Raw genomic sequence first — 57,671 nt, 5'->3', positions numbered from 1 at the left:
TACAAGTCTCCCATAGAACCACCCTCTGTCAGACGTACTACCGGTGAAGTTGATCCTCCTAATCTAGCTTTGTCTACATAAGGCATTTCAATCGGTTCACCTGTTATTCTGTTAGTTACACCATCTGCCAGCCTTTTGATTTTATTTTTATTATAAGTAAAAGTAAAATTACTGGACCAACCAAAATCACGCCATTCATTTTTGTATCCCAAAGCCATCTCTATACCCTGATTCTGTACACTACCTGCCTGGATGTTGACAGCTGTATAACCAGAACTTGCCGGAAGAGGTGCAGCAAACGTTTGGTTACGCGTATCAGAGTTGTAATAGGTAATATCAAAATTCAATGTATTTTTGAAGAAACGCATATTCAATCCCGCCTCATAAGATTTGGTAATTTCAGGTTTCAAATCAGAGTTCGGATACAGGGATTCTGCTTTGTATTGATCTAGTTGGTCGTCATACGTATAACGCACCTTTGTTAAATATGGATCATAGGCATTACCCACAGAAGTGAAAGAGAAACGCGCTTTCAAGAATGAAAACCATTCGGGCAAATCAATAACTTCACTCAAAATACTTGAAATACCAATAGAAGGATAGAAGAATGGTTTATTTCCTCTTTCTGAAAGAGCTAGAGAAGAATCCCAGTCAGCACGTCCGGTAAGACTTAAGTAGAGAAAACTTCTCCATCCAATTTCCGCATTGGCAAAAACTGATTGAGTCTGACGCTTTAAACCATCAGCATTTACTTTATAATAACCGCTGCGTGTCAGATTTTCGATAGTAAAATGGTTAGTCACATTATTCAAGTCTCCATGTAAAGAAGTCAATTCCATACGGAGATCTTTAATAGAAGCACCCAAATTGGCTGTTACATTAAACTCATTGAATGTTTTGTTGAAATTCGCCAATACATCCGCATAAACTTGTCTGTCCAGACGGTTTTCTTCTTTATATCGCCCTTTCGAACCAGCAAAGTTACCAACTGTACCAGCGTGGAATTTTTCTGTATATTTACTTTCGGTATTATCAATGCTCACACGTCCTTGCACATTTAACCCATCAATGATGTTATATTGTAGGCTGGCAGCCAACTTATAACGTCTTCTATCATTCTCACGGTTCATGCGATTCATAATCCAATAAGGATTCTGAGATGAAACACCTCCTAAATCACCATATGGCCAATACTGTGTATTTACCCCCGATAAATCATCATAACGTTCATATACAGTTACATCAGAAAAGTCTTCACCACGTGGAAACAAATACAAAGAAGTAAGCGGGTTGAAATACTGTCCTTGAGATACCATATTCTTATCGTTTTGAATAATATAGTTGGCACTTGTATCCAAAATAAACTTATTATTCAGAAAATTGGTAGTATTACGAAATGAGAAATTATATCTATCGTAGTCATTATTAGGCATAATGCCTGCTGCATTAGTTGTAGCTACAGAGATATAACTTTGACTCTTATCATTGCCAGTGGAAAGAGAAAGTGTATTAGATACATTACTTCCTGTGTTAAAGAACTTTGCAGGATCGTATCTCTTATCCGTTTCCAATCCCCAGCTCATCACTTCCCCCGTCATATTACCATAAGTATTCTGAAACTTTGGCATCATCATAGGATCGCTGAATGTAGTATTATTACTATAAGTCACAGTTGTCTTGTCAGCACGCCCTTTCTTAGTAGTAATTAAAACAACTCCATTAGCCCCTTCATATCCATATAACGCAGCTGCAGAAGGTCCTGTCAGCAATGACATACTTTCAATATCATCCGGATTAATGTCAGCAATTGATTCACTGCCCGGTTGCGTTGCCATCGCTCCATCACCACCAGAAGAAGCGCGATTGTACATTGGAATACCATCAATCACATAGAGTGCATTATTGTTTTGCGTGATAGATTTAGCGCCTCGCATTACCACCTTTACACCACCACCAGGACCTGAAGCACTAGAATTAATCTGCACTCCCGCTGCCTTACCAGCCAGTGCTCCCATAAAGTTTGTACTTTTTACAGTTGTAAGTTCATCCCCTTTCACCTGTTGTACATTATACGTCAAAGCTTTCTCCGAGCGCTTGATACCCAATGCAGTAACAACAACTTCATCCAATACTTGCGTATCTTCTCCTAAAGTTACTTTCAGAGGTTGAGCATTGGCAAGCGTGATTGCTTGGGAGGCATAACCGATATAGGATACTTCAAGCACATCACCTTTGGCAGCCTGTATTTTGAAATTTCCATCCATATCAGTGATAGTACCATTTGAAGTTCCTTTTACCAGAATACTAACTCCGATCAATGGTTCTCCTTTTGAATCGGTAACAGTACCACTCGCCATAATTGGAGTTTTTTTCTGCTGATCTTCTTTATTACTCTTTGCAGAAAGTACAATATGATTATCTACTATTGAAAAACTGACATTAACTCCTCTGAACAACTGATTCATTACATTATTCAGAGATTCTTTTGTTACCTTGATGGATACGATGCGATTTATATCAACATCATTTGTGTTATAGACTACTGACATTGAGGTTTGTCTCTCAACTTCTTTCAAAGCAGTATTTAAGGGTACTTTTGATAGATTAAGAGTGATCGTTCGTTCTTGCCCATAAGCTGAAGCAAAACACGAAGCCAACAAAAGGAAGAATAACAAGTATGAGAACTTGTGTTTTATAATTTCTTTCATCTTATTCTTTTTAATTAGAAATAGTTTTTAGAGAGTTTAATTAGGAACGGTAACTAAAATTACCGTTTTCACACAAAGGTTTCATGTATCTCTGTTTCTCATAATTAATAAATTTAAAGGTTACACTTAAAATAAATTCCATAAGCGCTTATTCAATAGTAATACATTCTATGTTGTAACCTTACTAAACGAAGATAAGATTTTTTTTGAAAAAAAATAATAGAAGCAAATTCCTAATTGAAAAATAAATACTCAAATATTTGATAAATAGAATCTTATACACTTATTGAAATCAGGCTGATTTATTATATTTGCATACATTTTGCATACAAATCATGTATATTTCAGTTAATGTATAGATATAAACATTCATTTTTATGTTCAAATATTCAAGAGATGGAGTCTCTGTATTAACCATATTAGATACCAGAAGAGTGAAAAAGAGCGGGTTGTTTCCTATTAAAGTTCAAGTGGTATTCAGAAGAAAACAAAAGTATTACTCAACAGGAAAGGAACTTTCAAAAGAAGATTGGAACAGACTGCTAAAAGCGAAAAGCAGGTTATTGACAGAGATACGAAGTGATATAGAAAGTAGTTTTTCTAATGTAAAACGGCACATTAATGAACTAATACAAAAGGGTGAATTTAATATTGAGACTTTAAGTATTAGGTTAGGAAGACAAATGAAAGATATGAACCTGCATAGTGCTTTTAATCTGAAAATGAAAGAACTAAAAGACAATGAGCAGGCAAGTACTTATCTAAGTTATCAGAGTGCACTAAAAAGTTTAGAGAGTTTTGGCGGAACATATATTCCTTTAGAAAGAATTACAGTAGATTGGCTCAAACGATGTGAGCGTTTCTGGCTTTCAAAAGGAAAGAGCTATTCAAGCATTAGTATTTATTTCAGAGCTTTAAAGTGCATACTAAATCGTGCTATACAAGATGGCATATTAAAAGAATCATCATTTCCTTTTGGAAAAAATAAATATGAGATTCCTGAAGGCTGTGGACGTAAATTAGCACTCACTCTTGCTGATATAAAAAAAGTAATGTCCTATCAAGATGGAACAAAAGATATAGAAGAGTTTCGAGATCTATGGGTATTTTCTTATTTATGCAATGGTATCAATTTCATGGATTTACTATTTCTTCAGTATTCAAATATTGTAGATGGAGAGATATGCTTTGTACGTTCTAAAACTTCGAGGACAGCTAAACATAGTAAAGAAATACATGCAATAATAACTCCGGAAATGTGGAATATCATTCATAAATGGGGGAATCCTAGAATTAATCCACAAACATATATCTTTAAATACGCTGACGGAACAGAAAATGCGTTTGAAAGAGTTAGGCTAGTGAGGCGTATTGTTACTAAATGCAATAGAAGACTCAAAAAGATAGCTCAAAATACAGGGATTTCTCAATTAACAACCTACACCGCTAGGCATTCATTTGCAACAGTTCTAAAACGTGCAGGTGCTAAGACTTCTTATATTTCAGAAAGTTTGGGGCACTCCAATTTAGCTGTCACAGAGAACTATCTAGCCTATTTTGAGAAAGAAGAAAGAATAAGAAATGCTCAATTGCTTACCGACTTTAATATTTAAATTAGAATAGTGCATGCAAATTGTATGTACATTCTTTATTTTCTCTAGTTTTTCAATACAACAATTTGTGAAAAAACAGAAGAGATAAATGGACTTTTCATATTCATTTTTAATTACAGAAAAATCATGTTATATATCAATTAGACAGTTTTACGTCAAATTTTATAAATAAGCCATTTGCATGATGATAATGTTTATAAAGTCTATAAGTATCTGTTCTACATTTTACTTACTTGAAGCATAGCTTTAGGGAACGAAAAGCTATGCTTTAGGTAGGCTAAAGCTATGCTTTGGAGAATTGGTAAAACAATATTTGATTTTCCTACATATATGTTTTTTTTCTATCCCCTTTCACCTTTTTTATGAACACCCAGTGACTAGGCCGTTTATGGGTGAAGGAGGACTCTTCATCGTTACATTCATATCGAAAGAATGTTGTAACAGCACTTTCTAAAATCATTGCGTTAATTGTAAAAAACACTGTGATGTTTTTTACAATCATCCCAATGTTAAAAAAAACATCCCAATAAAAAATAATCTATGAGCAAATTTCATTTCCAAGTAAGGTGAAAGAATCGCCCTTCACCCATAAACGTCCTGTTTATCGGGAGTCCGGAAGAAAGGTGAAAGATAATAAATATTATTGGTGGTGGTGAATTGTAGAGACAAGACACTGCAATCATATGCATAATGCTGTTTAATTTTGAACAATTACTTATTGATAAATAATAAAGGTGTTATATATTTTATTCCCTAATCATAATAATGCACAGTTTCTCCCAAACAATCACGCTTGCCAATGCTCAACCTCTGAAAATCTCAATGGGTGAAGATACAAAAGTGCTGGACGAAGTAGTTGTTACAGCATTAGGTATCAAGCGTGAACAAAAGGCATTGAGTTACAACGTGCAACAGGTGAAGGGGGATGAGTTGACTACAATCAAGGATGCCAACTTCATGAATTCCTTGGCAGGAAAGGTAGCCGGTGTACAAATCAACTCCTCTGCAGCAGGTGCCGGTGGAGCCGTTCGCGTAATTATGCGTGGAACAAAATCGTTGGTGAAAGACGATAATGCCCTTTACGTAATAGACGGTGTCCCGATGTTTAATGTAAATTCTGGCGCAGAAAGTGGTGGTACGATGACAACTCCTCCGGGAACAAACAGTGTGGCGGATATTAATCCGGAAGATATAGAAAGCATGAGTCTTCTGACAGGTCCTTCTGCAGCAGCACTTTATGGTTCGAGCGCAGCGAATGGAGTTGTATTGATTACTACAAAGAAAGGAGTGACAGGAAAAGTAAAAGTAACTTATAGCAACAGCACTACTTTTTCTACTCCTACTTTCCTGCCTAAGTTTCAGAATACTTACGGTAACACTTCTGGTGACAGCCAAAGTTGGGGAAAGAAACTGGAAACACCCACTTCTTACGACCCTGCTGATTTCTTCAACACTGGAGTCAATGAGATTAACTCTTTTACCTTTACAACCGGCACGGAAAATAATCAAACATACGCTTCTGCTGCCACAACTAATTCTACGGGTATTCTCCCGAATAACTCCTACAATCGCTATAATTTCTCTATTCGCAACACGGCGAAATTCTGGAGAAACAAGCTGACTCTTGATGTAGGTGCACAATACATTATCCAGAATAATAAGAATATGGTAGGAAACGGAGAATATTATAATCCGCTACCCTCTCTCTATTTATTCCCCAGAGGAGAGAATTTTGAAGAGATACAGATGTATGAACGGTATGACGAAGCACGTAATATCATGGTTCAATACTGGCCGGACAATATCTTCGGAACTTCACTGAATATGCAAAATCCATACTGGATTATGAACAGGATGAATAATACGTCGAACAAGAGACGCTACATATTCAATACCAGTTTGAAATGGGACATCACTAGCTGGATTAATATCATCGGCCGTGTGAAGGTGGATAATCAGGACATGGATGTTTACAGAAAACTTTATGCAAGTACCAATGCGACTTTTACCGAAGGTAGTAGCAAAGGTTTTTACCGTCATGAGAAGCAGAACAACCGGAATATCTATGCCGATGCCATTGCGAATATTTCAAAGAACTTCCTGGAAGATAAATTGTCGCTCAATGTGAACTTGGGTACTTCGCTGAACGACACCCGCACGGATGTTCTTTACTACTCCGGAGGATTGAAAACGCTTCCGAACTTCTTCCATATCGGAAATATCGCCATACCTTCTTCCAAACGTGGAGAAACTGCCTGGCACGAACAAGTGCAAAGTGTGTTTGCCAGTGCCGAAGTGGGATGGAACCATAGCATTTATCTCACGGTAACCGGAAGAAACGACTGGGATTCACGTCTAGCAAGGACTTCAAAGACCTCTTTCTTCTATCCTTCTGTCGGATTGTCCGCCGTCATCAGTGAGATGGTGAAGATGCCGGAATTTATTTCATACGTGAAAGTACGCGGTTCGTGGGCGGAAGTAGGTTCGGCACCGGAGCGTTTCCTTACCTTGAAACAGTATTCTTATGATGATCAGAGAGATACGTATGTATATCCCAGCAGCCATTACAACACCGACTTGAAACCAGAGAATACGAAATCATGGGAAGTGGGTTTGAATACAAAGTTCCTGAAGAACAAGATTAATCTGGATTTCACCTGGTATCGTTCTAATACCTACAATCAGACTTTCTATGTGGAAGCATCCGCTTCTTCCGGTTATAAAAACAACCTTATCCAAACCGGTAACATTCAGAATGAAGGTATAGAGATGGCTTTGGGATATAGCGATACGTATAATAAAGATTGGAGATTCTCTACCAATTTCACTTATACAATGAATAAGAATAAGATTAAACGTCTGGCTAACGGGGCTCTTAATCCGGATACGGGCGAACCTATCAAGATGGATTATCTGTCTAAAGGAACATTGGGCGCGGGTGGCGGTCCCACTATCCGACTGTCCGAAGGAGGAACGATGGGCGACCTTTACACGAACCAGCGTCTTCGCCAGTCGCCAAACGGTTATATCTGGGTAGAATCGGATGAAGTGGCACTTGAAACTACTGAGTATAAGAAGATTGGCACGATTCTACCTAAATTCCATTTAGGCTGGACGGGCAGCATCGGATGGAAAGACCTGAATCTGACATTTGCCTTTACCGGTCGTTTCGGAGGATTGGTTGTATCGGATACGCAAGCTTACCTTGACAAATACGGAGTTTCGGAAGAATCGGCGAAAGCGCGCGACAGAAATGACGGAAAAGGAATACCTGTCAACAGTGGTTATGTGTCTGCCCGCAATTATTACGATCAAATATCCAATGCTATCGGTACTTATTATACTTACAGTGCGACTAATATCCGCCTGTCGGAATTGAGTTTAAGTTACAACCTGCCGAAGCAATGGTTCAACAATAGAGTCGGGATGACGGTGGGATTTACAGGCAAGAACTTGTGGATGATTTATTGCAAGGCTCCTTTCGACCCGGAGAATACAGCATCTACTTCCAATACTTTCTACCAGGGTGTAGACTACTTTATGCAACCGAATACGCGTAACTTGGGATTTAATGTCAAACTTTCATTTTAATGGACATGAAAAGATTAGGAAAATATATGATACTAAGTGTGACTGCCGCTGCATTGCTAGCCGGTTGCACGGGAAAATTTGAAGATTACAACACGAACCCCTATGGTCCCACCGACGGTGACATGAAAGGAGATAACGTGGAAACTGGTGTGCTTATTCAAAGCATGACACCGGCTATCGTGCAGGGAGGCCAGAATGATTCGCAGATGATTGACCAGATGATTGGTCTGGAATATGGCGGACATGCTGCTATGATTCAACCCTGGCAGGGAACGAACTTCCAGACTTACAATCCGGCTATCGGCTGGGTAGGTGCTCCGTTTACGACTATCATGCCTCAGATTTACACCAACTATTTTAAGATTAAAGAAAAGACCGAGGGGAAAGGTGTAGTATATTCCTGGGCTCAAATCATCAGAGTGGCTGCTTCGATAAAGGTTAGCGATTGCTATGGCCCCATTCCTTATTCCAAAGTAACGGGTAGTGAATATACGGTAGCGTATGATTCGATGGAAGAGCTGTATATAGCTATGTTCAAGGATTTGACGGCTGCTATCGAGACATTGAAAGGAGCTGTGGCAGCAAATGCAGACTTCTCTTCGTTGAAAGATTTTGATTATATCTATCAGGGAGATTTCAATAAATGGGTGAAGTATGCCAATTCATTGAAGTTGCGCATGGCCATCCGTATTGCTAACGCACCGATGACGAAAGGCGATGCAAATCTGGCGCAGAAGATGGCTGAAGAGGCTGTAAGTGATGCTACGGGTGTGATGACTACCGTAGGAGATGCAGCATATAGCACGTTCTCTGACGGAATGAATCCTTTTTACCGTGCGGAATATACCTGGAATAACGGTGGTGAATTTAGAGCAAGTGCCAATATCACTTCTTATATGGAGGGGTATAATGACCCGCGCAAAACTATCTATTTTGATAAAGATAGCAGAAGCGGCTACAGAGGTGTGCGCAATGGTATAGATATGAATCAGTCCAAGCGTGCTACTTGTCTCAACTATTCCCGGATAAGATTGCAAGAGGGGGAACCTTTGCTTGTGATGTCAGCCTCTGAGGTATGGCTTTTGAGAGCGGAAGGAGCTTTAAGAGGATGGAATATGGGTGGTCAGACAGCCCAACAGTATTATGAGCAAGGCATCCGGGTGTCTATGGAAGAGAAGAAAGCCACGTTGGGCAACTATCTAAGTTCTACTGCACATCCGGCCGATTATGCGGATTATGAACAATCCTACAAGTATAGTGCTATGTCTACTGTTTCTCCGAAGTGGGATACGGCTGCCGGATTTGAGGAGAACCTGGAACGCATCATCATTCAGAAATGGATTGCCACTTATCCGAGCGGATGGGAAACATGGGCGGATATTCGCCGGACGGGCTATCCAAAGTTCTTCCCTATCGTGGATAATAAGAGCAATAGTACGGTAAGTTCGAGCCGGGGAATGCGCAGATTACCTTTCCCAGAATCGGAGAAGAACACGAATACTGCCAATGTGGAGGCTGCCGTTGCCATGCTGGAAGGTTCGGATACTGCGGCAACCGACCTTTGGTGGGCTAAGAAAGATTAACCTTTAAATTAAAGAATGGAATATGAAAACAATAAAAAAGATGATATATGTTGCAGCAATAATCTGCTTTTTCTGCCAAGGATTCTTTTATTCAGCATGTAGTGACTGGACGGAGATGGAGGCAAAGGATTATTGGGAGGAACCACATTCGGAGCAATATTATAGAGATTTGAAAGAGTATTTTAAATCACCTCACAGGGTGATGTTCGGATGGTATGGCAACTGGATAGGAAAAGCCGGCTCCTCCATGCAGAATGCTTTGTGCGGACTGCCGGATAGTGTGGATTTCGTAAGTCTCTGGTTGTGCTGGGGAAATCTGACACCTGCACAGCAGGCTGATTTGAAAGACTTTCAGGCAAAAGGTTCAAGAGCTGTGCTCTGCTGGCGTGCGGGTGATATCGGAGATAATCTGACGCCCGGTGGAAACGCTCGTGACAATAAAGAGAAGTTTTGGGGAATTGTACCAGACGATGAAAACAGCTATCTGGAAGCCGCAAAGAAATATGCTTTGGCTATTGTGGATACTTGCAATAAATATAACATCGACGGGTTCGATTATGATATCGAAGATGATGGAACTTTGATGACTGCCATGCATCCCGAACGTGCCAATACTTTTATGAGGACACTGCGCGAAGAGTTTGATAAAACTGGTAAGATGTTATTATGTGATATCCCTGGTGGTAACGTCTGGTTGCGTTATTATGATATTTTAGCTGAGGACGTCGTAGAAAGTCTGGATTACATTGTTTGGCAAACATACGAACCTAACTACAATCCACTTGATTATTTCTTTGATGACGTGAAGCGCAGAAAGCCGGAAATATTCGATAACGTATTAAAGAAATCCATTATTACAGCTACTTTCGAGCGGGGAGGGGATAAACACTGGTTGCGTGATGTAATGGAAAGCTATCAGTATAACGGACAAGATGTCGGAGGGATAGGAGCTTATCATATTGAATATGATTATCCCGGCAATCCGGATTATCCGACAGTACGTGCTGCAATTGCCGCACAAAATGCACCTAAAAATGAAGAGAAAGGAGTAGACAATGAAAACTAAATTTATTATCGGCGTTTTTGCGCTAGGGTTATTAGCACTGGTTAATACCTCTTGCGAGAATGCGGAAAATTCCGCTATTGATAATTTGGCATACTTTACGGAAGCATCATCCAATAAATTGAAGTCTGTCACGCTGAAAAGCGAAGAATTGACTGTCGCTTTAACTGTTCGGTTGGCAAAAGCAATAGAAACTGATGTGACAGCAACGATAGATATTGATGAAGCTGTACTTAATGACTATAATGCCCGAAATGAGACTACCTATAAAATGATAGATGCATCCCAAGTGGACTTTGATAAATCTACCGTAGTTTTGGCAGGTAACATCAGTGCCAAACCTCTCAACATCCATGTGAAACCGTTTAATATGAATGGTGCTCAATATGCAATTCCTGTGAAAATTGCTTCGGTAGACGGACCGGTGGGCAAAGCGGAGGCATCTTCCCAGTTCCTCTTTATTCTCGACCAGCCATTGATACAGCCTGTTCCTAAGTTTGGATATGACAATAAGATGAAGGCAGAGCCAACCGACGAAAACTGGGGAATAGAACTTCCTAATTATACATTGGAATGGAAGTGTAAGATGGATGGGTTTAGGATAAACAACCAGGCTATTTTTAGTTTCCCTGCTTCTGAAGAATTATATATCCGTTTCGGAGACGAAGTTTACGGTAGAGGGGTTTATAATTTCTTACAGATAAAAACTATGAACTCTCAGTTCGATACAGGCGACCCGAGGGCAGGATTTGGATTGAATGCAAACGAATGGTATCATTTTGCCCTTACTTATAATGCGGAGAAAAAAACTGCTTTGATGTATAAAAACGGAGAGCAGATTGCATCTCTTACCACTGCCGGTAATGCGTTGACGATTAATGGGCTGAATATGATTTCCTCCGGTGCACCTTATTTCCAGAATAAATGTGAGCTCTGTCAGGTTCGCTTGTGGAAAACAACGCGTACGGCGACTCAACTGAAAGCTAACATGGATAAGGCTGTAGACCCCGAAAGCAAAGATTTGGTATTTTACTTGCCGATGAATGAAGGAAGCGGAAGTCTATTGCATGACATAACCGGAAACGGTCATAATGTGACAATTGGTAATACGGGTACGAAGGCTGAGGCTTATGCTTGGACAACGTATGAATTTGGTGAATAATTAACTTGGTATTTCCAAGAACCAAAGAGTAAATTGTCATCAAGTTAAAATGCGGATTAACGCAAATTATCGCAGACTTTCTATTTAAATCTGCGATAATCTGTGTTAATCTGCGTTTCAATTTGAAAGCGATAGAGCTGTTTTCATTTATATTTAATCTTGAAATAATCCAATATCGCCTTATAATAATCTTGTGCGGTAAGGCAAGTATCGAGCAAGTATTCACGGATATGATTCCATTCATGCAATCCGCGATAATAAAAGCTCTTTAGTTCGTCTGTAATAATGAAAGGAACGAAATTATTCGCCAAACATTCTTTAAATATAATCAACCGCCCGACACGTCCGTTGCCGTCCTGAAAAGGATGAATGACTTCAAATCGTTGGTGCAAGTCGATTATATCTTCAAAAGTTTTCTGTTTCTTCGCATTATATTCCTTGAGTAAGGCTTTCATCTGACGATGAACGTCTTCCGGAGAGCATGTCTCCATACCTCCCACTTCATTAGGCAGACGCTTGTAATCACCTACTGCGAACCAATCTTTACGGCTGTCCGAAGTTCCCGATTTCAGTATATTATGTAGTTCTTTAATAAGAGACTCCGTCAATTTTTCTTCGGCACGGTCAATTATGAGGTCAATACAGCGGAAGTGGTTCGTTGTTTCGATGATATCGTCCACATTTACGCTTTCATCTGTGATGCCTATGGTGTTAGTCTCGAATATATATCGGGTTTGGTCATGTGTGAGGCGACTTCCTTCTATATGGTTGGAGTTGTAGGTCAGGTCGATTTGCGTACGGTGGTAGATACTGCCTTTCAATTTCATTTCTTTTTGTTCGCGCAAGATAGCGAGCAAAGGAGAAATCTTTCTCTTAACTTTCTGATGCGAGGGAAGAGGGGAATTTTCCGGTATATTCCATGTTTTACCCGTCAAAAATGCTCCTTCAATCTTTCCGGCTGCACAATAATTGCGTGCCGTACGTTCCGAAATGCCGTACTTCTCGGCAAATTCGCTAACTGAAAAATATTTCATATTTAAAGTTTATCGGCAAGTTTAAAGTTAAATATTTGCTTCAAAGATAGTGATTTTTGCCGATATCGGCAAGAAGTGAAAGAATAAATATAGAGAAGGTTAAGTGAGTATCAAGTGAAAATGAAGTAAAAAGAGATGTCTTATTAAAAGCAAGTAAGTCATCTAATTTCAAGAACAGTTTTTTAATCGTGCACCTTTCTCCCAAGCAATCACGCTTGCCAATGCTCAACCTCTGAAAGTAACTTTAGGAGAAGATACGCAAGTATTGGATGAAGTTGTTGTTACTGCATTGGGTATCAAGCGTGCAACAAAGGCATTAAGTTATAATGTACAGGAAGTAAAAGGTGATGAATTGACAGCTGTAAAAGATGCCAATTTTATGAATTCACTATCAGGAAAGGTTGCCGGTGTTCAGATTAATAGTGGTGCAACCGGTGCTGGTGGTGCCACACGTGTTGTTATGCGTGGAATGAAATCTCTGACTAAAGATAACAATGCATTGTACGTGATTGACGGTGTACCTATTTTTAATACAGGGAAAAGCGGTGGTGAAGGGTTATTCGGAGACATGGGAGGATCAGATGCCGTTGCTGACTTAAACCCGGATGATATTGCTAGTATCAGTATGATGACCGGTCCTTCAGCGGCAGCATTATATGGTTCTGCTGCGGCAAACGGTGTTGTTTTAATTACTACTAAAAAAGGCCAAACAGAGAAAACTACCATAACAGTATCCAACAGTACTACCTTTTCTAAAGCATATATTATGCCGGATATGCAGAACCGTTATGGCACAAGTTCCGGATTATTCAGCTGGGGAGAATTGACAAACCGTCGATATAACCCATCTGACTTTTTTGAAACAGGATCCAATGTTATCAATTCGGTAGCATTATCTACAGGAAATACCAAAAACCAAACCTATCTTTCTGCTTCTACAACTAACTCTGGTGGTATTCTTCCGAACAACTCCTATAACCGTTATAATTTTACGGCACGTAATACCACCCATTTTCTAAATGATAAGCTTACTCTGGATATCGGTGCACAATATATCGTTCAGAACAACAAAAACATGGTTTCTCAAGGACAGTATTATAACCCTCTCCCATCACTGTATCTATTCCCTCGTGGAGACAACTTTGACGAAATTCGTTTGTATGAACGTTATAATACTAACTACGGCTATATGGAGCAATATTGGCCTTATGGTGATGCAAGTTTGTCATTACAAAATCCATATTGGATACAAAATCGTATCAACCGTACTTCCAACAAGAAACGTTATATGATGAATGCTTCTTTGAAATGGCAGGCTACAGATTGGCTCAATGTTGTCGGTCGTGTCAATCTGGACAACTCCGACTACCGGAATAAAAACGAAAAATCAGCTTCTACATTAACAACATTCTGTGGTGTAAGCGGTGGTTTTGAAGATGCTATGCGTCAGGAACGTTCTTTATATGCCGATTTCCTGGCCAATATAGATAAAACATTCGGTGATTTTCATTTAACAGCCAATGTTGGTGCTTCCATATATCATACTTCAATGGATCAGTTATATATTGCAGGCGACCTGGTTATTCCCAACTTCTTCCAGATCAACAATATTAATTTCTCCGCCAACTATAAACCGGACCCTACCGGATATGAAGATGAAATTCAAAGTATTTTTGCCAGTGCTGAATTAAGTTGGAAAAATCAACTGTATTTAACTGTAACCGGACGTAATGACTGGGATTCAAAACTTGCATTCTCCAAACAGAAATCTTTCTTTTATCCGTCAGTCGGTTTATCGGCTTTATTATCAGAAATGGTTAAACTACCAGAGGTGATTTCTTATGCTAAAATACGCGGTTCGTATACAGTGGTAGCCTCTTCCTTTGATCGTTTCCTTACTAATCCGGGTTACGAATACAACAGCCAGACACATAACTGGGCGAATCCGACCGTATATCCGATGGACAATATGAAACCTGAAAAGACTAAATCCTGGGAAATCGGTTTGAACTTGAAATTCTGGGGAAATCGGTTTAATTTAGACGCTACTTACTATCGTTCTAACACATTAAACCAAACATTTAAGGTGGATATCCCCTCTTCTTCCGGATATAAACAAGCGATTGTACAGGCCGGTAACGTGCAAAATCAGGGTATTGAATTAGCTTTAGGATTCAGTGATAAATGGGCAGGATTCGGATGGTCTTCTAATGCTACCTTCACTTTAAACCGTAACAAGGTGAAACGACTGGCAAGCGGCAGCGTGAATCCTGTGACAGGAGAAGCTATCCAAATGGATGAAATGAATGTGGGTTGGTTAGGTAAAGAGAATGTAGCTCCCCGCGTCATCCTGACAGAAGGAGGTTCCATGACCGATATCTATGTATACAACCAACTGACAAAAGACAATAACGGTAATATAAAAGTCGATCAGAATGGTAATCTGGGTATCACTTCATCAAACACTCCGGTAAAAGTCGGTAATCTGGATGCTGATTTCAACCTCGGATGGACCAATCATTTCAATTACAAAGGAATCGACTTGGGAATTGTATTATCAGCCCGTGTAGGCGGATTAGCTTATTCGGCTACTCAAGGTATTTTAGATTATTATGGAGTGTCGGAATCATCTGCAACAGCTCGTGATAATGGTGGTATTCCTATTAATAACGGTAAAGTTGATGCCCAAAAGTATTACCAAGCTATCGGTACGGGTGAAGGTGGCTATGGCCGTTATTATCTATATAGTGCAACCAATGTACGTTTGCAGGAATTGAGCTTAAATTATACACTTCCTAAAAGATGGTTTAAAAATGTGGCGAATATTACTTTAGGTGTTGTAGGACGTAATTTATGGATGATCTACTGTAAAGCTCCATTCGACCCGGAATTGTCTGCCTCTACCTCCAGTAACTATTATATGAATGTAGACTACTTTATGCAACCCAGCTTGCGTAACTTCGGTTTTAATGTGAAAGTTCAATTCTAAAAGAAAAAGCTAATGTTATGAGAAAATATTTAAGAAATATCACAGTCGGTGCCGCTCTATTGTTACTGGCAGGAAGTTGTACCGATAAATTTGAGGAGTATAATACGAATCAATATCAAATTCATGATGCAGACCCTGCTACTTTGATGAAGTCTATGATTGAAACAATTGTGAATATTCAGCAGAATGACTCTCAAATGCAGGATCAGATGGTGGGACAGTTAGGTGGCTATTTATGCTGTTCTAACACATGGAGTGGTACAAACTTCAGTACATTCAATCAGAGCGACGCCTGGAATGCCACCCCTTGGAACACTCCGTTTGAAAAAATATACGGAAACTTTTTCCAGATACAGGAAGCAACTAATTCTACCGGACATTATTATGCTTTCGCCTGCATGATACGTGCCATAACGATGCTTCGCGTTGCAGATTGTTATGGACCGATGCCTTACAGCCAAGTAAAGAAGGGGAATTTCTATGTATCTTATGATACCCAGGAACAGGTCTATACTAATATATTAAGTGATTTAGCCAATGCAGCTGATGTTTTGTACAACTATCATGTAGAAACAAATGGTAATGCCCCATTGGGAGCCAATGATCCGGTTTTCGATGGAAATTATTCAGGCTGGGCTAAGCTAGCCAATTCAATGCGTTTACGTGTTGCAATGCGAATCAGCGGAACATGGCCAAGCATTGCTCAAGAGGCAGCTGAAGCAGCAGTAACACATAAGGCAGGATTGATTGAAAGTAACTCGGATAATGCTATGCTTTCTTGTGGCACACAAAGTAATCCATATCAACTGGCAGCTGTAAGTTGGGGTGATCTGCGTGTGAATGCAAATATTGTAGACTATATGAATGCATATGACGATCCACGTATGCCGAAGTTCTTTAATAAGTCTACCCTTACCGGAAAAACAGATGAATATGTAGGTATGCGTACTGGAGATGCTGATTTTAAAAAGGCAGACGCAGCGGGATTCTCTATTCCTGCATATACGGCAACTTCTAAATTAATGGTTTTCTGTGCTGCAGAAACGGCTTTTTTACGTGCAGAAGGAAAATTGCGTGGTTGGAATGTCGGTTCTAAAACAGCAAAAGCCTATTATGAAGATGGCATTAATTTGTCAATGGAACAGTATCAGGTTTCAGCCACTGAATACTTGAAGATTGACGAGGCTCCTGTCGTATCACATGAAAGTGATGCTGTGCAAAATGCTACTGCTACAATTACCAATACAGTGAGTGTGATGTGGGATGACAACGAGGCTGATAACGTAAATGGAAAGAATTTCCAACGTGTCATTACTCAAAAATGGATCGCCAATTATCCATTAGGATTGGAAGCATGGGCTGAATATCGCCGTACAGGTTATCCGGAACTTTATCCTTGCATTGACAATCTATCTGATTGTGGTGTGAGCAGCCAACGCGGTATGCGTCGTCTAAGCTTCCCTTATACAGAGGCACAAAACAATAAAGCCAATTATGATCAGGGAGTAGCAGAACTTGACGGTGCTGATAATGAAGCTACTGACTTGAAGTGGGCTAAGAAGAACTAATTTATATAATGCATAAAAAGGACTTTTATGAAGAAAATTTATTTATTATACATTGTACTCATATCACTGGCAACGACCTCATTGATCGGTTGCAATGACTGGACGGAGTCGGAAGCAAAAACTTTTCCCGAATCGATCGTATCAGATGAATATTATGCGGCCTTGCGTGCCTATAAGCAAACAGATCACCAAGTTGCCTTTGGCTGGTTTGGTGGCTGGACAGGTGAAGGTGCTTTTATGAAAAGCTCTCTAGCCGGTATTCCGGATAGCGTAGATATTGTTTCTATTTGGGATAATGGAACAAATCTTTCTGAAGCTCAACGCAAGGATATGGCTTTTTGCCAGAACATGAAAGGTACAAAAGTTATATATTGTTCAATTATCGGTGGTGTGGGAGACAAACTGACTCCACAGAATATACTGGATAATTGGAAAGAAATGGGATATAATAGTAAACAGGAAGCTATTAATGATTTTTGGGGATACCCGTCAGACGAAAGTAATATAGAAGCAGTAGAAACTTCAATCCGCAAATATGCAAAAGCGATTGTAGATACTTTAAATCTATATGGCTATGATGGATTTGATATAGATTACGAACCAGTGGCCGGCCCCTACACCGGAAATATTGTCGATTCAGATGAACATTTGTTTTTCTTTATTGACGAATTAGGCAAATATCTGGGACCGAAATCCGGAACTGGAAAACTATTGGTCATTGATGGTGAACCTCAAAGAATTACTACCAAACCTGAAATTGGGACTTACTTTGATTATTTCATTATTCAAGCTTATAACCCGGGTGGTGATTCTAATTTGGATGGAAGACTTATTGATGGTAACGTATGGGGACCGGCATTAATAGCTACTTTTAATGGGGTGATGAGTGAGGAAGAAATCACCAGAAGAACAATAATGACTGAAAATTTTGAAGCAACTGATGCTGCTATGGATGGCGGATATGATTACAAAGATCGTTATGGTAATAAAATGAAATCTCTCGAAGGTATGGCACGCTGGCAGCCTAGAAATGGTTTTCGTAAAGGTGGGGTAGGAACTTATCACATGGAAGCAGAATTTGGTACTTCACCGGAATATAAGAATATACGTCGTGCCATCCAGATTATGAATCCATCATCACATTCATTACTTAAAAATTAATGTAAACTATGAAACGTATGAATTATATAAGAACTTTATACTTCTCTGCAATTATAGCAGGCTTAGGAAGTATGGTAAGTTGCGGAGATGCGAAATATGATGCTTTAGACACACATGCTTATATTGAAGAAGCACTTTCAAGTACAAGCCAAAAAGTAACTGTACAAGCCTCTGGCGAAAGTTTTACTACTCTAAATGTGCATCTTAGCAATCTTTCTTCTACAGACAACCATTATAAGTTGGTCACGGACCAATCTGTATTGGATGCTTATAACCACATTAATGGAACCGGATATATAATGTTGCCCGAAGGATATTATACACTACCGGAAACTATTACAGTGAAAGCCGGACAGTATGCCACTGATGCCCTCTCTATTGCCTTGAAAGCTTTTAGCCAGGAAATGATGAAGTCAGGAGAATCATATGCGCTGCCTGTAAAACTTGTATTGCAGGATGGAAGCATTTCACCAATGGAAAATACCGGAACTTTTGTTATTTTAGCTGAAAGTATTATTGAGTTTTCAGCCCCGATGTTTACCGGTTCTGCTAATTTAACTTCTAATAAATATGCAGAATCATCTGAAACGTATGCACAATATACGATAGAGGTTCGTTTTCAAGTAAGTAATATGAATAATCGAAATCGTGCTATTTTTAGTAATGGTAACGGTGATGCCCTGAATAATATCTTGTTGCGTTTTGAAGACCCGCAGTCTGATAATGAAAATTTCAAGGCTCATTCATTAGTACAAGTTGTGGGTCGTAATAGTCTTTATTTGAATCCAAGCAATTCTTTTAAGCCTAATGAATGGCAACATCTAGCTCTAGTATGCGATGGTTCATCTTACCGTCTTTATATTAACGGAATAGATTCAGGTGTCTTGAGTATTCCATCGGGACCCACTATTTTTTCCAGTATAAGTTGGTTTTCTGCCGATACATGGTGGAGTGGTTGTAAGATCTTGATGAGCGAAGCACGTATTTGGTCTGTAGTTCGTTCCGCTTCTCAAATTCAGAATAACATGACTCAAGTTAGTCCAAAATCTGTGGGTCTGGAAGCTTATTGGCGATTCAATGAAGGACAAGGCAATGTATTCGAAGATGCAACCGGCAAAGGTCATACTTTGACTACTTCTGTTACTCCTACCTGGATTGACGGTATTTTATCTACAGATAAATCTACCGAATGGAAATAGTAATAATTTAATCGTATGTACATATGAAAAATATATTTCAATCACTATCAATAGCAACTCTACTCGGCTTATTTGTACCGTTCATTTCGTCCTGTAAGCGATGATGAAGAAGTTTTTAACGAGTGGAATGCTACGTATGTGTCTCTACAGAGAAATGACTACTTATCGGGGAATGTAAAAAAGTTCAATCTGACTCATGATGCGAATGGAATCGGAGGAGATGAAATTAAGATGGCTTTTACTGTAAAAACACAGAAAGCAGTCTCTACAGATATCGTTATCACATTAAGTGCAAAAAGTGAAACAGAAGGGCTTGACGCAAGCCAGATCGTTTTAAGTTCCTCACAGGTTACTCTCAAAGAAGGACAGATGACTTCTGAAGAAATCACAGCGACGGTTGATCCGACGATATTTGCCAGTATCATGGAAAAAACAAGTTTCTCTTTCAGTGTCTCAATCAGTAATGTAACGACCAATGATAAGAACACTGTTATTAGCAGTAGCTTAAGTACATTACCTGCCATTATTAATAAAGCTGCCTACTGCAATCTAAAAAGTGGTACTCCTGACAATAGCCAACTTATCAATAATCGTGCAGGTTGGATTATTAATGTAGAAGAAGGAGTAGAAGGCGCACCCAATAATTTAATCGATGGCAAGACTGGAACTGACGTTGCTCTAAATAATAAAGGATTCTGGTTTACCGTTGATTTAGGAGAAACTAAGCTTTTAACAGGTATCAAAACGAATCATTGGGGATATGCATTTGCTCCTAGAGAAGTGGAAATATTACAGTCTGAAAATGGTACGACATGGAAATCATTGAGTTCATTAACAATACCCAGTAATAGTACACAAAACATTACGTTCATCTCTCCTATTACTACGCGGTATCTGAAATATCAGATTATCACTATCTCTACAAACGGTCGTACGGATGTTACAGAATTTAATGTTTACGAACCCAAAAGTGAATAAACATAATGAATAGATAACATAGAAATGATAGAATAAAGGGTAACCCATTGGATTACCCTTTTTCTTAGAAACATACCTCACAAACATACAGGTCAGTCCGAAAACCACGCTTTAGTTCATACCCGTACCGATTTGAACTAATTCATTGTGTAGGAGTTTAAACTAAACATTACATAATAAAAAAACTACCTATCATGCTATCATTTATTTTAGTAATATTCTAATTATCAAAAGAATAAGTATGATAGATAACTCTAAAAAAATGTATCTATCATACTTTTACCAGTAAAAACGGGTTATCTATCATCTACAAAATAGCCGTATAAATATTCTATAATAAGCATAAGACGGCTTGTTTTTGTCACAATGAAACTATATAAATCCGAATATCGCAGCTCAAAAATCCCACTTAAACGGCGATAAGTTTATAGCCCACAAGTGTGGGCTGTATAGCCTGCATATGTAGGCTGTATGGTTTACATGCGTGGGCTGTACGGCACACACTTGTGAACTATAGAAATACTGCCGCTCCCCATAGATAATTAAGCTGTCAAATACTGGTTATCATCCTATAAAGTGTGCATTCGTATGTCTTTAAATGGATTATCTCACCTAATGCTACACTAAAACAGATACAGTACAGGAATGATAGATGTCCCTTTTTGCTGATAAAAGTATGATAGATATTTTTCCACTATGTATGACCGAATCCGTACAGTTTCACTCATTTTCGCACTGTTTCATTCATTTCCGTACCGTTATGAGTGAAATTATAAATAAGGAATTAGGCACGGATTACACGGATTTCACGGTTTTAGCGTAGTGAGTGCGCAAAGCTACCGTGTAATCCGCGTAATCCGTGCCTAAATTTATGATCTGTTTAATTCAAAACGGTACGGTTTTGAGCATAATTGTGATATGTATTCAGCGACAAAAAACTTTATTATCTTATTTCTTCATCATCCGGACAATCCGTCCGTCTTTCTTGTAAGAGAAATGATTAGTATGCATTAAAACATTCAGTATTTCATCAGCAGTGCTATCAGTAGAGAATTCACCGGTAAACCGTTCTGATTTCAATGTTTCATCCTTATAGATAAATTTGATGTCGTACAACTTCTCCATAATATTGGTTATTTCCAATAAAGATTGTTGCTTAAATTCCAACTTGCCATTAATCCAGAGAAGCACATCTGTAGGCTGGTTATATTCAATTAACTCTGCTTGATAAGTATCCGTATTCACATTCAATGTCTGTCCCGGTTTCAACAAATAGCCATTCTCTTCCGTTCGCGGAGAATCTATCCGTACCAGTCCTTGAAGCAAGGTAGTCACTACCCTATTCTCATCTTGGCGTGCACGCACATTAAATTTCGTACCAAGCACACAAGTCTTGATTTGTTTGCTATTTACTATAAATGGAGCATGTTTATCATGGGACACTTCAAAATAGGCTTCACCCGACAAATCAATTTGACGATCCGAACTCCAAAAAGAATTATGATAAACTATTTTTGAAGATGCATTCAGCCATACCTTACTACCATCCGGCAACACAGTCTGCGCTCTCTGTCCGGCAGCAGTTATCACCTCATAATCCGAAAGCTTATTAGAAAGTAATCCCCAGGCAATTCCACCGGCAAAAACGAGTCCGGTAAGAAAAGCAGCCGCCACAGTAGCATAACGTCCCCAACGGATCGAGATACTTTTCCGCTTAGCCTTTTTCTCCTTTTCTCTGATAGCTGATTTAAATTGCTCCAATGACGCCTCTGTATCTACAGTATTCATCACCGCTATACGCTCACCTACAAAAAAAGTGTAATAAAGTTGCTCCAAAGCTTTCCGGTTTTCCGGTCCTTCCTCGCACCAAGCCTCCACCCGAGCAGCTTCTTCATCATTACATTCGCCTTGCAGGTAATTCACCAAGATAGTTTCATCCATGCTCTTTTATCTTTTTACAAAAAAAACTATAATACCTTTGTAGTAATACAGTTGTGAGTACAAATATACTAAAGAGAAAAAGAAAAAAATATTTTTTCTCGCATTTTTATTTCATTTATCTACTTCTTTCATTATTTTTGTCTTACATAAATTAAAAGAGAATGTCACAATCTCCGATATATTTGGATATTAATAATAATAAGTCCGTTATCACTGCCCTAAAAGCAGGAGAAGAAAAAGTTTTTGACGTCGTCTACAGACATTATTTCCGTAGGCTATGTGCTTTTTGTTCCCAATATGTAGGCGAGCAGGAAGAAATAGAGGAGATTGTACAAGAAACGATGATGTGGCTGTGGGAAAATCGTTGTACTCTTATGGAAGAGCTGACACTCAAAACACTTCTTTTCACAATTGTCAAGAACAAAGCTCTCAACCGTCTTTCCCATTTTGAGATCAAACGAAAAGTTCATCAGGAAATCGTTGATAAATATGATAGTGAGTTCAATAACCCGGACTTCTATTTGAGTGATGAGCTTTTCCGTTTATATGAAGAAGCACTAAAAAAACTTCCGAAAGAATATCTCGAAGCTTACGAGATGAACCGCAATCAACATCTGACGCATAAAGAAATTGCCGAGAAGCTGAATGTATCTCCACAAACGATTAATTACAGGATTGGACAAGCCTTAAAGTTATTGCGAGTAGCTTTAAAAGACTATCTACCCTTATTCATACTTATTTTCGGACCTAATTTTTTCGAACAATCATGAAATCAAAATTCGTATTTAGTAGTTCAAGCCTGTTTATCGGACTTTTTCTTTTCTTCTTCACTGAAAACGTGTGTTCACAAGAATCCGCAGATAACTGGACTCTTAAACAAGCCCGTCAATGGACACAAAAACAAGAATGGGCGAACGGATTGAAGGCAATGCCTCATAAAACGACCGATTATCAGGAATTTGCGTCACAATATCATAAGAACAAGAAAGTATGGGACAAAACTTTCCAATGGCTAGCTACCCACGACCTTGTGAATATGCCTGCCGGACGATACGAAGTGGATGGCGAACATTGTTACATCAATGTACAGGATGCAACAACGCAAGATGTCAGTAAGCGTAAAATCGAAGCACACCGCCACGGCATTGATCTGCAATATGTAGTAAAAGGCACCGAACGTTTCGGAATCACTTCAGCAGAATATGCAGAGCCTATCACTGAATACAAACCGGATGTTACTTTCTACAAAGCCAAGAAAATAAAATATGTAGATTCCACTCCGGATACATTCTTCATGTTCTTCCCCAAAAACTTCCATCAGGCATTGGTAAAAGCTGGGAAAGAACCGGAGGACATACGCGTCATTGTTGCTAAAATCGAATATATCCCATAAACAGAAACATGAGTGAACTTTTAGTCTATAAAGCCTCCGCAGGTTCGGGTAAGACATTTACCTTAGCAGTGGAATATATCAAACTGTTAATTCTCAATCCCCGCGCCTACCGGCAAATTCTCGCTGTCACCTTTACCAATAAAGCAACAGCAGAAATGAAAGAACGTATTCTTAGTCAGCTTTACGGCATACAGATAGGCGATAAAGATTCCGAAGCCTACCTCAACCGAATTAAAGAAGAGACAGGAAAAACCGAACAGGAGATACGGGAAGCGGCAGGCGTCGCCCTTAGCTATATGCTGCATGATTACAGCCGATTCAGGGTAGAGACTATCGACTCATTTTTTCAATCTGTCATGCGCAATCTCGCACGGGAACTGGAACTTAGCCCGAATCTGAATATCGAGTTAAATAACACCGAAGTTCTTAGCGACGCTGTAGATAGCATGATTGAGAAACTAGGACCCACTTCTCCCGTCCTCGCATGGTTGCTCGATTATATCAACGAGCGGATTGCCGATGACAAGCGTTGGAACGTGTCGGACGAAGTAAAAAGTTTCGGACGCAATATTTTCGATGAAGGTTATATTGAAAAAGGAGAAGGACTCCGGCAACGGTTACGAAACCCAGATACCATCAAAGAGTATCGCAAGCAACTGAAAGCTCTGGAAACGGAAATTATGGAGCAAATGAAAGGATTCTACGACCAATTCGAAGGAGAACTGGATGGACACGCACTGACTGCCGATGATCTGAAAAACGGTTCACGCGGAATCGGAAGTTATTTCCGTAAACTTAATAATGGCGTTTTAGGCAATGATATCCGTAATGTCACAGTAGAAAAATGTCTGGAAGACTCAAAGAACTGGGCAACCAAGACTTCTCCCCGCTACGCGGACATCATTAATTTAGCCAACTCCAGTCTCATGCAAATTCTGGAAGATGCTGAAAAGTTACGTTCCAAGAATAATTTGTTACTGAATAGTTGCCGATTATCCCTGCAACATCTCAACAAAGTGCAACTCCTCGCCAATATCGATGAAGAAGTACGTCAGTTGAATCACGACAACAATCGTTTTCTATTATCAGATACGAATGCCCTGCTCCATCAACTGGTGAAAGACGGTGACTCTTCTTTTGTATTCGAAAAGATAGGAACGAATATCCATAACGTCATGATAGATGAGTTTCAGGATACCAGCCGGATGCAATGGGGAAATTTCAAATTGCTCTTACTGGAAGGATTGTCTCAAGGAGCAGACAGTTTGATTGTAGGAGACGTTAAACAATCCATTTATCGTTGGCGAAATGGCGATTGGGGAATTCTCAACAGCCTGAATGACCACATCGAACATTTCCCGATCCGCGTCAAGACACTGGCTACCAACCGGAGAAGTGAAACCAATGTGATCCGGTTTAATAACCAAATCTTTACAGCTGCCGCCAACTATCTGAACGGAGTATATAAGCAACAGTTAGGCAAGGATTGTGAGGATCTGCAGAAAGCCTATGCCGACGTTGTGCAGGAATCTCCACGAAGTACAGAAAAAGGATATGTAAAAGTCTCTTTTCTCGAACCCGACGAAGAACATGATTATACCGAACAGACATTAATTAGTCTGGGAGAAGAAGTAAAACATCTCCTCACCTCCGGAGTACGACTTAATGATATAGCCATCTTGGTACGGAAAAATAAAAGTATTCCCCGAATCGCCGATTACTTCGATAAGGAGCTACATTATAAAGTGGTATCAGACGAAGCCTTCCGTCTGGACGCCTCTCTTGCCGTTTGTATGATGCTGGATGCACTGCGATTCCTTTCCGATGAAAACAATAAAATAGCACGTGCCCAACTGGCCGTAGCCTATCAAAACGAGGTTTTACAGAAAGGACTGGATTGGAATACTCTCCTACTCCTCCCTGCCGGGAATTATCTTCCCGCAGCTTTTCTTGAAAAGATAAAGGAACTAAGGCTAATGCCTCTCTATGAGCTTTTAGAAGAACTTTTCAGCATATTCGAGATGAATCTTATTAAAGATCAGGATGCCTATTTATTCGCTTTCTTTGATGCCGTGACCGATTATCTGCAAAGCAATTCTTCCGAGCTGGACGGATTCATCCGGTATTGGGACGAAACATTATGCAGTAAAACAATTCCAAGTGGAGAAGTAGAAGGTATCCGGATTTTTTCCATACACAAATCCAAAGGATTGGAATTCCATACCGTGCTCCTTCCTTTCTGCGACTGGAAGCTGGAGAATGAAACCAATAATCAGCTTGTATGGTGTGCCCCGCAAACAGCACCGTTCAATGCATTGGATATTCTTCCTATTAACTATTCCACCCAAATGGCTGAATCGATTTATGGTAACGACTACCTGCAAGAGCGTCTTCAACTTTGGGTAGATAACCTCAATCTACTATACGTTGCTTTTACCCGCGCAGGGAAAAACCTTATTATCTGGAGTAGAAAAAGCCAGAAAGGCACCATGTCCGAACTATTGGCAAACACCCTACCGATAGTAGCCCAAGAAGAAGGGATTGACTGGGAAGAAGACTGTTACGAGCAAGGGAAACTGTGCCCTTCAGAAGAAGAAAGAAGAAAGACATCCACAAACAAGCTAACCCAGAAACCAAAAAAACTCCCTATCCGGATGGAATCCATGCGGCATGATATTGAATTTCGTCAGTCCAACCGCTCTGCTGACTTCATTCAGGGCATTGAAGAAGAAGATTCGGACGACCGCTTTATCAACCGCGGACGCATGTTACATACTTTATTTTCTGTCATCGAAACGGCAGAAGATATCGATCCGGCCATCGAACGGCTTATTTTTGAAGGAGTTATCAGAAATGATGAGAAAGAGAAGGTGGCTCGTGAAGTTGCAAAGAAAGCTTTTTCTTCCCCTGAAATTCAAGATTGGTATTCCGGAAAATGGACGCTGTTTAATGAATGTGCTATTATCTATAAAGAAAAAGGAGTTTTGCAAACCCGTCGTCCGGACCGTGTAATGATGAAAGACGATCAGGTTGTTGTAGTTGATTTCAAGTTTGGTAAGGAAAATCCTAAATATAACAAACAAGTGAAAGGATATATGCAACTTCTTACCAAGATGGGATATAAAAATATCACCGGCTATTTGTGGTATGTGGATGAAGAAAAAATAGAAAAAGTATGAAAGCTGTTCCTCTCATCGGCATTGCCCGCCATCGACTAACGATTGACGGTGAAGGAGTTACAACATTAGTTGCTTTCCATGGCTGTCCGTTGCGTTGCAAATATTGTCTCAATCCAACCTCTCTACAGCCTGATGGCGTTTGGGAGAGATATGATTGTAACCAACTCTACGAGGAAGTACGTAAAGACGAACTTTACTTTCTGGCGAGCTGCGGAGGAGTCACATTTGGAGGTGGAGAACCATTATTGCAAAACGAGTTCATCCGGCAGTTTCGCCAACTTTGCGGACCGGAATGGAGAATCACTGTCGAAACGTCTCTCAATGTTCCACTACAGAATGTAGAAGAGTTGATTTCTATTGTAGATAATTATATCGTCGACATCAAAGACATGAATAATGACATTTATCAGCGATATACCGAAAAAGGTAATGAAAGGGTTTTATGCAATCTCCGGTATTTAATCGAAGAAGGCAAAGCCGGGAAAATTATCATTCGGACACCGCTCATTCCTTCTTATAATACAGAGAAAGATGTAGACTACAGCATAGAGCTTTTGAAAGAAATGGGAATCACCCAATTCGACCGATTCACCTATAAAACCCCTAATGATTAATGCCATGGCACGAGGAAAACAAACCTGTAAAATTTTAAAAGAGATTCGTCGGCAAATAGCCGAAGCGAATGATATTGAATTCATCACTTCTGAATGTCAGTATCAGGGAGATTGTTTGGGTACTTGCCCCAAATGCGAAGCAGAAGTTCGATATCTGGAGCAACAACTTCTCAACCGCCAAAGGTCCGGATTAAGTGTAAAAATAGTGGGCGTATCTCTTGGGCTATCTGCTGCATTGATTTCTTCTCCTCTATATGGACAAGAAGCGATAAAGGACAGTCTAAGTAACAGTTGTGATTCACTTCCTAAAGTTGAAGTTACGGGTGGAAAAACAGAAAAAATACATCAGGTAGCAGGAACCACCATTACTGCAGAGGAGCTAAAAGCCTTGTCGTTGAAAAAAGAAGAGGCTATGTTTGGGATCGTCGAGGCAATGCCTGAATTTCCTGGAGGTCAAAAAGCATTAATGGCATATATAGCCAAAAATACAAACTATCCTCAAGACGCACCTTGTATTTCAGGACGTGTTATTGTCCAGTTCACTATTACTAAAAAAGGGAAGATTATAGATGCAAAAGTTGCTCGTGGGATTCATCCGGTTTATGATAAGGAAGCATTGAGAATTATAAAAAAAATGCCAGCGTGGAAGCCCGGAACTCAAATGGGAAAACCTGTAGCTGTAAAGTATACAGTTCCAATCGTATTCAGAGCCAAACAATAATATCTCCTTTTCAATATAGATAATACCATGAAACGAGGAAAACAAACCTGTAAAATTTTAAAAGAGATTCGTCGGCAAATAGCCGAAGCGAATGATATTGAATTCATCACCTCTGAATGTCAGTATCAGGGAGATTGTTTGGGCACTTGCCCAAAATGCGAAGCTGAAGTTCGATATCTGGAGCAACAACTTGAGCGAAAACGCCGTGTAGGTAAGGCCATCACTCTGTTTGGACTATCAACTGGCATACTTACAATAATACCTCCTACTTCATTGAACGCAGAAACACTACAATGCCCTAAAATGAATTGGACCATTACTGTTGACAGCCTGATACAAGAAAAAGACATGAAAGGGGAAGCTCCCTTTTATGGTCCGGAGAAGCTACCGGAATTTCCCGGAGGAACAGAAAAATTTATAGAATTTCTGAAAGAAAATCTTCGTTATTCAGAAATAGATAGTATTGCTAATAATACATATACTGATGTACAATTCACTATAGATCATGACGGACAAGTTATCAACCCAAAGATTACTCGCAAGATACATCCCAAAGTTGAAGCTGAAATATTAAGAGTCATGTCTCTCATTCCTCGTTGGACACCCGGCATGTTGGCAAATGAGACAGTACAAGTGACATACAATCTGATGCTCTCATTCAGTGCGATGTATGGCCCGGAATTGAAAATCACTTATACTCGTATAAACTATCCTGACGTTTACGAGAAAGTACCTGTTATGCCTGATTTTCCTGAAGGCCAGCAAGCTCTCATGGAATTTCTTGCAAAAAAGATTCAATACCCTAATACAGGAACAGAAGGTAATGGTGTGCAGGGGCGTACTATTATTCAGTTCATCGTTGATAAAGAAGGAAATGTAGTCAAGCCAAAAGTTTTACGTGGCGTAGATCCTTATCTGGATAAAGAAGCTTTACGCGTCATTAATCAAATGCCTAAATGGAAACCGGGAGAACTGGAAGATGGTACTAAAGTTGCTGTTTATTTCACTGTTCCTGTTATGTTCCGATTACAATAAATACAAAAATCAGAAAATAGTTTAATCAATATGCAATCATTTCTCCAACTAGTCGCTCATGATTTATATACCAAGATAGGAAACGACCTGTCACGTACAGCACTCATTTTCCCTAATAAACGTGCTAACTTGTTCTTCAATGAATATTTAGCAGGAGAATCCGATCAACCGATCTGGTCACCAGCCGCCATGAGTATCAGCGACCTGTTTCAGAAACTATCCGTACAGAAAAGTGGTGATCCTATTCGATTGGTATGCGAACTTTATAAAGTGTTCAAAGAGGAAACACAGAGTCAGGAAACATTGGACGATTTCTACTTCTGGGGAGAGTTGTTGATTAGTGATTTTGATGATGTAGATAAAAATATGGTCGATGCCGACAAATTATTCAGTAATCTACAAGATTTGAAAAATCTGATGGATGACTATGAATTCCTTGACAAAGGGCAGGAAGAAGCCATACAACAGTTTTTTCAGAATTTCTCCATTGAAAAACGGACCGAACTAAAAGAAAAATTTATTTCCCTTTGGGACAAGCTAGGTACTATCTACCATCGTTACCGGGCGAACCTGACAGAGTTAGGCATTGCTTACGAAGGCATGCTCTACCGGAACGTGATCGAACAACTTGATACTGACCAACTCAAATACGACAAATACATATTTGTCGGGTTCAATGTATTGAACAAAGTAGAAAATGACTTTTTCAGAAAACTGAAAGATGCGGGCAAAGCACTCTTCTATTGGGACTATGATATTTTCTACACCCAACAAATCAAAAAACATGAGGCCGGAGAATTCCTGAAACGTAATCTCGGGGAATTTCCGAACGAACTCCCGGAAAGCTTTTTCAACACCTTTAAAGAACCGAAGAAAATACGATCTATTTCCGCTTCTACCGAGAATGCCCAGGCACGTTTCCTTCCCGAATGGATTAAGGCGATAACAAACGATCATTCGCAAATTGCCATAGAAAAGGAAAAAGAAAATGCCGTAGTGCTTTGTAATGAAGCTCTGCTTCTCCCCGTGCTTCATTCCATTCCGCAGGAAGTGAAAAACGTCAATATCACCATGGGATTCCCATTGGCCCAAACTCCCGTTTATAGCTTTATCAATGCCGCAATGGAATTGCAAACCAATGGTTACCGCTCCGACATCGGCCGATTCACTTACGAGGCAGTATCTGCTATATTGAAACATCCCTATACCCGGCAATTATCATCTCATGCCACTCCCCTGGAACATGAGCTGACCCAAACCAACCGTTTTTATCCACTTCCATCGGAACTTAAACAAGATGATTTTTTAGCTACCCTCTTCACTCCCCGTAATGGTATAAGAGAGCTATGCGATTACCTGATTGAATTAATCAAAAACATTTCAACCATTTATCGCAAAGAAGGAGAATACAATGATATTTTCAATCAACTATATAGAGAATCGCTCTTTCAAAGCCATACCAAAATCAACCGTCTCTACAGTTTGATTGAAAGCGGAGAGTTAAATATACGCACCGATACTCTGAAACGACTGATTACCAAAGTACTGACATCTTCTAACATTCCTTTCCACGGAGAACCTGCTATCGGAATGCAAGTCATGGGAGTATTGGAAACACGTAATCTGGACTTCCGGAATCTCATTATATTGTCTCTCAACGAAGGACAACTTCCAAAATCCGGAGGAGATTCCTCTTTTATTCCCTATAATCTCCGGAAAGCATTCGGCATGACCACTATCGAACACAAAAATGCAGTGTATGCCTACTACTTTTATCGACTGATACAACGGGCAGAGAATATCACGCTACTCTACAATACTTCTTCGGACGGTCTCAACCGTGGAGAAGAATCCCGTTTCATGCTGCAATTACTTGTAGAAGGTCCGCATGATATCACTCGCGAGTATCTGGAAGCCGGACAATCTCCGCAAAGTACCCAAGAGATACGAGTAGAAAAAACACCTGAAGTACTAAGACGACTCTATCGTGCTTACGATAGCACTAATCCAAATTCAGTGATTCTCTCTCCTTCCGCCCTTAATGCTTATCTGGATTGCCGGTTGAGATTCTACTACCGCTATGTAGCGGGCTTGAAAACACCGGACGAAGTTAGTGCAGAAATTGATTCCGCCCTATTCGGAACCATTTTCCACCTCTCCGCCCAATTGGCATACACCGATCTGACCGCAGCCGGAAAAACGATACAAAAAGAAGATATCGAACGCTTATTACGCAATGAGGTGAAACTACAAAGCTACGTTGACCAAGCCTTCAAAGAAGAATTATTCAAGGTCTCTCCCGAAGAAAAACCGGAATATAACGGCATACAACTTATCAACTCCAAAGTTATTGTTTCCTATCTGAAACAATTGCTGCGCAACGACCTTCCATATACTCCTTTCGAAATGGTCGCTATGGAAAAGAGAGTTTCAGAAGAGATAACTATACAAACAGGACAAGGACCGTTCACTCTCCGTCTGGGTGGCACAATAGACCGTATGGATGCAAAAGAAAGTACCCTGCGGATTGTTGACTACAAAACAGGAGGAAGTCCTAAAATACCTGCTAATATCGGGCAACTGTTCACCCCATCGGAAACACGCCCGAACTATATCTTCCAGACTTTTCTGTATGCCGCTATCATGAGCCGGAAACAATCATTAATGGTAGCTCCTGCCCTACTCTACATTCACCGGGCAGCATCGGAAAGCTATTCGCCTGTTATCGAAATGGGAGAACCCCGTAAACCCAAAATACCGGTAAACAACTTTGCTTTCTTTGAAGATGAATTCCGCGAACGCCTGCAAGCATTATTAGAAGAAATATTCAACGAAGAAGAGCCATTCACGCAGACAGAAGATACTAAAAAATGTTCATATTGCGATTTTAAGGCTATCTGCAAACGATAGGCCGAAAACAGAGTATACCCAATAATAAGGGCACGATTTACATATTCATGCAAACCGTGCCCTTATTAATTCTAATCCGTATTATCTATAGTTATTCTTATTTCTCCAACAATGGGATTGAGAAACTAAATGTAGACCCGTCTCCCTTTTTTGAAGTAAACCACAGTTTACCGCCATTCTTGACAACAAAGTCCTGGCACAATAATAATCCGAGTCCCGAACCTTCCTCATTGTTTGTACCAAAGGTACTGAAATGAGTATCGGTATGCAACAACTTCTTCTGATTTTCATCATCGATACCGCAACCGCTGTCTTTCACACTTACGATTGCCATACCGTCTTCTTCTGCCAATGACACCACTACTTCCGAACCTTCATTGCTAAACTTAATCGCATTACTGATTAAATTACGGATCACAGTCTTAATCATGTCAATATCAGCACGGACAGCCATATTTTCCACAGTCACATCCTGTACAATCTTAATATTCTTCAGACTGGCCACCATCGTAAAGATTTCGCTTACGCCCTCTACCACTTCTACCATATCAATATCCTGATAAACCACTTTCAGTTTACCAATCTGGCTCTTCGTCCATTTCAGCAGGTTATCAAGCAATGAGAATACATCTTCAGTTGTCTGATTGGCCATCGTTAGCAATTCATACATCTCCTCACCAATCGTTTCGCTTGGCAGATTCAGAATCAGCATATTCAATACCATCTTGATAGATCCCATAGGCGAACGCAAGTCATGTGCAATCACAGAGTAGAGCTTGTCACGTCCCATAATAGTCTTACGCAACTCTTCCGTTTGTGCAACAATGATTCTTTTCGCTGCGACTAACGAAATCTGGTGTGTCACACGAATAATCAGCTCTTCTTTGTTGAATGGCTTTGAGATAAAGTCGTTACCACCCACCTGAAATCCTTTGACGATATCCGCCGTACTGTTAAGAGCAGTCAGGAAGATAATGGGAATTTCAGCCATTTCGGGATCCGCTTTCATTTGTTGAGCCACCTCAAATCCACTGATATCCGGCATCATCACATCCAGCAATACTAGATCCGGATTTTCCTTCTTCACTTGTTCCAACGCCTGTGTCCCATTACCGGCAGTCACAATTTTGAATTTCTCGTTGGTCAAAAGTACCTTTAATAAAAGGACATTTGATATTACATCGTCCACAATAAGGACTTTATATTCGGAAGGATTAATTTCCATATTCATAATTTTCTTTTTTTATGCTTCAGACATTTTTAAAATATTCAATCATACGCTTCAGCCCCTCTTCCAGTTCAATGGTAGGCTGCCAACCCAGTTTCTCTTTAGCCAATGTAATATCCGGTTGTCGCTGTTTCGGATCATCATCCGGCAAAGACTTAAATACAATTTTCGAAGATGAGCCAGTCAGACTAATGATCCTTTCCGCCAGTCCCAACACCGGGAACTCATTCGGATTCCCCAAATTCACAGGTCCTGTAAACCCATCCTCCGTATTCATCATTCTTATCATTCCCTCAATCAAATCATCAATATATTGGAAACTACGTGTTTGTTTTCCATCACCATATATAGTTATATCCTCATTATTCAACGCTTGAAGAATAAAATTAGAAACAACCCGGCCGTCGTTCGGTAACATTCGCGGACCATATGTATTAAAAATACGGATAATCTTCACACGCACACTGTTCTGACGGTGATAATCCATAAATAACGTTTCTGCGCAACGCTTCCCCTCATCATAACAAGACCGGTAACCTACCGGATTCACATTCCCCCAGTAGCTTTCCGGTTGCGGATGAACGATCGGGTCTCCATATACCTCGCTCGTGGAAGCTTGCAAAATCTTGGCATCCAGCCTCATTGCTAATCCCAACATATTAATAGCCCCCATCACAGATGTTTTAGCTGTTTGAATCGGGTCATGTTGGTAATGGATAGGAGATGCGGGACATGCCAAATTATAGATTTCATCTACTTCTGCCGAATAAGGATAAGTGACATCATGCCTCACCACCTCAAAATGATGATTATCCATCAAATGAATGATATTATCTTTCGAACCCGTAAAAAAATTATCCAGGCATATCACGTCGTGACCTTCGTTTATAAGCCGAGTACAAAGATGAGAGCCTATAAAACCGGCTCCGCCACTTACCAATATTCTTTTCATTCTAAGTTTTTCTATTGTTTACTAAAGAGACGCTGTCTCTTCGTTTTGTTTATGGACACAAATGTAACCGATTTGCTTAAAATAAACAATTTTCGGAGAGGATATTTTAAAAAAAAGAAGATTTAAATAGTTTCAAATTCCGAAACAACTTGCCACAGTGAAATGTTTATAATACAAAAGTACATTTTATTTAGACTATTATGACGATAAATGACCCTAATACAAACCTGATAGAGGCGATGAAAGAAAAGCTTCCGGCAAAAGGTAAACTGGCAGATATACTAATGGATACACTATACATAGGCAAAGAAGCCGTATATAGAAGATTACGCGGCGAGGTACCTTTCACACTACAGGAAGCAGCCCTTGTTTCAAGGAAACTTGGCATATCGCTGGATAAGATTATAGGAACCAGCTTCAAATCGAATGCAATGTTCGACATAAACATCGTAGATTATGATGATCCGTTTGAAAGTTACTATAATATCTTATATAAATATGCATCATTGATCAATACGATGCAGGATGATCCGGAGTCTACCATGGGGACTTCTTCTAATATTATCCCCCAGACTTTCTATCTGAAATATGACCTTTTGGCAAAATTCCGTTTTTTCAAATGGATGTATCAAAACAAATATATTCAGTGCAACAATTTCGATGAACTGGAGATTCCGGTAAAATTACTCAATATCCAGAAAGACTATGTGGATATGACCCGTCATATTCATTCCATAGATTATATCTGGGACAGCATGATTTTCCAGCATCTTATCAATGATATCCAATACTTCTCTGATGTTCATCTCATTTCGGATGAAGCGAAAATGCAGATTAAAGAAGAGTTGTTTCTACTTACAGACGAATTGGAAGAACTCGCTATGCGAGGAAAAACCAAAGATGGCAATACAGTCCGTATCTATGTGTCTCACATCAATTTTGAGGCAACATACAGTTACGTGGAAACCAATTCGCTACAGCTTAGTCTGATACGCATTTATTCCATCAATTCTTTGACTACCCTGGACCATGAGATATTCCATAGTTTAAAAGAATGGATTCAGTCATTAAAGAAATTCTCTACCCTGATATCCGAAAGTGGTGAAATGCAACGTATCCATTTCTTTAAACAACAACGGGAAATCATTGATACTCTTTAATTTCCATTTTTTCGTAAAACAGAAGCAAATAAATTATAGAATTACAATAAATGAAAGTAGATAACCTCATTATCTACTTTTTTTCATTATATGCCCCCGCTCTTTTATTTTCTTTCCAATCAGAAAATAAGCATATAACTCATAGCCGTTTTTCCACACTAATCTTTCACTTACAAGCCTTAATTTTGCATAAAATGTATCACAGTGATTATTAATATTAAATGCGAGGAACAGACAATGAAAAATGGTATTCTAAATGAATTAATAACAGTTATGAAAGAGAGGGTTCCCAAAGGGCAAAATCTTGCCAGTAATTTGGCGGATATCCTATGTATGGGCAAAGAAGCTGTATACCGCAGACTTCGGGGTGAGGTGTCTTTTTCGATAGAAGAAGTAGCCATCATATCTCACAAATTGGGAATTTCTATCGATCAGGTAGTCGGCGATCACCATTCTAACAAGGTGACTTTCGACCTCAACCTGCATCATTCTTCTAATGCGATAGATAGCTATTACGAAATACTTAATCGTTATCTACAGATATTTGATTTTGTAAAAGAAGATAATAGCACAGAAATATATACGGCTTCCAACCTTTTACCTTTTACACTTTATTCTTCCTTCGAGAATCTGTCTAAGTTTCGTCTTAGCCGATGGATCTATCAGCACGGACAAATCAAGACTCCACACTCTTTGGCGGATATGCAGGTAGAGAAGAAAATCGTGCAGGCGCATAAGAAGTTGAGTGAAAGTGTGAAGCAATGTCCTAAAACCTTTTTTATCTGGGACACCAGTATTTTCCATTCTTTCGTCAATGAGATCAAGTACTTTGCCAGTTTGCATATGATTACCCCAAATGATGTAGCGAACCTGAAAGAAGAACTATATCAACTACTGACGTATATAGAAACGTTATCAAGTAAAGGTGAATTCGGCGAAGGACGGAAAGTGTATTTCTATTTATCCAATATAAACTTCGAAGCGACTTACAGCTACATCGAAAAACTGAACTACCAGATTAGTCTATTGCGGATATATTCGATCAATTCTATGGATTCACAAAGCCCGCATATCTGTCAGATGCAACGTGACTGGATTCTATCTTTGAAACGTCACTCCACTCTGATCTCGGAAAGCGGAGAAGCACAGCGTATCATATTTCTACAAAATCAAGAAAGTATAATTGATACCTTGTAAAAAAGAACCGGCTAAGTTAATTAACTTAGCCGGTTCTTTTTTTATCCCTTACTATACTTATGCATTCTTTCAGGGGTTTCTCTCTATTTGTTGATATTACAATTCTCCTTCTGTCTGCGAATAAACAGTCCATCCGTTAATCACGATTCTCATGGCAAGCCATGAATCAGAGATGAAGAAAACGATATGATAGTTACTTTGGCGATCAAAATATTCCTGCATTCCGATTTTCTTATCCTCCATATTAGTCATAGCAAGATAATCAATCAGATTAATATCGAATACCTTTTTTGCAGAAGATTTCTCCGTCACCACTAACCGGGTTTTCCGGTCCTTCATCAATCGCATCGTATTAAGGTCTACTGAAGCAGCAGCAGAATTCACCTGATCTCTGCGATAAGGCTGGAAGCTAAGCATATCATCCTCCAACAAAGAGTTATCATGCCCCAGATACCCATTGGATTCCCGAATCTCATAATCATAATCATCCACGTTGAGTTCCCAGTTATTGGTATAACCCTGGAATATAAAACGTACCCGTTTTGTATCCCTTATCAGGTTAACCGTCTCTGTCTGAAGACTTTTTCCTGTAAAGTTCACATCGATAATCTCACCATACCAAAGCGTTTCCAACTCTTTATTGATGATAAGAGACTCTTCGCGTTTCAATTGCAATCTTAGATCGGAAATTGTAGAAACACCGGGAGTTAACGAAGTAATATCGTATGAATCACGTGCACCTGCCCATGCCATAAACTGATACTCGCCTACAGGCAATGCTACCCCCATCAGATAATTTCCCGTCGATAATGAACTTCCTTCTTCTGCCTGTTTAAATAAAAACTTTCCGTCCTTATTAAACACATAAAGCTCTACTTTATCAACCTGTGTATGGAAAGCGTCTGCAAATTCCATATTATAGTCATATTTGAACTTTACAAACAAACGACATTCCGGCAGGTCTTCATTAAAGTTATCACAAGAAGTCATTATCCAGGAGCTAATGATGAGAATCCCGAAGGTGACATGACGTACAAGGCTTTTTAGGTTCATATTTCTATTCTTCTAATTCTATCAAACTATAAAGTTTTCTATTGTTTGTTTTCTATTTTCTATTGTTTGTTTTGAAGGTAAAGAGAGTGTCCCCTCTTTACCTCAAATTATATTAAAACAATGAATTTCATATTATAGTGGTTCAACTTGACTGTACCAAGTCCATGGATTAACCTCAATCTTGATAGACAAGTAACGGTCTTCTTCTTCATCCGGTGCACTAGGATCCGGATCGGGGATGATTGGATATCCCGGATTATTTATTTTATTTACAGTAATATCATAAACAGAGTTACGAACGACACCAAACTCACCCAACTTATTCATGATGGTAGGACTATCATCATGCTTAATCATGACTTTATAGTAACAAATACCTTCTGAATAGTATTCAACACCTTTCAGGTTCTTGCCCCCTTTACTTGCTGTTGAAATTTGGGTAGCAAGATTGCTAAACTCCAGTGTAAGTTCCTCTGCCATTTCTTCTGCTGTTTTAGCATCATCCTTATCAGCAGGAATCGTTACTTGGGTATTAAGAAGTGCGTTTATATACTCATTATAAGAATCTGTGATATCCGTAGCATATTCAGACGGTTTACCATGTTTATATTTACCGACCAATTCTTTTTCAATATAAGTCAATATCGAAGCTTGAGTATAGAATATACCATTCATGTTAAACCAATCCGTTCCGTTAGCTAAAGTCACCTTTGAACCATCCTCGTTAGTAATAGTAGTAGGAGCATAACCTACTTTCAGTAATACCTGCGTTGTATAGGCATGTACATTGAAGTTTACAGCATCAGTTTGATTCTGTGTATTTTCAAGACAGTATTTAACAGACGTATTTACTTTATTCCAATCTATATCCTCTTTTTTAGTAGCAGATGACACATAAAAATAGTTGCCAGCATACACCGTTTGATCATCATCATCCCATGCGCCAATGTCATTGACTACCCCAAAATTCGGATCTATTCTGTACGAACCGAGACTATACTGGTCATAAGGAGTCCATGTATTCATGGCTGTCTTCATTCTTTTTGATGCAGGATAGAATTTCTTGTTCGTCACGTTCAAATACCACTCTGTTTCATCCGAGTCTATAGTTGCCGTTTCACTAAGTTCTTCACCACTGTCAGGTTTCACATATACCCGCACTTTTGCCGATATACGGTCAATTCTAATTGCCAGAGGAGAGCTTGTTGCTGCTGTTGGCGTATTATACAAAGTCAATACTTCCGGATCTCCATTCGTTTTTGAAGGTTCCAGGTCACCTTTAGCATTTGTCATAACAAATCCGCCTGATTTTGCTACCCCAGTAGTCACCTCGGTTTCTGCCGTAAGCGTTATTACCTTATTTACATTCTCATAAGTATCACCTTCCTGAATGGTCCGACCCAGATTCTGCGGATTAGCAATAATCAATACAGCCTCCGAGCTAGAAGGTATTTTAAATGCATTTGTTCTGTTAGGCAGGTTATTGATGTCCTCTGTTCCAAAATCTATAATTTTCGTTACGATACTTGCATCAGTATGTCCATCAAAGAAAACCGCATAAACCTTAGTAATCGTACTTTCATCGGGCGTACCATTTTCTTGATTGGGGTTGTTCAGTGCACGTGTTTTGGTTGATTGTACACTTAAAGCCACCCATGCATCTCCATCAGAGTTAGTTACATCAGTCCCGTTTTCCCCATCAGGAACGATGTCCTCATTACTACATGCTGCAAATGCAATAGCAGCAAGTGCCAGCATAAAAAAGTTTTTTTTCTTCATTGTTTTTTTACAATTTAATAAAAGCGTTTGTAATTAATTTATTTATCCCTATTTTTATTTTCAATTTCAGCTGCATTTGTTCTCTTCCTAGCCAATTCTTCCAAATTATGTCCGGCAGCTTCCAGACCCGATCCGGCGGCTATTTTTAAATACTTTTCTCCTTTTTCATATTCTCCTTTTAATAACATTAGTACCCCGATGGCATTATTATATTCTGATAAATTAGTATTCGAGTATACCATACCCAGATAACGTTCTGCCGATGACAGGTCATTACGCGACAAGGCGGCAGCAGCGGCATTCATATTAGCAATCTCATCTTTCGGATAGAGCCGGACAGCCGTCTCGAATATATCAATGAAATCTTGCGAACCAACCGGATAGGTATTAGCTACCAAAAACATCTCATTCAGACTTAAATTCTGCGGACGGCTTTTAATGACCTCTTTCGCTTCATCTATATTAAAATTCTTAACCTCATAATTCACTTTACAGATAGCTACACGAAGACTCGGAAAAATATATTTCAGCATATACCGGTAAGGCACTCCCCCATGAAGTTGCATCAACTTGGTCTCTCTTCCTTTCTCTATAGGTATATTCCTTATAATTTCCAGCACTTCATCTTTATATTCCATTTCCATTGTATTCAGTGCTTCTTCCAAACCTTCCCAGTTCTCACCGCCAAAGATGATATAATATTGGTTTCTTGGGAAGTCATATCTGGACGCCAGATACTCCCGGAGTGCCATGGCACGTCCTTCAGACAAGCGTTTGTTAGTTGCCAATGTCCCTTCCGGAGAAGCATAGCCTATGATGTCCAAACGATTAACCTTCACACTAGGATCAGACTTCAATTCGTCAATCATCTTACGAATTTTAGCCAACTCTTGAGGATTGTTCATATATTCGGGACGTATGTTCACCTTATTCACTTCAAAATCAAGGAAACACTCTGCCTGTATATCACGACGTTTGATCTCTTCAGCCTTTGGTTGCAAATATGCCAATTGAGGTGATACCACGTATGGCAACAATACACGTTCCAACGTAACCTTATCAAACTGCTCCACATCCATCAATGCTGTTTCACCACAACCACACTCATCACGCTGCACATCCAGACGCGCATCTTCCATCCAAGGTTCAAAACGCACCACATATCGATAGTGAATCGTATCATTTCTCAATTTGCTTCCTTTTTCCACCACATAAGGCTTCTCATAGGTCTTCTTCTCTTTGGCACTCATCACAGCAAGTTCACGTTCATAAGCCAGATATTCATCACGACCTTTAATAGATACCTTCGGAAGATTCAAAGTACGTCCCGGAGATACCAGTTGAGGAATAAAATCCACTCCGCGCGCCGATTTAACCTTCACATTATTCAAGCTAAAGTCTATATTGATATGAAGAAAGTTTCCTTTTTGTTCCAGTTGAACCGGCTTCACTGCAATGTTGCCCTCATAAGAGCGGGATTGTGCCATGACATTCTTTATATTCAGGCTGCAAACCACTAACATACATACGATAAAACCTATATTTCTTTTCATCATCATTCTATTTAATTATATAAATAAGCGACACACTTGCTTTAGTAGGTCCAAAGTAATTCTTACTACTTTCTTTCTCCTTCGTACCGCAAGTGGTACAGGGATATTTATCATATACAATATGGGCATATCCCACTCCAACAGATGCTTCAATACTCCATCGTTTTTTCAAGATCCAAGAGTGTCCCACTGAAAAACCGCCTCCATATAAATGTCCCTGATAGCGATTCTCTTGCATATTTTTGCTGATGAAAGACCAATTAGGCCACCCTCCCACATTGAAATCCGCATAATGCCCGTGTATTCCGATAAACGTACGGCGGAAGCGTTCGCAAAACCAATAACGAACTTCGGGTTGTATTCCCCAATGACGCAACCGTTTGCCATCGGAAGGTTTCCATGGATTATAATTGACCGGGATATCCAGTGTCCATTTACGTGCCAATCCCAACTCCAGCCCTAAGTTCATGGTAGCGGTAGCGTCATACAAAAGGTTGCTTTTAAGAGCAACTTTTTGTGCCTTACTCTCGGAAAGAATACATCCGAGCATGAATAAAATGAGTAAACTTACTTTCTTCATTAACACCATGTTTACTTCCCTAATTGAGTAATATCTAATTTTATACGTTGCACGGAGTTTACACTAACACCACCAACAGACGCCATGGTAGTTAGATGCACAATGCCGGATCTGGGAGTTGCGCTTGTATTAGGTAACACTTCAACATATATTCTCCCGTCTTCTACGATAATATGATCTTCTCCTGTATGTCCTTCCGGCATTGCAGAAGAGTATAAACGAATCCACTCCTTAGGATTGTCAGTCCCCTCTTCTACCTGGCCAGTAAGACAGAAATAGTTTATTTCGCTTACTACCGGATCGGTATTATTAGTAGGCATAAACTTAAGCGTGCTTCCTCCTGCGGAAATCGCTTTTCTTTGTCTGATATGAACTTTTTTTTCCAAGTTTCCAAGTTTTAATGTTATATACGCATTTTTCTTATCATCAATTCCCTCTTCATAACCCATCAACTGGTTAGTGACTCCAACTGTTACCGGTGTTATTACCGGATTTGTTCCATTGGAAGTTACTATCGGCACTTTAAATGGTCCGCTTAGCTGAAAGGCTCCTGATACTTCCTGTTTATTATCTGTTATTGTCCGAGCATCCGGAAAATCCTTTGTACAGTCAGTAATCACACTAAAGGCATCATAATCCTTCACATTTTCACCACTGTAATAGGCTATAAAAACCGAGTTGCTCACACCCAGATAATAGTCATTATTGGCCAGGATCTCATAAGATTCACTATCATCTACCATAATCTCAAAATCAAGACCAGTATTAGACGGCTTCGCAATCTTCGCATCACTTACCGTATCGTAGCCGGGTCCTTTAGCTCTGTTAATCGTAAATGTGTATGAATGATTACGCTCTATATCCATCGCCTGCAGGCTACTATTGAGCAGTGACATCTTATAATAATAGTCTTTATTGTCATAAGTACCCTGAATAATAAGATATGTATTATTCTGCACATCGGACTCGTACATATATATGGGGAATTTCTCTGTACTCTGCACGTCAGTTGCAATCGTTTCCGCTTTTATCAAAGGAAGTGAGTAAGCAGCATCATATTGGTACTCTGTCAGATTGGCTGTATTATTCATTAATGCTCCATCAGCATCATGCAATTCACCCTGCCGGGGTACATTCATGACAGCAGTCACTCCTTTCAAAATAAAGTTAGATGCTTTATTGACAATGACAATCTTAGCAACCACACGGGTAAGCAATAATGAACTTCCATCAGTATTGGCTATCTTCGTGGTATTGTCTATTTGATCCACTTCCAATCGGTAACTCATCGGAATCGTCTCTTCATCACTACTATACGGTATAGTAGTAAGCGGATTACTATCCAATGGTTTAGTCAGTAACTTGCTACAAGCTTCCCCATAAGTAGTCACTCCCGGAGTTAACTTGGAAAGCAAAGCTGCCTGGTTAAAATCATATCCCGTAGATGCATTTCCATAATAGAACTGATCCAACGGATTAGCAAGTATTAGTAATTGGTATTTGTTACCAGCAGGCTGTCCAGTCAATAACACATATCGCTTGCTTATCATTTCAAAAGCCTGTACAGCTTCTATAAAGGTGGCTCCTGTCCCCTGTCCCTTAAAGACCAGTATCCATGGAGTTTTACCGACCTCACTTTCCAAAGCTCTGGTCGGAGGCAAAGAGTACGATTTTGCCCTGGCAAAAATCTCTATTTGCACTTTTTCTTTCAGTACTTCCTCTTCATTCTCTTGGTCCATTATGCTTACATCATGCTCACACCCAACCATAAATAGAAGAAGAATCAAATAGAAAAAAACAGTTATATATCTCTTACTCTCTCTCATTACCTTATTAAACACCTCTTAAACACCTCATTCTTGGCGATATCAAATTTTATCCAAATCTCATATTGCAAATTTCGGAATATTAAAGGAGATACAAAATTGTATTCATTTCTGATACAGATAATCAGATTCCAGAAGTAAGACTATTAATGCTATTTACAGTCGAAGGGGTTACGCATTATAAAAGAAGAATGTTGATGGAAAGTATTTTTTGCGATATGCGTACCTTTTTAAAGAAAACAGTTTCGCTTATTGAAACTGCACTAACAAGATATGCTAATAGTTTTTTATGTCATTTAGATATAATTCAGGCACAAATTAAGCAAGATAAACGACCATTTTATACAATAAAACAGCTTAATAACTTGTATAATTTGTGCCTAAATGACAAAATGTTCAATTTCTGTATATATATAGCTATCAGATTATAAGCTTTTTGCGTTCTGTTTCCGTAGGAGCCACCTCATCAGGAATACTGAATTCGCGATTGGCAAACAGATCGGCAAGTCCTGAAATTTGTTTCAGGCGCAACAATTCATCACGATCCATACCGATATTTTTCATAATCCATTGATCGGACATACCTGCCTTGTCAAGCTCTGCAACGATGTTGCACATCAATTCAATGTTATGCATTCCGCGGGCACGGTTGTGCCGGATTGTCGAACTCATACGGTTAGACAGGTCCTTGTCTATCACCACAATCGGCAATAAACCGTTTTCACGCTTATAGATTCGTTGGGAAGTTTTCAATACCGTATAACGATGGTAACCATCTACCAGGATATAATTGTCCGCCTCCTTATCATAATAACATACACAAGGCATCGTGAAACCATCTTCCCAAATAGAAAGTTCCAGCAACTTCATTTCGGGTGGTGCTACGACATTCGGATTATAATCGTTCGCACATACTTTTTCTACGGGTACCGCTTTTACCTCGTAAACAGGGCTTTTATCTACACTCATGATACTATGATTCTATATTGTTCCATAACTTGACTTCTTTTACTCATCTCCTCTTTTGTCGGTGAGAATCCCATGTATTTGCAAGCATGGTCATTCTTGAGGATACAGACACACATCCGCTTATACGTGGGTATTTCCTTGAACTCCGGAATATCAATATCATCCTGATATTCCATACGCACCGGTTTCTTCAATGTTTTGTAGTTGCTATTGTCCATAACGATGATCGGCACTTTCGCATCAATCAGCTTTTGGATAGTGGCATCACTTAGACATCCGCCTTTTGTCCGCCAGAAATTCACACTCACCGAAAGTTTCCGGAGATAATTCTTCCTCGCCCGCTCCGGCAGAGTGGACAACAAAAAATACATAAACTCGCGCCATGTATATCCTTCGGGAAGTTTCACCGACTGCCATCCCATTGCATGAGTACCACCATACATACCGGTAAAGTTCACACCGTTCACCCTTCCCACCATTTTCCCCAGGTATTGGGATCAAGCACCCGGTAAAGCTGTAAACTCTCTTGTGCCTCATTAATAAAGGGACTTGCTACACGCTGACGCTCCAGATTGACTCCGGCACGATAATAAAGATCGTATAAAACATTATAATCCCACTGGAATTTTCCATTGGCAGTCCATACATCCGTTGTCTTCCAGTCATAAATAGGGTAGGCATTGTAAATATCATTCCCCACTTTTGAAGTCCATTTGTATTTATGATACATCTGGAATTTACGGCTCATATAGATACATCTCCACCGATTGAAACTTTCCTGTGTACGAATCCCGATCAGACAACAAGTGCGCACTGCATCATTTTTATTATGTATCCATTGCGCAAAACGCATCTGAAATTCATAATCCCACATGGTTGTATTATAAAAAGGAAAATCTTCTTTGGTCATTGCTTTTTTAGGCATGGAACGAACCCATATATTCTTTTTGCTGTCCTCCCACGGACGCCAAAAAGATTGATACATCGAGGTGCAGGTAGCCACACGGAAAGGGATGCATACCCGGTATACATCCAAAATATCCTTATTGGCCTCCAGCATCCGGTCTACATAGTCAATAGTCATTTTATACTGGATTTCATAATCCATGTGAAAAACTCCCAAACGTATCTTCAAATTATTCTTCCGGATATAATCGATGCACATATTCAGCAATACCCCACTATCCTTACCTCCGGAAAATGACACATATATATTATCGAATTCATTAAATATAACTTTCAGTCGTTCTTGTGCTAGTTCATATACATTCTTTGTGCCTAATATTTTCTTTTTCGCCATAAGTCATCTATACATTTTAACATACCGTGTCCACTTCTTGTCCATGGATACAAATTCAAACTTTTCAAATGTTTCTTTATCTTGTACCAGTGTGACCGAATTGAGTAACCAACTCTGGGGTCCGAACTCCGCAACAATGGCAGGCAACAGATGCGACAGGATTTCCTCCCGTACGGTGCCTTCTGCCTTCACGTAATAATTATTGATTACAGCTTTCTTCCGGTTTTTCTGTTCCACGGGGACAAAGCCCACCACTTCTTTATCTTCAATCGCAATGAACCACACATACTCTTCGCCCGTCTTGAAAGGGTAATTATTGTTTGCGCGTATCACTTCGGGATCCATCACCATCGGCGCTAAAAGCCGATATAAATGTTTGTCTTTTCCTTTTAATCGTATTATCTGTATCATATCATTCAAAAATGGACACACAAAAATAAGGAAAAAATATCAAATCCGTCATTTCTGTTCCTAAAACATTTGTTTTTCACACTATTATCTCTATATTTCAATATTTTTGAAATCACCCATACGCCATTCCTCTTTCACGTTTAAAGTAAGTCAGTATAGTGGCAAAGCTTAAATATTCCCGTCCGGGAGTATGCAACCGACTTTTAAACTGATAGCGGGCAAAGATGACTTCGCATGCCAATTTATATTTGAAATGCAGTTTTAAACGGTGCTGCAAAAACTCAAACACCCGGCATAGATATGCAAACACCTCTTCCACCCGGGCATTGGGAATCACTCGTGGCGCACGATTTGCATCCGCTATATGCTCCATCTCACTAAGCACATATTCCAGTTGCTCAATTTCCTCACTGGTGTTTTGCATTGTACACTTCATTTGTTCCATTTTCTCTCTCTGATGGATGTATTGCTCCCGCTTTCGTTGTAAACGATCTTTTATTAGACCTATTCCTTTCAACATTATAAAATTTAGTTATATATAAATGGTTTTACATTACTGATTATTAATCGACAAAATCGCCATATAAAATCTAATTTCGAATGCAAATATAGAGAAGATTGTTTAAATAATTAGATTTTTATTTAAAAATATTCGTACTTATTTCACATTTAAATTACCAGTATCAGAAAAACGGTTTTTCCATCCAATGAAATGAGTTGTATTTTTGCGGCGTACTAAAATATTTTAAACAATGGATAATCAATCTTTTGACTGGCTGCTTCACGGTTGCCACGTACTGTCCGAGGTGGCAGTAGCTTATTTCCCCAACTATCAGTATAATTGTTCAGCGGTGAAAGCATTCCGCCGGACCATCAAAGAACATGCGGTATTACTGTCCCAACTCACGGAAGCGGGATTCACCCCGCATACTACGACACTCACTCCGCAGCAAATTGCCATTATTGTAAGGTTCTAGGGAATGCCTTCATTAGTATCTGAAATGATAAAAAAGAATTCATATCTCGCTGTCCCGAAAATGAAGAAAAAGATATAATGTATTTTAATACATTCTTTTCTTATTTATATATTAATGGACTAAGGGGTGGTCGAAGTGCAGAAATAGCAAGTCGGCTTCCCCCTTTAGCAGGGCGTTTAAAGAGAATGCAGGAGGGCGTTCTGGAAGGTTCAAAATATTGGCACACAATCAGAGCAATCGTTACATGAGCCAAAATTACAATATTTAGCCATTTATAACCTGAAAATTGTACAACTCAACCGACCAGGCTACCTTCGCAGCGAATTAAAATAATATGAAGCATGATTAAATCTACAGCAGAAATGCTAAAAAAGGGATATCTCCTCTTCCCTAAAGTCTTATTCGAGGAGCAAATAAAAGTGACTAAAGGTGCAACGGGTTATTTTGACGCGTTTATTCTGGTATTAACCCATGTCAATTATAGCACTGTAGAGTGCCACATCCACCATTACACCTTTCAATGCCGGCGGGGTGAATCTGTAATCTCCATTGCCCACTGGGCAGAACTATTTGGGTGGAAACGTAGCCGCACACGGTATTTTTTTAATAAGATGTATGATGAAGGTATTATTGAAAGGGTGGTTAATCCGTATATCACTCATATCCGTATACCCGACTACGATCTGCTGGTCGGGCAGAAACGCCGCGAGAGCATCCGTGCCGAAGCTGACGGCATCACTTTCGATGCGTTTTGGGAAAAATTTCATGAGATTACCCGGAAGCCTAAAACCAATATCGGCCGTGCCCGCCGGGAATGGAAAAAGTTATCTGTCAACGAACGTTGTCTTAGCCTGAATCATATTGATGAGTATTATGATAATCTAACAGATATCAAGTATTGTATGCAGGCGGCTTCCTATCTGTCAAATAAAGCATTTATGAATGAATATGATTGTTAGAAAAGAAAATGAGTGAAATAACAAACCCGCAGGACGTCGAACTCGAGGAAATCGTACTCGGCGCCTGCTTGCTGGAAAGTAAAGCCATCACACTGGTTGTGAGCATATTGCGACCGGAAGTGTTTTATACTGAAACGAATCGTGAGATTTATGCTGCCCTGCAGAGTCTGTATCATGCCGGTCAGGCAATTGACATCATGACTGTAAAAGAAGAACTTGCCCGACGTGGCAAGCTCGAATTGATAGGAGGACTTTATACACTGGTGCGCATCAGTTCACGTGTAGTGTCAAGTGCACACTTGGAATATCACGCACGGATTCTCAAACAGAAATATATCCGTCGTGAAGCAATTTTGGGATTCCACAAACTGCTCGCACTGGCAGCCGATGAAACAACTGATATAGACGATACGCTGACAGATGCCCATACCCTCCTCGACCGGTTAGAAAATGAATGTGGTACTGCCGAACATCTCCGTTCCATGTTGCAACTTATGGAGGATACCATAAAATTGATAGAGGTCCGCATGGCCAATAACAAGAACGGTGTTACAGGACTGCCTACAGGATTTGCCGACCTTGACCGGCTGACATGCGGCTGGCAACCCGGTGAGGAGATCGTTATTGCTGCCCGTCCTGCAGTAGGTAAAACGGCATTCGCGCTGCATCTGGCACGTACCGCTGCTTCTGCCGGTTATCATATCGCTGTGTATAGTCTTGAAATGTTAGGTGAGCGTTTGGGAGATCGCTGGTTATTGGCTGCTACTACAGGAGTGAACCCCGACCATCTCCGCAGCGGACAACTGACTCCCAGTGAACTACGACAAGTACACGAGGCATCCACCGAACTTTCCCGTCTACCCATCCATATTGACGACAATCCGTCTGTAAGCATGGATTACGTTCGTTCTTCTGCAAAACTGCTGCAAAGCAAAGGTAAATGCGATGGTGTCATTATCGATTACTTGCAACTCTGTGACATGAAAAGCGACCAGCACAATCGCAATCGTGAACAGGAAGTGGCACAAGCCAGTCGCAAGGCCAAAATGCTGGCAAAGGAGTTGAATATACCTGTGATACTACTCAGTCAATTAAACCGTAATGTAGAAGGACATCCCGACAACCGCCCCAACTTAAGCGATCTTCGCGAGAGTGGAGCTATCGAACAGGATGCTGACGTCGTATTGATGCTTTCCCGTCCTGCCCTCTCCGGACGTACTACAGACCGTAAGAGTACGTACCCTACCGAAGGGCTGGGTGTAATGGATATTGTCAAACACCGTAACGGGACAACACGTGAGCTTTATTTCAGACATGACCCAAGTATGACGAAGTTGGAAGATTACGTGCCCGGAATAGATTGGATGAAAAAGAACACGACTGCTGAAACCGTAAAATAGCATAGTGCTTTGTAAGGTCTAAAGCTTAGCTTTAGAGGTCGTAAAGCTATGCTTTAGGCCATGCAAAGCGCCGCTTTACGATCTCTTCATTTTTCATGTTTCAACTATCCTTTTTTACAGGTCTCATGGTTCTCCCAATGCATCTATAATGACTCTTACTTCCAGTGGTGTGTAAGAGCGGCAGTTAGGCTGGTAGCCCAAGTCATACAGGCGTTGTAAAAGCCCCGGACATAATTGGATCCATTTTTTCATTTTTCGGTAAGCAGCGATGTCGGTAAGTTCGGGAGAATAAAGTAATGCCAGTTCCATACGGCCATAGGCACGTATTGTGAATTCTTTCATGATGAATATGCTTTGATTTATATCTACAAAATTAACAAAATATTTTCACATATACAATGCTTTTCCCGATGAATAACTGACTATTACTGCACATTACTTTTAACAAAAATCGCCTGCTAAAAATAAAACGAAATTTGGTCAAATATTCCTTTTTATTAATTAAAAAGGCTACAGTTTCACAAACTACTATTGGAATTCGGTCTCTTTTCCATATATTTGCGCCCGCATTTTTATTCTCAGAACAAACCTCCTTTTTTCAATTTACCAAAACTAGATAAAACGAATGGAAAAAATAAACGCAGTAATTACAGGAGTCGGAGGATATGTACCCGATTACATTTTGACCAACGATGAGATTTCCAAAATGGTAGATACTACCGACGAATGGATTATGGGGCGTATCGGCATTAAGGAAAGACATATTTTGAAAGAGGAAGGACTGGGAACTTCTTACATAGCTCGTAAAGCTGTCAAACAGTTAATAGAACGCACCCAAACAAATCCGGATGATATTGATCTGATAATTGTAGCCACAACAACCCCTGACTATCGTTTTCCTTCCACGGCTTCTATTTTATGTGAAAGACTGGAGCTGAAAAGAGCTTTTGCTTTTGACATGCAAGCTGTTTGCAGCGGTTTCTTATATGCACTGGAGACTGGAGCTAATTTTATCCGTTCCGGAAATTATAAGAAAGTGGTAGTTGTAGGCGCTGAAAAGATGTCGTCAATAATAAACTATACCGACCGTGCAACTTGTCCGATTTTCGGTGATGGCGGAGCAGCAGTCATGCTTGAACCTACTACTGAAGATTTAGGTATTATGGATGCTGTGTTAAGAACAGATGGTAAGGGATTGCCTTTTTTGCACATTAAAGCGGGTGGCTCTGTATGTACTCCTTCTTATTATACATTGGATAATCAAATGCATTATATCTATCAGGAAGGGCGTACTGTATTCAAATATGCAGTATCCAACATGGCTGATGCCTGTGAATCTATCATTGCAAGAAACCATCTTAGCAAAGACAACATCGACTGGGTAATTCCCCATCAGGCTAATCAACGTATTATCGCTGCCGTAACACAACGTTTGGAAGTTCCTGTCGAAAAGGTCATGGTCAACATTGAACAATATGGTAACACTAGCGCCGGTACTCTCCCACTCTGCCTCTGGGATTTCGAAGATAAACTCAAAAAAGGAGATAATCTAATTCTTACAGCATTTGGAGCAGGATTTGCATGGGGAGCCATCTATGTGAAATGGGGATATGATGGAAAAAAGGGATAGCGATATTCGCTATCTTCAAAATAAAGAATCCTCTGATTTCTAGTAAATCAGAGGATTCTTTTATTTCCTAATGCGGTGCGTACGGAAGATGAACCTTAGTTTTATTCTTCACATACTCAATATCTTAGCAATCTCTAAAATCTTTCTCCCACTAATAACCCCACGTGCGCAATTCTTTAGATTGCTTGGTGTTGCGGTGGTTGTTTGAGTTGGTGCAAAGATAGTAATATTTAGAATGTATTTCTGCTTTTAGGCAAATTAATCTTCAATAAGTTGTTCAGTTTCCTTTAACTTATTCTTGGTGATGTCTGCACACATTCTTAATATGATTTCATTATCTTTCTTAATTTGCTGTTTTTGATGTTCATCAAGGGAATTATCTTCATCTACTCTATTATTAGACTGATTAATTATACATTCAACAGCTTTATCTACCGTTGTAGATTTTATTTGAGATTTATATCCCATTGCATTAATAATAATAACATTTAAAAATTCAGCGCATTCAGGAATGCGAATGAAAACTTTTAAACATTTTACCATGTTTTGCGATTGTGTATCTTTATTTTTAGACAGAATATCTATAAACAAATCTACTATTGTAACATTTTTATTTTCCATTTTATTACTATTATATGATATTTACTTATTGAACAAACCTAACCTTTGAGCAAAATTTACAGCCTCAATCGAATTATTGGCTTTTAGCTTTTGCAATATATTTTGTCTATGAGTATTCACCGTATTGATGCTAACTTTCAAAGTGTTTGCTATCTCTTTACTTAACAAGCCTTGCTTCATCAAACGCAAAACCTCCAACTCTCTATTTGTTAAAGGTTCATCCAATGTATCAGATAAATCTATAAAAATCTGTTCTCCAGTTTTAAAGTTATATAGGTGGCTTTTAATAATTTCTGATTCATGGCTTGCGTCAACATCAATAACCGACAGCATAAGCCAAATATTGCCTGATTTATCCAACTCAATGACCTGTTCCTGCTCTATTATACGGATATATTCACCTCGTAGATTCCTCACCCGCATTTCATGAATGGCTTTATAGTTCATTTTTTCTTCATTGGAGAACGAACTCAATATCGAATAGATTTTCTTTCTTACAATTAATCCGTAGTATATATCATCTGGATGTATAACCTCTACTACTGGCTGATGCCCGTCTATAAACAATCTATGGGAATCAAGCCCATATAATTCAGGAATGTTATCAGAAACAAATACAAATTTTTTAGTGTAGCAATCAAACGCCAACACAATACTGTGCGTAACTTCCGAGAGTTTTTTCCAGTCCTTTTTCCTTTCTTCGAGAATGGAATAGTCTACCTCATCAAGTAGTATGTTTGATGTCGGGAGTAAGTTTATTATTTGCTTCTCAATTTCCTCAATTATCATATTTTAAAAATATCTGATTATTAGATATTTGCACGTTCTCTCATTATAAATGACTATTGCCTTTAGAGTCTATTGCTTCTATCTTTGCACAAAGATAATGAAATCAGTATAAGTATAAGATAAATAGATGTTTAATATTTTAATTCATGTAGTATGATAAAGAAAATTTGTTTAATGACACGTGGCGGAAAAGAGGTTGTAGGACGTAGAGTAGTTGTTACTTCTGAGTTTGAAGCTAACAGGGAAAATATTTGGTGTAAAATTCAGGATATTGATACCTTAAGAGAAATTTGCAAGCCAAAAGCCAGTTTTGTATCTTATGATAATACTTCTCCTACTTGGAAAGAAGGGAAATCTTTTTGCTTTAAAATGTTCCTACATGGATTTATTCCAGTAGGAAAACATACAATAAACGTAATCAAAATGGATAAAAGCACAGGAGAGATAGTAACAAATGAGTATAATAAAAAAGTAACTATATGGAATCATTATATCAACATGGAAGAAATTTCTCCTAATGTAACAAGATATACAGATATGGTTGATTTATATGCAGGTGGTTTAACAGCTCTTGCCGCTTGGTGGACGCTTAAATTTTATAAACATAGGCAGAAAAAATGGCAGAAGATAGCAAAAAACTTATAAAACAATTACACTTTTTCTTCTAAGAAATATTATGCCAAAATGGGATTTAACAGAAAAGCAAATATATAAATTGCTAAAGCATCCTTGCCAAAAGGAAAAATCTGTGATAGAAGAAATAACTTCTGCATATCTTGAATTTGTTGAAGATTTATTCGATTATCTCAATAAAGAGCACGATAATAAAATACGGATCAGGCAATTAAATATGAGTTATATAGATTTTGGAACAATAAAAGCATTAGAAGAAACTTCTCCTACTGAAAATAGTAAACTGAAAATTATATATCTTGATAAACTCTTGTCTTTAATAAATATGGAACAAGAACTAATCTATCGCCAAATGGAATATCCAAAATTTTTCATCAATATAGAATCTGATTGGAAATCTCCATTCTACTTAAACAATGAGGTTATTAAAATTGTAGATATAATGGAATTGGTTTGTGGTATTTTTTACATCAAAGATGGAATAGTTCGGATTGATAACAAGGACATATTTTTAAGTGATGTTGCCCGGATTTTTGAAAAGATGTTCAACATTAATTTTGGAGATATATACAAAAAAGAAATTGCGGTTATCAAAAGGAAACCTACTAAAATAACAGAATTTTTAGATAGCTTGAAAGTCGCTATTATAAAAAGAGCAGAGATAATGGTTATAACCATTTGTAAAAAGGAATTTTCTGTTATATTGATAATCAACGTACTACAAATTATTTATGGGGGATTAGGTGTACCATTCCCCCATTTTCTTTGCTTCCCTTTTCCGAACTTTGCTTCATCAATCGATTGGTAAGCATTAGTGTATAACCTGAAAAATGAAGCAATATGTATGTAGATAGTTACGAGTTCAAAGACTGGATGCAAAAGCTACTTGATAAACTGGAAGAAGTCGGCAAAGATGTAAAGAGTTTGCAAACCAACCCAGAAGTAATGCCGAATGACAAACTTTTGGATAATCAGGATTTATGCCTGCTGTTCAAAGTCAGTACCCGGACATTACAGAGATTAAGAAGCAAAAAACTGCTACCCTTTATGATGATTAGCGGAAAAGCCTACTACCGGGCTTCCGATGTGCGTGAGTTCATAAAGGAACGGTTCGATGTGGGCACGCTCCGAAAGTTCGAGAAAGAACACGGAGCGAATAAGTAAGAGTGAAATTCATCCCGGAGCTGTACACGTGGCAGTTTCGGGATGTTTTTCTTTTGGCAAGTCTGTATTTACTTCCCTGCTGATATTGTTCCCTCTTCCCTATAAGATGCTTCAAACTGTTTGGTAAGCGCAATAATCTGCTGGTTCGTCTTTACCAGTTCAACAGTATATCGTTCCAGTTTGTAAAGCAAGGCAAGTGCTTTCTTTTCCGCAAAATTGGAATGGAGTTCTTTCACCGTTTGGTTATACAGTATGCCTATGCTCCTGAATTGTGAAAACAATTGGGAGAGTTGGATGTAATAATCTACCTTGCTTTTATCAATTCTAAGCACCTTAAACGATTTCCCGAAAATACAGTTCTTAATGAAATGCGCCTTTACCTTGTAGCCTGATTGGTCGTAAAAGGCTAAGAACTTAGCGTTCTCCACATCGTCTAAATTAAGAGAATAGCGGTGTGTTCGTGGGTCAAGTTTAGGCTTGCGCCCACCTTTGTTAAATGGCTTCTTTTTCTGTTCCATAATGATAATTATTTACTGATTTTACGACTTCGGAGTAAAACCAACCACCTTAAAAGGTGGCAAGGTTTTGAGGCACAAAAAGCGAAGCGCGGGCCTCAAAACACAACTTGCTGTTATCATGTGATAACAAAAATCTTCCCTATAGTCAGATTGCAAAAGCAAGCGGTTTGGCTTTATCCTCTGTCTGTTTATCAGTTGCAAAATTACAGACAGTAATTCCCTCCCGAAATATAGGCGGTTGCGCCAAATTGTGACATAAACAGACAAAGTAACCCCATTTTTAAAAGCGTTTGTTTTTACCTCTTTCTTTGCTGAAAAATGATTGAGTGGTGGCAATATATAAGACAGTAAAACAAGGTCTGAATATAGTTTTAAACCATGTTTGAAAGCTATTTAAAGATAAAGGGACATAGTTATAAAACTGGTTTGCATTTTTTCAATCAGTATCGGGAATCAATCAACTTATTTATAAATCATTAAAAATTAAATGTATGGAAGAAGTAAAACAATCATTACAGGAAACAGCAAGTAAGGAACGGGAAAGTTATAAATCGGTGTTCCTTAAAAAACGGTCGGTTTGCAACCGTCAAAGCGTGTACATAAGCGGAGAGATACAAAAACGTATCGTTCAGATTGTAGGCGTGATTACAAACAAACAAGTAAGCATCGGAAATTTCATTGATAACGTACTGGAAGAACATTTAGGTGCGCACAATGATGTCCTTTCGGCTCTCTACCGGGAAGAAATACAAAAAGGAATATTCAACCAGCCAAAAGAAAAAGACGTATGAATATCGTAACTATTGAGGAACAGACTTTTAAACAAGTATGTGGGCGGTTCTCCGGTTTCATCAGTCAGGTGGAACGGATTTGTAAAGAGAATACCCACCAGCCGGAGAAATGGTTGTCAGGTCGTGAAGTGTGCGCCCTGCTCGGTATCAGCATCCGAAGTTTGCAGAACTACCGGGACAGTGGCAAATTGGGTTACTCCCAAATCGGTAATAAACTGTACTATAAATCTGCCGATATTGAAAGACTGATTGCAGAATGTACGGAAAACAAGAAAGCGAATTATAAATCAAACAATAAATAAATATTGCCCTATGAAAAAGAAAGAAGAAAATAATACAGGAGTAAACCAGTCATTCAAATTGTCTGTTATTGTCGGAATATGGGAAAGTTTAAATCTTCATCCTACGGTGATGATATACCAAAGCAAGAGAAAGTATTTCCTTTCGATGCTCCATTTATCGGATAACGGACAGGCAAAACCAGCCGTTTACGAGATACAGAAAGAAGATAGCCGTTACTTCATCGTTTCAGCCTTTAAACGGCTTTATATAAGCTATGATGCGGTCAAAGATAGTATTTCCTTATCTTACTATGGCGAGTATCTGCGTAACTGACAAGGTGTGTGCCTGTCATCATTTAAACCAATTATAAACCAATAAAACGATATAACAATATGGAACTGATAAACGGCAACAGTGAGATAATTAATGATTTCTTTCAGTCTATGGAAAGAATGTTAGAGGGTATCGGTAAACTGGTAAAAGAAAGCAAACCACACCTGAACGGCGAAAAGTTTCTAAGTAACCAGGAAGCATCCAAATATTTGAAAGTAAGCATCCGGACGCTGCAAGAATGGAGAGATACGGGCGTTATCCCTTATATTCAGATAAAAGGCAAAATAATCTACCGTGAAAGCGATATAGAACGGCTTTTGCAGACCTATTACAACAAGGAACGACAGGAATGACCTACCGTCCTAAAAAAATACATTTTTTCCGAAACTGACTAAGAACATTAACTCTACCAGTGTAGTAATCCGTCTGTGCAAGCCTTTGGAAGAAAATACTACCCGGAGCGTAGCGCAGGCGTGGAGATTTTCTTTCAAACCCGTAGGGCTTGGACTTGAACGGACGGAATACGGAGCTTACCTTTGTTAATGTTTTATTCAACTTCGGAAAGTCTATTTACAGAATGAATACTTATAGTAAATTTATGGTTTATCATATTACGAAATAGCAAAATCTATTATTCATCATGTGTCGTTATCAATCTAATCATTTTGTCTAACAATGGTTTTGTCTTTATTTCGACATCTTTTGATTTATTGACCATATTTGAGAAAGCTATGAAAACAAGAAAAGCTTTCAATATCGCACTATCAATATTAGTTGTTATCAGTGGTTCATTATACTGTATTTGCATTAATCCTGATATAGAGAGAAATAAGAAGTATGCTAAATAAATAAGAAAATTCACATTATTCTTATTGATAACATAGAGAGCTAATTCAGTCTGAACAGCTTCATATTTATGGTTTTCCCAATTCTTCAATGGAGAGTGTTCTTTTATCATCCAATGAATAAATTTTGCCCCGTGAACACTGATAATAGAACCTACTGCAAGTGTAATGAAAAACATAGTCTCCCATGAAATATTCAGACCAAGCAAGAAGTTTAAAACTATCACAATTACTATAGGTACTCCAAATGCATATGCCCCCAGACACATGTAGCTCATT

46 protein-coding genes and 3 pseudogenes (2 of these 49 running past the window's edge) are annotated in these 57,671 nt (G+C 39.1%); 30 read left to right on the top strand and 19 right to left on the bottom strand.

Translation table 11 applies throughout. The features are described 5' to 3' along the window. Nucleotides 1-2,708 carry the 5' portion of a TonB-dependent receptor gene (locus NXV01_RS16305; RefSeq protein WP_217724532.1) on the bottom strand. It extends 604 nt beyond the left edge of the window, so only the first 2,708 of its 3,312 coding nucleotides appear in the window; the start codon lies at nucleotides 2,706-2,708; its stop codon lies off the left edge, out of view. Nucleotides 2,709-3,085: 377 nt separating this feature from the next. Between NXV01_RS16305 and NXV01_RS16300 the strand changes: the two genes are divergently transcribed. The 5 genes from NXV01_RS16300 to NXV01_RS16280 all read left to right on the top strand — a co-directional run bounded on the left by NXV01_RS16300 (nucleotide 3,086) and on the right by NXV01_RS16280 (nucleotide 11,720). Further along, nucleotides 3,086-4,321, top strand: a complete 1,236-nt coding sequence (locus NXV01_RS16300) for a site-specific integrase (RefSeq protein WP_148366791.1) — start codon at nucleotides 3,086-3,088, stop codon at nucleotides 4,319-4,321. Nucleotides 4,322-5,143: 822 nt separating this feature from the next. Beyond that, on the top strand, nucleotides 5,144-7,912 hold the full coding sequence (locus tag NXV01_RS16295; protein ID WP_254883915.1) for a SusC/RagA family TonB-linked outer membrane protein: 2,769 nt from the start codon (nucleotides 5,144-5,146) through the stop codon (nucleotides 7,910-7,912). A 5-nt stretch (nucleotides 7,913-7,917) separates the two neighbouring features. Next, complete coding sequence (locus tag NXV01_RS16290) at nucleotides 7,918-9,495, top strand: SusD/RagB family nutrient-binding outer membrane lipoprotein (protein ID WP_259022887.1); 1,578 nt, start codon at nucleotides 7,918-7,920, stop codon at nucleotides 9,493-9,495. Nucleotides 9,496-9,517: 22 nt separating this feature from the next. Then, nucleotides 9,518-10,561: a glycoside hydrolase family 18 gene (locus NXV01_RS16285; RefSeq protein WP_217722557.1), complete on the top strand. Its 1,044-nt coding sequence runs from the start codon at nucleotides 9,518-9,520 to the stop codon at nucleotides 10,559-10,561. Beyond that, the gene (locus NXV01_RS16280) at nucleotides 10,551-11,720 is read left to right on the top strand and encodes a BT_3987 domain-containing protein (RefSeq protein ID WP_217722559.1); all 1,170 of its coding nucleotides are present in this window, start codon (nucleotides 10,551-10,553) and stop codon (nucleotides 11,718-11,720) included. Before NXV01_RS16285 ends, NXV01_RS16280 begins: the two co-directional genes overlap by 11 nt. A gap of 143 nt (nucleotides 11,721-11,863) precedes the next feature. Here NXV01_RS16280 and NXV01_RS16275 read toward each other — a convergent pair whose 3' ends face one another. After that, a complete protein-coding gene (locus NXV01_RS16275; protein ID WP_217722561.1) occupies nucleotides 11,864-12,754 on the bottom strand; it encodes a DNA-binding protein in 891 nt (296 codons plus the stop codon). A 208-nt stretch (nucleotides 12,755-12,962) separates the two neighbouring features. Between NXV01_RS16275 and NXV01_RS16270 the strand changes: the two genes are divergently transcribed. The 5 genes and pseudogenes from NXV01_RS16270 to NXV01_RS16250 all read left to right on the top strand — a co-directional run bounded on the left by NXV01_RS16270 (nucleotide 12,963) and on the right by NXV01_RS16250 (nucleotide 20,649). Further along, nucleotides 12,963-15,743: a SusC/RagA family TonB-linked outer membrane protein gene (locus tag NXV01_RS16270; RefSeq protein WP_217724619.1), complete on the top strand. Its 2,781-nt coding sequence runs from the start codon at nucleotides 12,963-12,965 to the stop codon at nucleotides 15,741-15,743. A 17-nt stretch (nucleotides 15,744-15,760) separates the two neighbouring features. Continuing rightward, the gene (locus NXV01_RS16265; RefSeq protein WP_259022886.1) at nucleotides 15,761-17,311 is read left to right on the top strand and encodes a SusD/RagB family nutrient-binding outer membrane lipoprotein; all 1,551 of its coding nucleotides are present in this window, start codon (nucleotides 15,761-15,763) and stop codon (nucleotides 17,309-17,311) included. Between the two features lie 27 nt (nucleotides 17,312-17,338). Further along, a complete protein-coding gene (locus tag NXV01_RS16260; protein WP_195650367.1) occupies nucleotides 17,339-18,472 on the top strand; it encodes a glycoside hydrolase family 18 in 1,134 nt (377 codons plus the stop codon). An 8-nt stretch (nucleotides 18,473-18,480) separates the two neighbouring features. Next, nucleotides 18,481-19,671 carry a DUF1735 and LamG domain-containing protein gene (locus NXV01_RS16255; protein WP_148366795.1) on the top strand — a complete coding sequence of 397 codons (1,191 nt, stop codon included), beginning with the start codon at nucleotides 18,481-18,483 and terminating at the stop codon, nucleotides 19,669-19,671. A gap of 23 nt (nucleotides 19,672-19,694) precedes the next feature. Further along, nucleotides 19,695-20,649: pseudogene (locus NXV01_RS16250) on the top strand (DUF4999 domain-containing protein). A gap of 948 nt (nucleotides 20,650-21,597) precedes the next feature. Here the strand turns inward: NXV01_RS16250 and NXV01_RS16245 are convergent. Continuing rightward, complete coding sequence (locus tag NXV01_RS16245) at nucleotides 21,598-22,590, bottom strand: FecR family protein (protein ID WP_259022884.1); 993 nt, start codon at nucleotides 22,588-22,590, stop codon at nucleotides 21,598-21,600. A gap of 161 nt (nucleotides 22,591-22,751) precedes the next feature. Between NXV01_RS16245 and NXV01_RS16240 the strand changes: the two genes are divergently transcribed. The 7 genes from NXV01_RS16240 to NXV01_RS16210 are packed head-to-tail and all read left to right on the top strand — an operon-like array spanning nucleotide 22,752 to nucleotide 32,442. Then, nucleotides 22,752-23,360: an RNA polymerase sigma-70 factor gene (locus NXV01_RS16240; RefSeq protein ID WP_004300457.1), complete on the top strand. Its 609-nt coding sequence runs from the start codon at nucleotides 22,752-22,754 to the stop codon at nucleotides 23,358-23,360. Beyond that, entirely contained in the window at nucleotides 23,357-23,983 is a 627-nt protein-coding gene (locus NXV01_RS16235) for a YhcH/YjgK/YiaL family protein (protein ID WP_148367169.1), read from the top strand. Before NXV01_RS16240 ends, NXV01_RS16235 begins: the two co-directional genes overlap by 4 nt. Before the next feature lie 8 nt (nucleotides 23,984-23,991). After that, nucleotides 23,992-27,162: an exodeoxyribonuclease V subunit beta gene (locus tag NXV01_RS16230; RefSeq protein ID WP_259022882.1), complete on the top strand. Its 3,171-nt coding sequence runs from the start codon at nucleotides 23,992-23,994 to the stop codon at nucleotides 27,160-27,162. Further along, nucleotides 27,159-27,776 (top strand): radical SAM protein, encoded by a 618-nt coding sequence (locus tag NXV01_RS16225; RefSeq protein ID WP_148367171.1) that lies wholly within the window; start codon nucleotides 27,159-27,161, stop codon nucleotides 27,774-27,776. The genes NXV01_RS16230 and NXV01_RS16225 overlap by 4 nt, the downstream gene beginning before the upstream one ends. A 4-nt stretch (nucleotides 27,777-27,780) precedes the next feature. Beyond that, complete coding sequence (locus NXV01_RS16220) at nucleotides 27,781-28,497, top strand: energy transducer TonB (protein WP_148367172.1); 717 nt, start codon at nucleotides 27,781-27,783, stop codon at nucleotides 28,495-28,497. A gap of 27 nt (nucleotides 28,498-28,524) precedes the next feature. Continuing rightward, entirely contained in the window at nucleotides 28,525-29,532 is a 1,008-nt protein-coding gene (locus NXV01_RS16215) for an energy transducer TonB (protein ID WP_195649726.1), read from the top strand. A 30-nt stretch (nucleotides 29,533-29,562) separates the two neighbouring features. Further along, nucleotides 29,563-32,442: a PD-(D/E)XK nuclease family protein gene (locus NXV01_RS16210; RefSeq protein ID WP_259022881.1), complete on the top strand. Its 2,880-nt coding sequence runs from the start codon at nucleotides 29,563-29,565 to the stop codon at nucleotides 32,440-32,442. Nucleotides 32,443-32,539: 97 nt separating this feature from the next. Here NXV01_RS16210 and NXV01_RS16205 read toward each other — a convergent pair whose 3' ends face one another. Then, entirely contained in the window at nucleotides 32,540-33,673 is a 1,134-nt protein-coding gene (locus NXV01_RS16205; protein ID WP_148367175.1) for a hybrid sensor histidine kinase/response regulator, read from the bottom strand. Nucleotides 33,674-33,692: 19 nt separating this feature from the next. Further along, the gene (locus tag NXV01_RS16200) at nucleotides 33,693-34,622 is read right to left on the bottom strand and encodes a UDP-glucuronic acid decarboxylase family protein (RefSeq protein WP_148367176.1); all 930 of its coding nucleotides are present in this window, start codon (nucleotides 34,620-34,622) and stop codon (nucleotides 33,693-33,695) included. A gap of 200 nt (nucleotides 34,623-34,822) precedes the next feature. On the opposite strand from NXV01_RS16200, the gene NXV01_RS16195 reads away from it, so the two are divergent. Together NXV01_RS16195 and NXV01_RS16190 are read left to right on the top strand one after the other, a co-directional pair. Next, nucleotides 34,823-35,782: a hypothetical protein gene (locus tag NXV01_RS16195; protein WP_148367177.1), complete on the top strand. Its 960-nt coding sequence runs from the start codon at nucleotides 34,823-34,825 to the stop codon at nucleotides 35,780-35,782. Between the two features lie 237 nt (nucleotides 35,783-36,019). Continuing rightward, complete coding sequence (locus NXV01_RS16190; RefSeq protein WP_195649788.1) at nucleotides 36,020-36,979, top strand: hypothetical protein; 960 nt, start codon at nucleotides 36,020-36,022, stop codon at nucleotides 36,977-36,979. A gap of 96 nt (nucleotides 36,980-37,075) precedes the next feature. Here NXV01_RS16190 and NXV01_RS16185 read toward each other — a convergent pair whose 3' ends face one another. From NXV01_RS16185 to NXV01_RS16145, 9 genes and pseudogenes are all read right to left on the bottom strand, one after another. After that, entirely contained in the window at nucleotides 37,076-38,032 is a 957-nt protein-coding gene (locus NXV01_RS16185) for a FimB/Mfa2 family fimbrial subunit (RefSeq protein ID WP_259022880.1), read from the bottom strand. Between the two features lie 132 nt (nucleotides 38,033-38,164). Beyond that, complete coding sequence (locus NXV01_RS16180; RefSeq protein WP_148367181.1) at nucleotides 38,165-39,811, bottom strand: Mfa1 family fimbria major subunit; 1,647 nt, start codon at nucleotides 39,809-39,811, stop codon at nucleotides 38,165-38,167. Nucleotides 39,812-39,849: 38 nt separating this feature from the next. Further along, complete coding sequence (locus NXV01_RS16175; protein ID WP_195649789.1) at nucleotides 39,850-41,367, bottom strand: DUF3868 domain-containing protein; 1,518 nt, start codon at nucleotides 41,365-41,367, stop codon at nucleotides 39,850-39,852. A 4-nt stretch (nucleotides 41,368-41,371) separates the two neighbouring features. Then, nucleotides 41,372-41,944, bottom strand: a complete 573-nt coding sequence (locus NXV01_RS16170) for a DUF3575 domain-containing protein (RefSeq protein WP_148367183.1) — start codon at nucleotides 41,942-41,944, stop codon at nucleotides 41,372-41,374. An 11-nt stretch (nucleotides 41,945-41,955) separates the two neighbouring features. After that, a complete protein-coding gene (locus tag NXV01_RS16165; protein ID WP_259022879.1) occupies nucleotides 41,956-43,770 on the bottom strand; it encodes a DUF4906 domain-containing protein in 1,815 nt (604 codons plus the stop codon). 420 nt (nucleotides 43,771-44,190) lie between these two features. After that, a complete protein-coding gene (locus tag NXV01_RS16160; RefSeq protein WP_259022878.1) occupies nucleotides 44,191-44,739 on the bottom strand; it encodes a ParB/RepB/Spo0J family partition protein in 549 nt (182 codons plus the stop codon). After that, nucleotides 44,736-46,039 (bottom strand): annotated as a pseudogene (locus NXV01_RS16155) (DUF3440 domain-containing protein). The gene NXV01_RS16160 and the pseudogene NXV01_RS16155 overlap by 4 nt, the downstream one beginning before the upstream one ends. A gap of 3 nt (nucleotides 46,040-46,042) precedes the next feature. After that, nucleotides 46,043-46,450 carry a hypothetical protein gene (locus NXV01_RS16150; protein ID WP_148367191.1) on the bottom strand — a complete coding sequence of 136 codons (408 nt, stop codon included), beginning with the start codon at nucleotides 46,448-46,450 and terminating at the stop codon, nucleotides 46,043-46,045. A 112-nt stretch (nucleotides 46,451-46,562) separates the two neighbouring features. Beyond that, the gene (locus NXV01_RS16145) at nucleotides 46,563-46,970 is read right to left on the bottom strand and encodes a hypothetical protein (protein ID WP_148367194.1); all 408 of its coding nucleotides are present in this window, start codon (nucleotides 46,968-46,970) and stop codon (nucleotides 46,563-46,565) included. Between the two features lie 232 nt (nucleotides 46,971-47,202). Between NXV01_RS16145 and NXV01_RS16140 the strand changes: the two genes are divergently transcribed. The 3 genes from NXV01_RS16140 to dnaB all read left to right on the top strand — a co-directional run bounded on the left by NXV01_RS16140 (nucleotide 47,203) and on the right by dnaB (nucleotide 49,786). Next, the gene (locus NXV01_RS16140) at nucleotides 47,203-47,427 is read left to right on the top strand and encodes a DUF4248 domain-containing protein (protein ID WP_259022877.1); all 225 of its coding nucleotides are present in this window, start codon (nucleotides 47,203-47,205) and stop codon (nucleotides 47,425-47,427) included. 341 nt (nucleotides 47,428-47,768) lie between these two features. After that, entirely contained in the window at nucleotides 47,769-48,386 is a 618-nt protein-coding gene (locus NXV01_RS16135) for a hypothetical protein (RefSeq protein ID WP_259022876.1), read from the top strand. 8 nt (nucleotides 48,387-48,394) lie between these two features. Further along, nucleotides 48,395-49,786, top strand: a complete 1,392-nt coding sequence (gene dnaB / locus NXV01_RS16130; RefSeq protein ID WP_259022875.1) for a replicative DNA helicase — start codon at nucleotides 48,395-48,397, stop codon at nucleotides 49,784-49,786. Between the two features lie 123 nt (nucleotides 49,787-49,909). Here the strand turns inward: dnaB and NXV01_RS16125 are convergent, their stop codons facing one another. Further along, nucleotides 49,910-50,128, bottom strand: coding sequence for a DUF4248 domain-containing protein (locus NXV01_RS16125; RefSeq protein ID WP_148367201.1), 219 nt, complete (start codon nucleotides 50,126-50,128; stop codon nucleotides 49,910-49,912). A 283-nt stretch (nucleotides 50,129-50,411) separates the two neighbouring features. On the opposite strand from NXV01_RS16125, the gene NXV01_RS16120 reads away from it, so the two are divergent. Then, nucleotides 50,412-51,416, top strand: coding sequence for a beta-ketoacyl-ACP synthase III (locus tag NXV01_RS16120; RefSeq protein WP_148367203.1), 1,005 nt, complete (start codon nucleotides 50,412-50,414; stop codon nucleotides 51,414-51,416). Nucleotides 51,417-51,674: 258 nt separating this feature from the next. Here NXV01_RS16120 and NXV01_RS16115 read toward each other — a convergent pair whose 3' ends face one another. Beyond that, nucleotides 51,675-52,037, bottom strand: a complete 363-nt coding sequence (locus tag NXV01_RS16115) for a hypothetical protein (RefSeq protein WP_008777158.1) — start codon at nucleotides 52,035-52,037, stop codon at nucleotides 51,675-51,677. A gap of 21 nt (nucleotides 52,038-52,058) precedes the next feature. Then, nucleotides 52,059-52,826, bottom strand: a complete 768-nt coding sequence (locus tag NXV01_RS16110) for a LuxR C-terminal-related transcriptional regulator (RefSeq protein ID WP_008777159.1) — start codon at nucleotides 52,824-52,826, stop codon at nucleotides 52,059-52,061. Between the two features lie 153 nt (nucleotides 52,827-52,979). Between NXV01_RS16110 and NXV01_RS16105 the strand changes: the two genes are divergently transcribed. The 3 genes and pseudogenes from NXV01_RS16105 (at nucleotide 52,980) to NXV01_RS16095 (ending at nucleotide 54,623) form a co-directional block, all read left to right on the top strand. Then, nucleotides 52,980-53,471: a hypothetical protein gene (locus NXV01_RS16105; RefSeq protein WP_032849767.1), complete on the top strand. Its 492-nt coding sequence runs from the start codon at nucleotides 52,980-52,982 to the stop codon at nucleotides 53,469-53,471. Nucleotides 53,472-53,502: 31 nt separating this feature from the next. After that, a pseudogene (locus tag NXV01_RS16100) lies at nucleotides 53,503-54,143 on the top strand (RteC domain-containing protein). A 156-nt stretch (nucleotides 54,144-54,299) separates the two neighbouring features. Then, complete coding sequence (locus NXV01_RS16095; protein WP_008777162.1) at nucleotides 54,300-54,623, top strand: helix-turn-helix domain-containing protein; 324 nt, start codon at nucleotides 54,300-54,302, stop codon at nucleotides 54,621-54,623. 68 nt (nucleotides 54,624-54,691) lie between these two features. Here the strand turns inward: NXV01_RS16095 and mobA are convergent, their stop codons facing one another. After that, a complete protein-coding gene (gene mobA, locus NXV01_RS16090; RefSeq protein WP_008777163.1) occupies nucleotides 54,692-55,141 on the bottom strand; it encodes a conjugal transfer protein MobA in 450 nt (149 codons plus the stop codon). A 491-nt stretch (nucleotides 55,142-55,632) separates the two neighbouring features. Here mobA and NXV01_RS16085 point away from each other — a divergent pair, with 491 nt between their 5' ends. Genes NXV01_RS16085 through NXV01_RS16070 form a run of 4 tightly spaced genes read left to right on the top strand, consistent with a single transcriptional unit; the run spans nucleotide 55,633 to nucleotide 56,900 of the window. Beyond that, nucleotides 55,633-55,932 (top strand): DUF3408 domain-containing protein, encoded by a 300-nt coding sequence (locus NXV01_RS16085; protein ID WP_008777164.1) that lies wholly within the window; start codon nucleotides 55,633-55,635, stop codon nucleotides 55,930-55,932. Then, on the top strand, nucleotides 55,929-56,234 hold the full coding sequence (locus tag NXV01_RS16080; RefSeq protein WP_008777165.1) for a helix-turn-helix domain-containing protein: 306 nt from the start codon (nucleotides 55,929-55,931) through the stop codon (nucleotides 56,232-56,234). The genes NXV01_RS16085 and NXV01_RS16080 overlap by 4 nt, the downstream gene beginning before the upstream one ends. Nucleotides 56,235-56,244: 10 nt before the next feature. Continuing rightward, nucleotides 56,245-56,547, top strand: coding sequence for a DUF3876 domain-containing protein (locus NXV01_RS16075; RefSeq protein WP_008777166.1), 303 nt, complete (start codon nucleotides 56,245-56,247; stop codon nucleotides 56,545-56,547). A gap of 59 nt (nucleotides 56,548-56,606) precedes the next feature. Then, on the top strand, nucleotides 56,607-56,900 hold the full coding sequence (locus NXV01_RS16070; protein WP_259022873.1) for a helix-turn-helix domain-containing protein: 294 nt from the start codon (nucleotides 56,607-56,609) through the stop codon (nucleotides 56,898-56,900). Nucleotides 56,901-57,178: 278 nt separating this feature from the next. Here NXV01_RS16070 and NXV01_RS16065 read toward each other — a convergent pair whose 3' ends face one another. Continuing rightward, on the bottom strand, nucleotides 57,179-57,671 hold the 3' end of the coding sequence (locus NXV01_RS16065; protein WP_008777168.1) for a hypothetical protein. The gene runs 833 nt beyond the window's last position; 493 of the gene's 1,326 nt are visible here — the last part of the coding sequence; the start codon falls outside the window, past its right edge; the stop codon is at nucleotides 57,179-57,181.

Source organism: Bacteroides sp. BFG-606 (assembly GCF_024788145.1).
Taxonomy (GTDB): Bacteria; Bacteroidota; Bacteroidia; order Bacteroidales; family Bacteroidaceae; genus Bacteroides; species Bacteroides vicugnae.
Note: the sequence above shows the minus strand (reverse complement) of the source record. Positions and strands in the feature narration are given on the sequence as shown.

What these genes read in the sequence shown, in the direction of transcription:
- NXV01_RS16300 (WP_148366791.1), top strand. Translation starts at nt 3,086, where the DNA reads ATGTTCAAATATTCAAGAGATGGAGTCTCTGTATTAACCATATTAGAT.
- NXV01_RS16295 (WP_254883915.1), top strand. Translation starts at nt 5,144, where the DNA reads ATGGGTGAAGATACAAAAGTGCTGGACGAAGTAGTTGTTACAGCATTA.
- NXV01_RS16290 (WP_259022887.1), top strand. Translation starts at nt 7,918, where the DNA reads ATGAAAAGATTAGGAAAATATATGATACTAAGTGTGACTGCCGCTGCA.
- NXV01_RS16285 (WP_217722557.1), top strand. Translation starts at nt 9,518, where the DNA reads ATGAAAACAATAAAAAAGATGATATATGTTGCAGCAATAATCTGCTTT.
- NXV01_RS16280 (WP_217722559.1), top strand. Translation starts at nt 10,551, where the DNA reads ATGAAAACTAAATTTATTATCGGCGTTTTTGCGCTAGGGTTATTAGCA.
- NXV01_RS16275 (WP_217722561.1), bottom strand. Translation starts at nt 12,754, where the DNA reads ATGAAATATTTTTCAGTTAGCGAATTTGCCGAGAAGTACGGCATTTCG.
- NXV01_RS16265 (WP_259022886.1), top strand. Translation starts at nt 15,761, where the DNA reads ATGAGAAAATATTTAAGAAATATCACAGTCGGTGCCGCTCTATTGTTA.
- NXV01_RS16260 (WP_195650367.1), top strand. Translation starts at nt 17,339, where the DNA reads ATGAAGAAAATTTATTTATTATACATTGTACTCATATCACTGGCAACG.
- NXV01_RS16255 (WP_148366795.1), top strand. Translation starts at nt 18,481, where the DNA reads ATGAAACGTATGAATTATATAAGAACTTTATACTTCTCTGCAATTATA.
- NXV01_RS16245 (WP_259022884.1), bottom strand. Translation starts at nt 22,590, where the DNA reads ATGGATGAAACTATCTTGGTGAATTACCTGCAAGGCGAATGTAATGAT.
- NXV01_RS16240 (WP_004300457.1), top strand. Translation starts at nt 22,752, where the DNA reads ATGTCACAATCTCCGATATATTTGGATATTAATAATAATAAGTCCGTT.
- NXV01_RS16235 (WP_148367169.1), top strand. Translation starts at nt 23,357, where the DNA reads ATGAAATCAAAATTCGTATTTAGTAGTTCAAGCCTGTTTATCGGACTT.
- NXV01_RS16230 (WP_259022882.1), top strand. Translation starts at nt 23,992, where the DNA reads ATGAGTGAACTTTTAGTCTATAAAGCCTCCGCAGGTTCGGGTAAGACA.
- NXV01_RS16225 (WP_148367171.1), top strand. Translation starts at nt 27,159, where the DNA reads ATGAAAGCTGTTCCTCTCATCGGCATTGCCCGCCATCGACTAACGATT.
- NXV01_RS16220 (WP_148367172.1), top strand. Translation starts at nt 27,781, where the DNA reads ATGGCACGAGGAAAACAAACCTGTAAAATTTTAAAAGAGATTCGTCGG.
- NXV01_RS16215 (WP_195649726.1), top strand. Translation starts at nt 28,525, where the DNA reads ATGAAACGAGGAAAACAAACCTGTAAAATTTTAAAAGAGATTCGTCGG.
- NXV01_RS16210 (WP_259022881.1), top strand. Translation starts at nt 29,563, where the DNA reads ATGCAATCATTTCTCCAACTAGTCGCTCATGATTTATATACCAAGATA.
- NXV01_RS16205 (WP_148367175.1), bottom strand. Translation starts at nt 33,673, where the DNA reads ATGAATATGGAAATTAATCCTTCCGAATATAAAGTCCTTATTGTGGAC.
- NXV01_RS16200 (WP_148367176.1), bottom strand. Translation starts at nt 34,622, where the DNA reads ATGAAAAGAATATTGGTAAGTGGCGGAGCCGGTTTTATAGGCTCTCAT.
- NXV01_RS16195 (WP_148367177.1), top strand. Translation starts at nt 34,823, where the DNA reads ATGACGATAAATGACCCTAATACAAACCTGATAGAGGCGATGAAAGAA.
- NXV01_RS16190 (WP_195649788.1), top strand. Translation starts at nt 36,020, where the DNA reads ATGAAAAATGGTATTCTAAATGAATTAATAACAGTTATGAAAGAGAGG.
- NXV01_RS16185 (WP_259022880.1), bottom strand. Translation starts at nt 38,032, where the DNA reads ATGAACCTAAAAAGCCTTGTACGTCATGTCACCTTCGGGATTCTCATC.
- NXV01_RS16180 (WP_148367181.1), bottom strand. Translation starts at nt 39,811, where the DNA reads ATGAAGAAAAAAAACTTTTTTATGCTGGCACTTGCTGCTATTGCATTT.
- NXV01_RS16175 (WP_195649789.1), bottom strand. Translation starts at nt 41,367, where the DNA reads ATGATGAAAAGAAATATAGGTTTTATCGTATGTATGTTAGTGGTTTGC.
- NXV01_RS16170 (WP_148367183.1), bottom strand. Translation starts at nt 41,944, where the DNA reads ATGAAGAAAGTAAGTTTACTCATTTTATTCATGCTCGGATGTATTCTT.
- NXV01_RS16165 (WP_259022879.1), bottom strand. Translation starts at nt 43,770, where the DNA reads ATGAGAGAGAGTAAGAGATATATAACTGTTTTTTTCTATTTGATTCTT.
- NXV01_RS16160 (WP_259022878.1), bottom strand. Translation starts at nt 44,739, where the DNA reads ATGAGTGTAGATAAAAGCCCTGTTTACGAGGTAAAAGCGGTACCCGTA.
- NXV01_RS16150 (WP_148367191.1), bottom strand. Translation starts at nt 46,450, where the DNA reads ATGATACAGATAATACGATTAAAAGGAAAAGACAAACATTTATATCGG.
- NXV01_RS16145 (WP_148367194.1), bottom strand. Translation starts at nt 46,970, where the DNA reads ATGTTGAAAGGAATAGGTCTAATAAAAGATCGTTTACAACGAAAGCGG.
- NXV01_RS16140 (WP_259022877.1), top strand. Translation starts at nt 47,203, where the DNA reads ATGGATAATCAATCTTTTGACTGGCTGCTTCACGGTTGCCACGTACTG.
- NXV01_RS16135 (WP_259022876.1), top strand. Translation starts at nt 47,769, where the DNA reads ATGATTAAATCTACAGCAGAAATGCTAAAAAAGGGATATCTCCTCTTC.
- dnaB (WP_259022875.1), top strand. Translation starts at nt 48,395, where the DNA reads ATGAGTGAAATAACAAACCCGCAGGACGTCGAACTCGAGGAAATCGTA.
- NXV01_RS16125 (WP_148367201.1), bottom strand. Translation starts at nt 50,128, where the DNA reads ATGAAAGAATTCACAATACGTGCCTATGGCCGTATGGAACTGGCATTA.
- NXV01_RS16120 (WP_148367203.1), top strand. Translation starts at nt 50,412, where the DNA reads ATGGAAAAAATAAACGCAGTAATTACAGGAGTCGGAGGATATGTACCC.
- NXV01_RS16115 (WP_008777158.1), bottom strand. Translation starts at nt 52,037, where the DNA reads ATGGAAAATAAAAATGTTACAATAGTAGATTTGTTTATAGATATTCTG.
- NXV01_RS16110 (WP_008777159.1), bottom strand. Translation starts at nt 52,826, where the DNA reads ATGATAATTGAGGAAATTGAGAAGCAAATAATAAACTTACTCCCGACA.
- NXV01_RS16105 (WP_032849767.1), top strand. Translation starts at nt 52,980, where the DNA reads ATGATAAAGAAAATTTGTTTAATGACACGTGGCGGAAAAGAGGTTGTA.
- NXV01_RS16095 (WP_008777162.1), top strand. Translation starts at nt 54,300, where the DNA reads ATGTATGTAGATAGTTACGAGTTCAAAGACTGGATGCAAAAGCTACTT.
- mobA (WP_008777163.1), bottom strand. Translation starts at nt 55,141, where the DNA reads ATGGAACAGAAAAAGAAGCCATTTAACAAAGGTGGGCGCAAGCCTAAA.
- NXV01_RS16085 (WP_008777164.1), top strand. Translation starts at nt 55,633, where the DNA reads ATGGAAGAAGTAAAACAATCATTACAGGAAACAGCAAGTAAGGAACGG.
- NXV01_RS16080 (WP_008777165.1), top strand. Translation starts at nt 55,929, where the DNA reads ATGAATATCGTAACTATTGAGGAACAGACTTTTAAACAAGTATGTGGG.
- NXV01_RS16075 (WP_008777166.1), top strand. Translation starts at nt 56,245, where the DNA reads ATGAAAAAGAAAGAAGAAAATAATACAGGAGTAAACCAGTCATTCAAA.
- NXV01_RS16070 (WP_259022873.1), top strand. Translation starts at nt 56,607, where the DNA reads ATGGAACTGATAAACGGCAACAGTGAGATAATTAATGATTTCTTTCAG.